Source organism: Streptomyces jeddahensis (genome assembly GCF_001642995.1).
GTDB classification, from domain to species: domain Bacteria; phylum Actinomycetota; class Actinomycetes; order Streptomycetales; family Streptomycetaceae; genus Streptomyces; species Streptomyces jeddahensis.
In genome coordinates, this window is sequence record NZ_LOHS01000097.1 from 1 (window position 1) to 56,786 (window position 56,786).

Annotated in this window: 50 protein-coding genes and 2 pseudogenes (1 of these 52 running past the window's edge); 30 read left to right on the forward strand and 22 right to left on the reverse strand. The window is 71.3% G+C overall.

What is annotated here, in order from left to right:
- Window positions 1-115 precede the first annotated feature (115 nt).
- On the reverse strand, window positions 116-808 hold the full coding sequence (locus STSP_RS22795) for a gamma-glutamyl-gamma-aminobutyrate hydrolase family protein (RefSeq protein ID WP_067281246.1): 693 nt from the start codon (window positions 806-808) through the stop codon (window positions 116-118).
- 160 nt (window positions 809-968) lie between these two features.
- Entirely contained in the window at window positions 969-1,694 is a 726-nt protein-coding gene (locus STSP_RS22800; protein ID WP_067281248.1) for a FadR/GntR family transcriptional regulator, read from the reverse strand.
- Between the two features lie 99 nt (window positions 1,695-1,793).
- Between STSP_RS22800 and STSP_RS22805 the strand changes: the two genes are divergently transcribed.
- From STSP_RS22805 to STSP_RS22815, 3 genes are read left to right on the forward strand one after another with little or no spacing between them, the layout of a single operon-like run.
- A complete protein-coding gene (locus STSP_RS22805) occupies window positions 1,794-3,170 on the forward strand; it encodes a glutamine synthetase family protein (RefSeq protein WP_067281251.1) in 1,377 nt (458 codons plus the stop codon).
- An 8-nt stretch (window positions 3,171-3,178) separates the two neighbouring features.
- A complete protein-coding gene (locus STSP_RS22810) occupies window positions 3,179-4,561 on the forward strand; it encodes an aldehyde dehydrogenase family protein (protein WP_067281252.1) in 1,383 nt (460 codons plus the stop codon).
- 7 nt (window positions 4,562-4,568) lie between these two features.
- Window positions 4,569-5,354 carry a 3-oxoacyl-ACP reductase gene (locus STSP_RS22815; RefSeq protein ID WP_067281254.1) on the forward strand — a complete coding sequence of 262 codons (786 nt, stop codon included), beginning with the start codon at window positions 4,569-4,571 and terminating at the stop codon, window positions 5,352-5,354.
- A gap of 24 nt (window positions 5,355-5,378) precedes the next feature.
- On the opposite strand, the gene STSP_RS22820 is transcribed toward STSP_RS22815, so the two are convergent.
- Window positions 5,379-6,581: an amino acid deaminase/aldolase gene (locus STSP_RS22820; RefSeq protein WP_067281257.1), complete on the reverse strand. Its 1,203-nt coding sequence runs from the start codon at window positions 6,579-6,581 to the stop codon at window positions 5,379-5,381.
- A gap of 1,545 nt (window positions 6,582-8,126) precedes the next feature.
- Between STSP_RS22820 and STSP_RS22825 the strand changes: the two genes are divergently transcribed.
- The 3 genes from STSP_RS22825 to STSP_RS22835 all read left to right on the forward strand — a co-directional run bounded on the left by STSP_RS22825 (window position 8,127) and on the right by STSP_RS22835 (window position 10,996).
- On the forward strand, window positions 8,127-8,978 hold the full coding sequence (locus STSP_RS22825) for a hypothetical protein (RefSeq protein ID WP_232789752.1): 852 nt from the start codon (window positions 8,127-8,129) through the stop codon (window positions 8,976-8,978).
- A complete protein-coding gene (mycP, locus tag STSP_RS22830) occupies window positions 8,975-10,201 on the forward strand; it encodes a type VII secretion-associated serine protease mycosin (RefSeq protein ID WP_198547412.1) in 1,227 nt (408 codons plus the stop codon). Before STSP_RS22825 ends, mycP begins: the two co-directional genes overlap by 4 nt.
- A gap of 63 nt (window positions 10,202-10,264) precedes the next feature.
- A complete protein-coding gene (locus STSP_RS22835; protein ID WP_067281259.1) occupies window positions 10,265-10,996 on the forward strand; it encodes an SseB family protein in 732 nt (243 codons plus the stop codon).
- 33 nt (window positions 10,997-11,029) lie between these two features.
- On the opposite strand, the gene STSP_RS22840 is transcribed toward STSP_RS22835, so the two are convergent.
- The gene (locus STSP_RS22840; protein WP_067281260.1) at window positions 11,030-11,449 is read right to left on the reverse strand and encodes a DUF1844 domain-containing protein; all 420 of its coding nucleotides are present in this window, start codon (window positions 11,447-11,449) and stop codon (window positions 11,030-11,032) included.
- A gap of 395 nt (window positions 11,450-11,844) precedes the next feature.
- Between STSP_RS22840 and infC the strand changes: the two genes are divergently transcribed.
- The 11 genes and pseudogenes from infC (at window position 11,845) to STSP_RS22890 (ending at window position 23,709) form a co-directional block, all read left to right on the forward strand.
- A complete protein-coding gene (infC, locus tag STSP_RS22845; protein ID WP_078067422.1) occupies window positions 11,845-12,489 on the forward strand; it encodes a translation initiation factor IF-3 in 645 nt (214 codons plus the stop codon).
- A 138-nt stretch (window positions 12,490-12,627) separates the two neighbouring features.
- Window positions 12,628-12,822 (forward strand): 50S ribosomal protein L35, encoded by a 195-nt coding sequence (gene rpmI / locus STSP_RS22850; protein WP_007829094.1) that lies wholly within the window; start codon window positions 12,628-12,630, stop codon window positions 12,820-12,822.
- Window positions 12,823-12,928: 106 nt separating this feature from the next.
- Entirely contained in the window at window positions 12,929-13,315 is a 387-nt protein-coding gene (gene rplT / locus STSP_RS22855) for a 50S ribosomal protein L20 (protein ID WP_067281263.1), read from the forward strand.
- Between the two features lie 201 nt (window positions 13,316-13,516).
- The gene (locus STSP_RS22860) at window positions 13,517-14,380 is read left to right on the forward strand and encodes a TrmH family RNA methyltransferase (RefSeq protein WP_067281264.1); all 864 of its coding nucleotides are present in this window, start codon (window positions 13,517-13,519) and stop codon (window positions 14,378-14,380) included.
- A gap of 162 nt (window positions 14,381-14,542) precedes the next feature.
- Complete coding sequence (locus STSP_RS22865; RefSeq protein ID WP_078067414.1) at window positions 14,543-15,709, forward strand: sensor histidine kinase; 1,167 nt, start codon at window positions 14,543-14,545, stop codon at window positions 15,707-15,709.
- Between the two features lie 147 nt (window positions 15,710-15,856).
- Entirely contained in the window at window positions 15,857-16,984 is a 1,128-nt protein-coding gene (gene pheS, locus STSP_RS22870; protein ID WP_067281266.1) for a phenylalanine--tRNA ligase subunit alpha, read from the forward strand.
- On the forward strand, window positions 16,984-19,512 hold the full coding sequence (gene pheT / locus STSP_RS22875) for a phenylalanine--tRNA ligase subunit beta (RefSeq protein ID WP_067281272.1): 2,529 nt from the start codon (window positions 16,984-16,986) through the stop codon (window positions 19,510-19,512). The genes pheS and pheT overlap by 1 nt, the downstream gene beginning before the upstream one ends.
- Before the next feature lie 285 nt (window positions 19,513-19,797).
- Window positions 19,798-20,592 (forward strand): annotated as a pseudogene (locus STSP_RS22880) (PP2C family protein-serine/threonine phosphatase); the annotation flags it as partial.
- A gap of 228 nt (window positions 20,593-20,820) precedes the next feature.
- Window positions 20,821-21,285: pseudogene (locus tag STSP_RS37365) on the forward strand (SpoIIE family protein phosphatase); the annotation flags it as partial.
- A gap of 394 nt (window positions 21,286-21,679) precedes the next feature.
- Window positions 21,680-23,020 carry a transcriptional regulator gene (locus STSP_RS22885; protein WP_067281274.1) on the forward strand — a complete coding sequence of 447 codons (1,341 nt, stop codon included), beginning with the start codon at window positions 21,680-21,682 and terminating at the stop codon, window positions 23,018-23,020.
- A gap of 122 nt (window positions 23,021-23,142) precedes the next feature.
- On the forward strand, window positions 23,143-23,709 hold the full coding sequence (locus STSP_RS22890; RefSeq protein WP_067281276.1) for an NUDIX hydrolase: 567 nt from the start codon (window positions 23,143-23,145) through the stop codon (window positions 23,707-23,709).
- 20 nt (window positions 23,710-23,729) lie between these two features.
- Here STSP_RS22890 and STSP_RS22895 read toward each other — a convergent pair whose 3' ends face one another.
- Window positions 23,730-23,987, reverse strand: a complete 258-nt coding sequence (locus STSP_RS22895; protein ID WP_067281278.1) for a hypothetical protein — start codon at window positions 23,985-23,987, stop codon at window positions 23,730-23,732.
- A gap of 204 nt (window positions 23,988-24,191) precedes the next feature.
- On the reverse strand, window positions 24,192-25,052 hold the full coding sequence (locus tag STSP_RS22900; protein WP_067281282.1) for a 3-hydroxybutyryl-CoA dehydrogenase: 861 nt from the start codon (window positions 25,050-25,052) through the stop codon (window positions 24,192-24,194).
- 176 nt (window positions 25,053-25,228) lie between these two features.
- On the opposite strand from STSP_RS22900, the gene STSP_RS22905 reads away from it, so the two are divergent.
- Window positions 25,229-26,494: a glycoside hydrolase family 10 protein gene (locus tag STSP_RS22905; RefSeq protein WP_067281288.1), complete on the forward strand. Its 1,266-nt coding sequence runs from the start codon at window positions 25,229-25,231 to the stop codon at window positions 26,492-26,494.
- Between the two features lie 45 nt (window positions 26,495-26,539).
- On the opposite strand, the gene STSP_RS22910 is transcribed toward STSP_RS22905, so the two are convergent.
- Both STSP_RS22910 and STSP_RS22915 read right to left on the reverse strand, forming a co-directional pair.
- A complete protein-coding gene (locus STSP_RS22910) occupies window positions 26,540-26,737 on the reverse strand; it encodes a DUF1918 domain-containing protein (protein ID WP_067281291.1) in 198 nt (65 codons plus the stop codon).
- A gap of 118 nt (window positions 26,738-26,855) precedes the next feature.
- Complete coding sequence (locus STSP_RS22915; protein WP_067281293.1) at window positions 26,856-27,956, reverse strand: DMT family transporter; 1,101 nt, start codon at window positions 27,954-27,956, stop codon at window positions 26,856-26,858.
- On the opposite strand from STSP_RS22915, the gene STSP_RS22920 reads away from it, so the two are divergent.
- A complete protein-coding gene (locus STSP_RS22920) occupies window positions 27,955-29,388 on the forward strand; it encodes an aminotransferase-like domain-containing protein (protein WP_067281294.1) in 1,434 nt (477 codons plus the stop codon). The genes STSP_RS22915 and STSP_RS22920 overlap by 2 nt on opposite strands.
- A 122-nt stretch (window positions 29,389-29,510) precedes the next feature.
- Here STSP_RS22920 and STSP_RS22925 read toward each other — a convergent pair whose 3' ends face one another.
- The gene (locus tag STSP_RS22925; protein ID WP_067281296.1) at window positions 29,511-30,923 is read right to left on the reverse strand and encodes an alpha/beta hydrolase family protein; all 1,413 of its coding nucleotides are present in this window, start codon (window positions 30,921-30,923) and stop codon (window positions 29,511-29,513) included.
- Between the two features lie 189 nt (window positions 30,924-31,112).
- Here STSP_RS22925 and STSP_RS22930 point away from each other — a divergent pair, with 189 nt between their 5' ends.
- Window positions 31,113-31,703, forward strand: coding sequence for a histidine phosphatase family protein (locus tag STSP_RS22930; RefSeq protein ID WP_067281298.1), 591 nt, complete (start codon window positions 31,113-31,115; stop codon window positions 31,701-31,703).
- A gap of 45 nt (window positions 31,704-31,748) precedes the next feature.
- On the opposite strand, the gene dmpG is transcribed toward STSP_RS22930, so the two are convergent.
- The 3 genes from dmpG to STSP_RS22945 are packed head-to-tail and all read right to left on the reverse strand — an operon-like array spanning window position 31,749 to window position 34,587.
- Window positions 31,749-32,801, reverse strand: a complete 1,053-nt coding sequence (dmpG, locus tag STSP_RS22935; RefSeq protein ID WP_067281300.1) for a 4-hydroxy-2-oxovalerate aldolase — start codon at window positions 32,799-32,801, stop codon at window positions 31,749-31,751.
- Window positions 32,798-33,778: an acetaldehyde dehydrogenase (acetylating) gene (locus STSP_RS22940; RefSeq protein ID WP_078067416.1), complete on the reverse strand. Its 981-nt coding sequence runs from the start codon at window positions 33,776-33,778 to the stop codon at window positions 32,798-32,800. Before STSP_RS22940 ends, dmpG begins: the two co-directional genes overlap by 4 nt.
- Window positions 33,775-34,587, reverse strand: a complete 813-nt coding sequence (locus STSP_RS22945; protein WP_067281302.1) for a 2-keto-4-pentenoate hydratase — start codon at window positions 34,585-34,587, stop codon at window positions 33,775-33,777. The genes STSP_RS22940 and STSP_RS22945 overlap by 4 nt, the downstream gene beginning before the upstream one ends.
- A 212-nt stretch (window positions 34,588-34,799) precedes the next feature.
- On the opposite strand from STSP_RS22945, the gene STSP_RS22950 reads away from it, so the two are divergent.
- Window positions 34,800-35,522: an IclR family transcriptional regulator gene (locus tag STSP_RS22950; protein ID WP_067281303.1), complete on the forward strand. Its 723-nt coding sequence runs from the start codon at window positions 34,800-34,802 to the stop codon at window positions 35,520-35,522.
- Window positions 35,523-35,675: 153 nt separating this feature from the next.
- Here the strand turns inward: STSP_RS22950 and STSP_RS22955 are convergent, their stop codons facing one another.
- Entirely contained in the window at window positions 35,676-36,119 is a 444-nt protein-coding gene (locus STSP_RS22955; protein WP_067281305.1) for a DUF6314 family protein, read from the reverse strand.
- 266 nt (window positions 36,120-36,385) lie between these two features.
- Here STSP_RS22955 and STSP_RS22960 point away from each other — a divergent pair, with 266 nt between their 5' ends.
- Together STSP_RS22960 and STSP_RS22965 are read left to right on the forward strand one after the other, a co-directional pair.
- Entirely contained in the window at window positions 36,386-38,935 is a 2,550-nt protein-coding gene (locus STSP_RS22960; RefSeq protein ID WP_067281306.1) for an alpha-L-arabinofuranosidase C-terminal domain-containing protein, read from the forward strand.
- A gap of 130 nt (window positions 38,936-39,065) precedes the next feature.
- A complete protein-coding gene (locus tag STSP_RS22965; protein ID WP_067281308.1) occupies window positions 39,066-41,285 on the forward strand; it encodes an NADP-dependent isocitrate dehydrogenase in 2,220 nt (739 codons plus the stop codon).
- 131 nt (window positions 41,286-41,416) lie between these two features.
- Here the strand turns inward: STSP_RS22965 and STSP_RS22970 are convergent, their stop codons facing one another.
- On the reverse strand, window positions 41,417-42,130 hold the full coding sequence (locus tag STSP_RS22970) for an SDR family NAD(P)-dependent oxidoreductase (RefSeq protein WP_067281314.1): 714 nt from the start codon (window positions 42,128-42,130) through the stop codon (window positions 41,417-41,419).
- A 101-nt stretch (window positions 42,131-42,231) separates the two neighbouring features.
- On the opposite strand from STSP_RS22970, the gene STSP_RS22975 reads away from it, so the two are divergent.
- Entirely contained in the window at window positions 42,232-43,080 is an 849-nt protein-coding gene (locus STSP_RS22975; RefSeq protein WP_067281316.1) for a helix-turn-helix transcriptional regulator, read from the forward strand.
- 109 nt (window positions 43,081-43,189) lie between these two features.
- Here STSP_RS22975 and STSP_RS22980 read toward each other — a convergent pair whose 3' ends face one another.
- From STSP_RS22980 to STSP_RS23000, 5 genes are all read right to left on the reverse strand, one after another.
- On the reverse strand, window positions 43,190-44,161 hold the full coding sequence (locus tag STSP_RS22980; RefSeq protein WP_067281317.1) for a succinylglutamate desuccinylase/aspartoacylase family protein: 972 nt from the start codon (window positions 44,159-44,161) through the stop codon (window positions 43,190-43,192).
- An 18-nt stretch (window positions 44,162-44,179) separates the two neighbouring features.
- Window positions 44,180-45,319, reverse strand: coding sequence for an N-methyl-L-tryptophan oxidase (gene solA, locus STSP_RS22985; protein ID WP_067281319.1), 1,140 nt, complete (start codon window positions 45,317-45,319; stop codon window positions 44,180-44,182).
- A gap of 266 nt (window positions 45,320-45,585) precedes the next feature.
- On the reverse strand, window positions 45,586-46,245 hold the full coding sequence (locus STSP_RS22990; RefSeq protein ID WP_067281322.1) for a HisA/HisF-related TIM barrel protein: 660 nt from the start codon (window positions 46,243-46,245) through the stop codon (window positions 45,586-45,588).
- A 45-nt stretch (window positions 46,246-46,290) separates the two neighbouring features.
- Window positions 46,291-47,280, reverse strand: coding sequence for a 4-hydroxythreonine-4-phosphate dehydrogenase PdxA (gene pdxA / locus STSP_RS22995; RefSeq protein WP_067281324.1), 990 nt, complete (start codon window positions 47,278-47,280; stop codon window positions 46,291-46,293).
- Complete coding sequence (locus tag STSP_RS23000; RefSeq protein ID WP_067281327.1) at window positions 47,277-48,470, reverse strand: four-carbon acid sugar kinase family protein; 1,194 nt, start codon at window positions 48,468-48,470, stop codon at window positions 47,277-47,279. The genes pdxA and STSP_RS23000 overlap by 4 nt, the downstream gene beginning before the upstream one ends.
- A 111-nt stretch (window positions 48,471-48,581) precedes the next feature.
- Here STSP_RS23000 and STSP_RS23005 point away from each other — a divergent pair, with 111 nt between their 5' ends.
- Complete coding sequence (locus STSP_RS23005) at window positions 48,582-49,484, forward strand: LysR substrate-binding domain-containing protein (RefSeq protein ID WP_067281329.1); 903 nt, start codon at window positions 48,582-48,584, stop codon at window positions 49,482-49,484.
- A gap of 113 nt (window positions 49,485-49,597) precedes the next feature.
- Here STSP_RS23005 and STSP_RS23010 read toward each other — a convergent pair whose 3' ends face one another.
- Window positions 49,598-50,047 carry an Lrp/AsnC family transcriptional regulator gene (locus STSP_RS23010; RefSeq protein WP_078067417.1) on the reverse strand — a complete coding sequence of 150 codons (450 nt, stop codon included), beginning with the start codon at window positions 50,045-50,047 and terminating at the stop codon, window positions 49,598-49,600.
- Between the two features lie 244 nt (window positions 50,048-50,291).
- On the opposite strand from STSP_RS23010, the gene argC reads away from it, so the two are divergent.
- The 5 genes from argC to STSP_RS23035 are packed head-to-tail and all read left to right on the forward strand — an operon-like array spanning window position 50,292 to window position 55,125.
- Window positions 50,292-51,320 (forward strand): N-acetyl-gamma-glutamyl-phosphate reductase, encoded by a 1,029-nt coding sequence (gene argC / locus STSP_RS23015; RefSeq protein WP_067281331.1) that lies wholly within the window; start codon window positions 50,292-50,294, stop codon window positions 51,318-51,320.
- On the forward strand, window positions 51,317-52,471 hold the full coding sequence (gene argJ, locus STSP_RS23020; RefSeq protein ID WP_067281332.1) for a bifunctional glutamate N-acetyltransferase/amino-acid acetyltransferase ArgJ: 1,155 nt from the start codon (window positions 51,317-51,319) through the stop codon (window positions 52,469-52,471). The genes argC and argJ overlap by 4 nt, the downstream gene beginning before the upstream one ends.
- Window positions 52,468-53,382, forward strand: a complete 915-nt coding sequence (gene argB / locus STSP_RS23025; RefSeq protein WP_067281337.1) for an acetylglutamate kinase — start codon at window positions 52,468-52,470, stop codon at window positions 53,380-53,382. The genes argJ and argB overlap by 4 nt, the downstream gene beginning before the upstream one ends.
- The gene (locus tag STSP_RS23030; protein WP_078067418.1) at window positions 53,379-54,578 is read left to right on the forward strand and encodes an acetylornithine transaminase; all 1,200 of its coding nucleotides are present in this window, start codon (window positions 53,379-53,381) and stop codon (window positions 54,576-54,578) included. The genes argB and STSP_RS23030 overlap by 4 nt, the downstream gene beginning before the upstream one ends.
- 7 nt (window positions 54,579-54,585) lie before the next feature.
- Window positions 54,586-55,125, forward strand: coding sequence for an arginine repressor (locus STSP_RS23035; RefSeq protein WP_067281338.1), 540 nt, complete (start codon window positions 54,586-54,588; stop codon window positions 55,123-55,125).
- Between the two features lie 97 nt (window positions 55,126-55,222).
- Here the strand turns inward: STSP_RS23035 and STSP_RS23040 are convergent, their stop codons facing one another.
- Both STSP_RS23040 and STSP_RS23045 read right to left on the reverse strand, forming a co-directional pair.
- Window positions 55,223-56,188: a bile acid:sodium symporter family protein gene (locus STSP_RS23040; protein ID WP_067281341.1), complete on the reverse strand. Its 966-nt coding sequence runs from the start codon at window positions 56,186-56,188 to the stop codon at window positions 55,223-55,225.
- A 93-nt stretch (window positions 56,189-56,281) separates the two neighbouring features.
- A protein-coding gene (locus STSP_RS23045; protein ID WP_067281343.1) for a L,D-transpeptidase family protein crosses the window boundary here: on the reverse strand, window positions 56,282-56,786 show its 3' portion. 206 nt of this gene lie beyond the right edge of the window; the window shows 505 of its 711 coding nt (coding positions 207-711); the start codon falls outside the window, past its right edge — the gene reads right to left on this strand; its stop codon occupies window positions 56,282-56,284.

The window sequence follows — 56,786 nt, forward strand, 5'->3', positions numbered from 1 at the left end:
GCGCCCCAAAGGGGCGCGGGGCTGTATCGATATGCGGCTCCGCCGCGCGGGCGCGACCAGCCACGACGGCGCCGCAGCGAACCGACGGCACATCGCGGCACCCCCAGCGGAGCGCTCAGGCGCCAGCCGAAGCCGCGCCCACCAGCGCCCGCATCACCCGCACGTCCTCGCCCATCTCCGGATGCCACTGCACGCCCAGCACCCAGTGCGGGCCGGGCAGCTCCACGGCCTCGACGGTGCCGTCCGGGGCATGGGCGCAGACCCGCAGGCCCTCGCCGAGCCGGCCCACCGCTTGATGGTGGTACGTCGGCACGGACGTCTCCTCCGGCACGGCGTCCGCGTACCGCGTGCCCGGCACCGGCGTCACCGGGTGCCGCCCGAACACGCCCACGTCCTTGGTGTGGCCCTCGAGGTGCTGGACCAGGGTGCCGCCCAAGGCCACGTTCAGCAGCTGCATGCCGCGGCAGATGCCGAGCAGCGGCGTACCGGACGACAGTGCCGCGTCGATAAGGGCGAGTTCCCACGCGTCCCGCTCCCGGGCGGGCGGCCCGGTGCGCGGGTCCCGTTCGGCGCCGTACCGTACCGGCTCGACGTCCGGACCGCCCGCGATGACGAGCCCGTCCAGCCGCGCGAGCGCGGACTCGGCGTGCGCAGGGTCGTCCGGCGGCAACATCGCCGCGAGGCCGCCCGCGGCCTGCACGAGCCGCGGATAGCCGACCGGCAGCAGCGCCGCGTCCAGCTCCCAGGCGCCCCAGCGGGCCCCGGACTCGAGATACGTACTGACACCGATCAGCGGCCTGCTGCTCACCCTGCACCCCTTCGACGTACGCGGCGCCTGCGTGCGACCTGGCACCCGGCGCGTTCAATGGAGCAAAGTCAAACCTTTACCCGGATGTGCGGCGGAATCAAGCCCGCTGAACGGCGCGGGCGTCGGCGCCTCGCGCGCTCACGCCGGAAGGCCCCGCAGCTCACGTCAGGAACCCCCGCAGCAGGGCCGCCGTGCCCGCGCAGTGCTCACGCATGATTTCGCGCGCCGCGTCGGCGTCCCCGTCGAGGACGGCCTCCACCAGGGCGGTGTGCTGGCGCTGGGAGTGCTCGAGGTTCCGTACCAGCAGCGGGATGCAGTCCAGCAGGTCGTTGACCTGCGCGCGTACGGCCGCGTACTGAGCGGCCAGTGACGGCGAGCCGCACAGCTCGGCCAGCGTCAGGTGGAGCAGCGTGTCGCGCCGACGGTAGTCGGCCAGCGGTGCGTCGCGGGTCCCGGCGAGGGCGTCCCGCAGCGGCCGGGCCTGCTCGCCGGTCAGTCCCCGCGCCGCGCACAGTCCGGCGGCCCCGACCTCCAGTACCTCGCGGAACCGCAGCACGTCCTCGACGTCGGTCTTCTCGATGCGCCGCCGCAGCTCGTCCTCGCCGGGTATGCCGGTCCGCTCCACGACGAAGGTGCCGCCGTACCGACCGCGCCGGGACTCCACCAGGCCCTCGTCCTGCAGGACCTTCAGCACCTCGCGCAGCGTCACCCGGCTGATGCCGAGACGCTCGGCCAGCGCGCGCTCCGACGGCAGCCGACCGCCGCCGGGCACCAGCCCGAGCCGGACCACCTGGAGGATCTGCTCCAGCGCCTCCTCGAAGCCGTTGCCGGCCCGCACCGGCCGGAGCACCGGTGTCATCCGGTCGTCGGCGTCGGCCTCTGACATACGGGCGCACCCCCTTCCAGAAACGTCCGCGAGCCCTTCCCAACCAATGGTTCTCAGGAATACCTTAAGTGCCTCGGCTGACCGAAGGAGGCCCTTCCCGTGGCAGACGGCACGGCAGACCGCACACCCCCGCTCAGCGTCGACGAACTACACGCACGCGTCGCGAGCGGCGAGATCGACACCGTCGTCCTGGCCTTCCCCGACATGCAGGGCCGCCTCCAGGGCAAGCGGTTCGCCGCCCGCTTCTTCCTCGACGAGGTCCTCGACCACGGCACCGAGGGCTGCAACTACCTGCTGGCCGTCGACACGGAGATGAACACCGTCGACGGCTACGACATGTCCTCCTGGGACCGCGGCTACGGCGACTTCGCCATGCACCCGGACCTGACCACGCTGCGCCGCGTGCCCTGGAACGAGGGCACGGCCATGCTGATCGCCGACCTGGCCTGGAACGACGGCTCGCCCGTGGTCGCCGCGCCCCGCCAGATCCTCCGCCGCCAGCTCGACCGCCTCGCCGAGCACGGCTTCACCGCCCAGGTCGGCACCGAACTCGAGTTCATCGTCTTCAAGGACACGTACGAGCAGGCCTGGGACGCGGGATACCGCGGCCTCACCCCGGCCAACCAGTACAACATCGACTACTCCGTGCTCGGCACGGGCCGTATCGAGCCCCTGCTCCGCCGTATCCGCAACGAGATGGCGGGCGCGGGCCTGACCGTCGAGTCGGCCAAGGGCGAGTGCAACCCCGGCCAGCACGAGATCGCCTTCCGCTACGACGAGGCCCTGGTCACCTGCGACCAGCACGCCATCTACAAGACCGGCGCCAAGGAGATCGCCGCCCAGGAGGGCGTCTCGATCACCTTCATGGCCAAGTACAACGAGCGCGAGGGCAACTCCTGCCACATCCACCTCTCGCTCGCCGACGCGGACGGCAACAACGCCATGGCCGGTGCCGGTCCTGGCGGCATGTCCGAGGTCATGCGCCACTTCCTCGCCGGCCAGCTGGCCGCCCTCCGCGACTTCTCCCTGCTGTACGCGCCCAACATCAACTCCTACAAGCGCTTCCAGCCGGGTTCCTTCGCCCCCACCGCGGTCGCCTGGGGGTATGACAACCGCACCTGCGCGCTGCGTGTGGTCGGCCACGGCCGCTCGATGCGCTTCGAGAACCGGCTGCCGGGCGGCGACGTCAACCCGCACCTCGCGGTCGCGGGCCTGGTCGCGGCGGGCCTCCACGGCATCGAGCAGAAGCTCGAACTGCCGGAACCGTGCCCGGGCAACGCGTACACCGCGGACTACGAACACGTCCCCACCACCCTCCGCGAGGCCGCCGAGCTCTGGGAGACCAGCCCCATCGCCAAGGCCGCCTTCGGGGACGAGGTGGTCGCGCACTACCGCAACATGGCGCGCGTCGAGCTGGACGCCTTCGACGCCGCGGTGACCGACTGGGAGCTCCGCCGCTCCTTCGAACGCATGTGAGGCCCTTCTTGTCGTACGAGTCCCACGAGTCCTCCGAGCTTCAGGTACTCAATCCGGCCACCGAGGAGGTCGTCGCGACCGTCCCGGCGGCGACCGCCCAGGACGTGGACGCGGCGGTCGTACGCGCCAGCGAGGCCCAGTCGCGGTGGGCCGCCCTCGCGCCCGCCGACCGGGCGCGTGCGCTGCGCCGCTTCGCCGCCGTCGTCGACGAACACCTCGAAGAACTGGCCCGGTTGGAGGTCACCGAGGCGGGCCACACCATCGGCAACGCCCGCTGGGAGGCGGGCAACGTCCGCGATCTGCTGGACTACTCGGCCGGGGGAGTGGAGCGGCTGAGCGGCCGCCAGATCCCGGTCCCGGGCGGCCTAGACGTCACGCTCCTCGAACCGCTCGGCGTGGTCGGCGTCATCGCGCCCTGGAACTTCCCGATGCCGATCGCCGCCTGGGGCACCGCCCCTGCACTCGCGGCGGGCAACGCGGTGATCCTCAAGCCCGCCGAGACCACGCCCCTGACCGCGCTACGGCTTGCCGAACTCGCCCCGGAGGCCGGCCTTCCCGAACACCTCTTCCAGGTGCTGCCGGGGGAGGGGCCGGTGGCCGGGAACGCCCTCGTCGAGCACCCGGGAGTCGCGAAGATCGTCTTCACCGGATCGACGCGCGTCGGCAAGCAGATCATGGCGAAGTGCGCCGACCGTGTGAAGCGCGTGACCCTCGAACTCGGCGGCAAGAGCCCCAACATCGTCTTCGCCGACGCGGACATCGAGGCGGCCGCTCTGAGCGCGCCCATGTCGTTCCTCGACAACTCCGGCCAGGACTGCTGCGCCCGCACCCGCATCCTCGTCCAGCGCACGGCGTACGACCGCTTCCTGGAACTCCTCGCCCCGGCCGTCGAGTCCGTCGTCGTCGGCGACCCCGCCGACGAGAAGAGCCAGATGGGCCCGCTGATCTCGAAGGCTCAGCTGGAGCGCGTCCGTTCGTACGTCCCGGCGGACGCGGAGGGGATCCACGGAAAGGTCCCCGACGGCCCCGGCTTCTGGTTCGCGCCCACCGTCCTCACCGATATCGATCCGCACGCGCGCGTGGCCGTCGAGGAGGTCTTCGGCCCTGTCGCGGTCGTCCTGCCCTTCGAGGACGAGGCTGACGCGGTACGGCTGGCCAACGCCACCGAGTACGGCCTGTCCGGCTCGATCTGGACGCGCGACGTGGGCAGGGCGCTGCGCGTGTCCCAGGCGGTGCGGGCAGGCAACCTGTCCGTCAACTCCCACTCCAGCGTCCGCTACTGGACCCCGTTCGGCGGCTACCAGCAGTCGGGCCTCGGCCGCGAGCTCGGCCCCGACGCCCTGACCGCTTTCACCGAGACCAAGAACGTCTTCATCAGCACGGAGGCCTGAGCCCGATATGACGACCGAAGAAACCATCTGCCGCCGCCTGGTGGGCCGCACCGCCGTCATCACCGGAGCCGGCAGCGGCATCGGCCTCGCCACCGCCCGCCGGCTCGCCTCCGAGGGTGCGAACGTCGTCTGCGGCGACGTCGACGAGGTACGCGGCAAGGCCGCCGCCGAGGAGGTCGGCGGAACCTTCGTGAAGGTCGACGTCACCGACCCCGAACAGGTCGAGGCCCTGTTCAAGACCGCGTACGACACCTATGGCAGCGTCGACGTCGCGTTCAACAACGCGGGCATCTCGCCGCCCGACGACGACTCCATCCTGGAGACCGGCCTGGAGGCATGGAAGCGCGTCCAGGAGGTCAACCTCACCTCCGTCTACCTGTGCTGCAAGGCCGCCATCCCCTACATGCGGCGCCAGGGCAAGGGCTCCATCATCAATACCGCGTCGTTCGTGGCCCGGATGGGCGCGGCGACCTCGCAGATCTCGTACACCGCGTCCAAGGGCGGGGTGCTTGCGATGTCGCGCGAGCTCGGGGTGCAGTTCGCCCGCGAGGGCATCCGCGTCAACGCGCTCTGCCCGGGACCGGTCAACACCCCACTGCTGCAGGAGCTGTTCGCCAAGGACCCCGAGCGGGCCGCGCGCCGCCTGGTCCACATCCCCGTGGGCCGGTTCGCCGAGGCCGAGGAGATCGCGGCCGCGGTGGCCTTCCTGGCGAGCGACGACTCGTCGTTCGTCAACGCCACGGACTTCCTTGTGGACGGGGGGATTTCGGGGGCGTACGTCACACCGCTTTAGTCGCGACGGCTGGGTGCCTCTGCCTCAGAGGTACGTGCGACCCTCGCCCCGGTACGTCGGGACGGTCGCCGTCACGGTCTCCTCCTGGACCAGGTGCAGTTCGTCGAACCGTTCGCACAGCTCACCGGCCTTGGCGTGCCGGAACCACACCTTGTCGCCGATCAGCAGATCGTCCGCCGGGGCACCCAGCAGCGGGGTCTGCACCTCGCCGGGCCCTTCCTGGGGGTCGTACCGCAGCCCCTCCGGCAGATACGGCACCGGCAGCCGGTCGGCGCCCGCGGCACCCGACGCCGGGTACCCGCCGCCCAGCACGGTCACCACGCCCACTCCCGGCCTGCGGACGACGGGCTGCGCGAACAGGGCGGCCGGACGCCCGCGGAACGACGTGTAGTTGTCGAAGAGCCGGGGCACGTAGAGCCCCGAGCCGGCGGCGATCTCCGTGACCGCGTCCTCGGCGGCGGTGTGCTGCACGCTGCCCGTGCCGCCGCCGTTCACGAACTCCAGATCCGGCGCCACGGCACGCACGGCGCGTATCGCCTCCGCACGGCGCTCGGCGAGCTCGCGCCGGGCCGCTGCCTGCATCAGCCGGACCGCGCGCGACCGCAGAGGCCGTCCGGCGACGGAGTCGCCGACGCCCGCGATGTGGCCTTCGTACCCCATCACGCCGACCAGCCGGAACCCCGGCCGACGGGCCACCACACGGGCCAGCTCGGCCAGTTGGGCGGGGGAGTGCAGGGGCGAGCGCCGCGCTCCGACCCGTATCCGTCCGCCGAGCAGCCGCAGCGACGTGTCCAGTTCCAGACACACCCGCACCTCCTCGCGGCCGCCGTCCCGGGCGTCGTCGATGAGGTGGAGCTGCGCCGGGTCGTCGATCATCACGGTCACCGCGGCCGCGAGCTTGGGGTCGCTCGTCAGCTCGGCGAACGCCTTCCGGTCAGCCGACGGATAGGCGAGCAGGACGTCGTCGAACCCGGAACGCGCAAGCCAGAGCGACTCGGCGAGCGTGAACGACATGATCCCGGCGAACCCCTCGCGAGCCAGCACACGTTCGAGCAGGGCCCGGCAGCGAACGGACTTGCTGGCGACCCGGATCGGCTTGCCGCCCGCCCGGCGCACGAGTTCCGCGGCGTTGGCGTCGAACGCGTCCAGATCCACGATCGCGAGAGGGGCCTCGAGGTGGGCTGTGGCCCGGTCGTACCGGGCTCGGTCGGTGGCACGGGCAGTCATGGCCGAAGCCTGCCAGACTGGATTACCGCAGGGTAGGGGGATGTTCCGGGCAGATCACCCCGGCCGGTGGACTGGTTCCCGTTCGAGCCGGGTCAGCCCGTAGAGTGACGCGGAACGCAGAAAAGCACGCGACGCGCCTGTGCCTGAGGGGCGACAGGCCGGCTCCCGGCCGGTCTGCCCGGGCACCGCGGCAGGGCACCAGGAAACGGGGGGTGCATGAGCGCCGAACCACGACGCGCGCCTACCCCGCCACGCCCGGCGATACCTCCCCGTACGTTCGCGGACGACGCGACGCCTCCGGCGGACAACGCGTCCGCCATGGGCACCGCGTCCACCATGGGCACCGCGCCCGAGGCGAGGGTCCCGTCTGCGTCGCGTGTGGCGGGCGACGATTCGCCTTCGACGAGGACGTCTGCCGGAGGAGGGGACGGGACGGCGGCCGACCGCCTGCCGCGGACTCTGAACGAGGGCAGCCCCTGGCCCTCGACGCCTTTGACCGAGCGCCCGGACATCAGCGACGGCGACGGCGACGACGGCGAACGCCTGCCGAGGAACGGCGGCACTGACACGGCCTCGCGCGCGGCCGTCGACCGTACGCAGGCACAGCCGACCCGAGTCGGGGCCCGCTCGGGCACGGGACCGTTGCCCACCTCAGCCGTGTGGGATGGCTCTGCGCCTGCGGAACCGCCGCCCCCGCCGGCCACGGCGCGGTTCCCTGACACACCACCGGCACCGACGGGATCGGTGCGCCTTCCGGATGCGCCACCCGCCTCGGCGCCGCCCGCGTCGGCGGGTTCGGTGGGTCTGCCGGATGCGTCGCCCGCGTCGGCGGGTTCGGTGGGTCTGCCGGATGCGTCGCCCGCGCCGACCGGTTCGGTGCGTCGTCCGGACGCGGCGCCGGCGCCGACCGGTTCGGTGCGTCCCCTGGATGCCACGACCGCTGCTCCCGTCGTTCCGCCGCGCCCCGCGGTCGCCCCGAGGACGGCCGAGTGGAGCGCCCAGGCAGGGACCGACGGCACGGCGCCGGGCGATGGTGTGGCGCCCGGCGATGGCGTACGCCCGGTCGTACCGCCGCAGCCCGCCGCACCCCCGAGCGTCGGTGCCCGGGACGGATCAGTCCCGCCAGGAGCAGTCCCGCCACCCCCGCCGTGCCCGCCGCCTCCGCCTGCGCGCCCGGCGGTTCCTGCGCCCCCGGTGGTTCCTCCGGCCCGGTCGGCGGCTTCGCCTGTGCCGCCTGGTCGCGCGGCGGCCGACGCGGCCGGACCTGTCGTGTCGAGCGCCGCGTCCGAGGAGGACGCGCCGAGGGGTGGTTCGCCCGGTTCGTCGCCGTCCAGTTCGTCTTCGTCGCCGTCCGCTGCGCCCGAGGAGCGGCCCGCCGAGACCACCGCGCGCCTGCGCCCGATCAAGGACGACGGCCGACCCGGAACCGGCCCGGCCCGGACGCCCGCATCCTCGGCCATGACGCCGGCCGCGGGTGTGCCCATCGCCGCGTTCCCGACGATTCCAGGTCCTTCCGGTGCCTCAGGTACCCACGCCGCTGGCCCGATGCCTCCCGCGCAGGGAGCCGGACGGCCGTTCGCGGGCTTCGCGCAGCAGGACGCGTACGACGACGACACCACGCGGCTACGGCCCATCAGGGCGCGGAGCCGGTCCAGGGCCGTGGCCGCCGTGGTCTGCGCCGTGCTCGGTCTCGGGCTGATGGGCGGTGCCGTGACCGGGAGCTGGCTGACCGGCGACAGCTCGGCGGCCGCCGGCAGCGCGGACTCCTTCGCGGACGCCGGCGACCTGTGGCACAGCGTCCCCGTCGACCGGCTCTTCCCGCCCGTCGTCAAGGGCGACGGTGCGGGCCCTGGCGGAGCCGACCGCGTCTGGACGCGGATAGCCGTCGCCCCGGACAGCGGCTGCAAGGCCGCCTTCGACCCGCTGCTGCGCAAGGCCCTCGCCCCCGTCGGCTGTCTGCGCCTGCTGCGCGCCACCTACACGGACGCCACCCGCAGCAGTGTCACGACCGTCGGACTGCTGTTCACCAAGGCCGACGCCGACGGCATGCGCGCGCTGCGGGCGCGTTTCGAGGACGAAGGGCTCGACCGGCGCAGCGACCTGATGCCCCGGCCGTACGCGGCGAAGGGCACCGTCGCCGCCGGCTTCGGCGACGACCAGCGGGCGTCCTGGACCATATCCGTGCTCACCGACGCCCCCGTCGTCGTCTACGCGGTCTCGGGGTTTGCCGACGGCCGCACCGTCGAGGAACCGCAGCCCGCCGCCGAGGCCATGAAGACCGGCGCCACCACCGCCCCCGCCCAGGCGGGCCTCGGCCACGAGGCGAACGGGATCGCCGACCGTATCGAGCGGAGCCTGCGCAAAACCGTCACAGCGGCCACGGAGAACTCCTCATGAAGCGCATCGGCCCCTGGAGCGTGACGAGGAGACCCGGCCGCCTCGCCTCCGGCCTCCTGGCCGCCCCCCTCGCCTTCGCCCTCGCCCTGCTGCCCGCCACCGCGGCGCACGCCGACACCATCCGCGCGCAGCAGTGGGGCCTGGAGGCGCTCCACACCCAGCAGGCATGGCGCACGACGAAGGGCAAGGGCATAACCGTCGCCGTCCTGGACACCGGTGTGGACGCGACGCACCCCGACCTCGTGGGCAACGTCCTGAAGGGCAAGGACCTGGTCGGCTTCGGCGCCAAGCGAGGCGAGCAGTCCTGGGCCGAGCACGGCACCGCCATGGCCGGGATCATCGCAGGCCACGGACACGGCGCGGGCAACGCCGACGGTGTGCTCGGCGTCGCTCCGGAGGCCAAGATCCTCCCGGTCCGGGTGATCCTGGAGGACGGCGACCCGGCCCGCAAAAAGGCCCGCGCCACCCGCGGCAATGCCCTCGCCGAGGGCATCCGCTGGGCCGCCGACCACGGCGCCGACGTCATCAACCTCTCGCTGGGCGACGACTCCAAGTCGGCTCACCCCGATCCGTCGGAGGACGCCGCCGTCCAGTACGCGCTGAAGAAGGGCGCCGTCGTCGTCGCCTCAGCCGGCAACGGCGGCGAGGAGGGCGACCACATCTCGTACCCCGCCGCCTACCCCGGCGTGATCGCCGTGACCGCCGTCGACCGCTACGGCACGCGCGCGTCGTTCTCCACTCGCCGCTGGTACGCGACGGTCAGCGCACCCGGCATGGACGTCGTCATCGCCAACCCGGACCGCGACTACTACAACGGCTGGGGCACGAGCGCCGCATCGGCCTTCGTCTCCGGCGCCGTCGCGCTCATCCGCGCCGCCCACCCCGGACTCGACCCCGCCCAGATCAAACAGCTCCTAGAGGACACCGCCCGCAACTCTCCGGCCGGCGGCCGCGACGACTCCCGCGGCTTCGGCCTCATCGACCCCGCCGCCGCCATCCGCAAGGGCGCCGACGTCCCGCAGGACGACCTGCGTGCGGTGGCCTACGGCAGGAAGTACTTCGGCCCTGGCCCGACCGAGTCCGAGGACGACGGCTCGGCGGCCTGGGCCGGCCCGCTGGCAGGCGGCCTGGGCGCCGTGCTGCTGGCGGCAGCGGTGGTGCTGTGGCGGGGACGAGGAGGAGGCCGCCTGAGCTTCCGCCCGGGCCGGCGCCTGGGCGGCTGACCGCGGCACGCCGCGACATGCCGCCTGCGGGTGCCCTCCGACGGCTCGATAGGGTCGGTGGTTGTGGCGAACAAGAACATCCCGGACCCCGGTTTCTCCGACGACGACGGCTCGGCCGACCCCGCGCTGAGCGCCGCGCTCGCCGCCTGGGCCGAGGACCGGAAGGCCGAGCAGCCGGTATTGGAGGCCCTCAAGGGGGCCCGCCTGCTGGTCCCCGTCGTCGCCATGCTCGGCGAGGTCGAGGAGGACGAGAACGGGCTGCGCCGCGAGAAGACCAGCGACATGGCCGTGCCCACGCTCAAGGCGGGCTCGCGCACGGCGCTGCCCGCCTTCACCTCCACCGAGTCGCTGGCCCGGTGGGACCCGGCCGCCCGCCCCGTCGCCGTCCCCCTGCACCAGGCGCTCCAGGCCGCGGCCCACGAAAAGGCCGACACGATCGTGCTGGACCTCGCAGGCCCCGTACCGTACGAGCTCACCGGCGCAGCCCTGCTCGCCCTCGCCGAGGGCCGCACCAGCACCGATCCCCTCGCCGATCCCGCCGTCACCGAAGCGGTGCGCGCCGTCGTCGCCGCCGAGCCCGCGGTCCTCCGCGCCCACCTGGGCCCCGGCACCGCCGACGGCACCCTGGCCCTCGTCCTCGATCCCTCCGCCGCACCGGCAGAGGCGGCCCGGCGCGTCGCCGAGCGCCTGGCCGCCGACGACACGCTGAGGGCCCGCCTGGTCCGCGGCCTCGATCTGGCAGTGCTGCCGACCGGGACGACACCACCGGGCGAGCCCTTCTTCGTGCGTTCCTGACGCCTGTTTCTGCGCGCCGTGACCGGCGACGGCTCAGCCGAACACCGGGCCCGTGTACTTCTCGCCAGGGCCCTGGCCCGGCTCGTCCGGCACCAGCGAGGCCTCGCGGAACGCCAGCTGCAGCGACTTCAGCCCGTCGCGCAGCGGAGCCGCGTGGAAGGAGCTGATCTCGGTCGCGCTCGCGTCGAGCAGACCGGCCAGCGCGTGCACCAGCTTGCGGGCCTCGTCCAGGTCCTTGTGCTTCTCGCCGTCCTCGGTCAGGCCGAGCTTCACGGCGGCGGCGCTCATCAGGTTGACCGCGACCGTCACGATCACCTCGACCGCGGGAACCTCCGCGATGTCGCGGGTCATGGCGTCGAAGTCGGGGGTCTCCTCGGCGGTCACCGGAGGGGCGGCAGCCGGCGCGGAGTCGGCGGGCGCCGAGGCGTCGGTCGTGGGGGTCGCGTCGTTCATGCCCCACACGATAGGCCCAGCCGCGCGGGCCCCCGCCCGGGGGAGCCTGCCCGGAGCCCGGGGGCGTCCGGTGCGCGGTGATTAGCCCCGTACCCGGAGAGCTGCTAGCCTTGCGTAATGACCGGTCGGACACCGACGTGCCCGGCCCACAAGTGGAGGCTCCGAACTCCCACCTGACCGCCCTAGCGGGCGGCGGGTCACCGGTCAGGCGACGCGCCCTCGAGGCGTTCGCCCGATGCGCCCCGCTGTCACGCGACGGTGCTCCGGTAGTGCAAGGAGCCCCGCATGTGATCGTCCGGGGCATTTTTCGTGCGCCGGCGCGGTTAGGTCCAACGAACACAGACGTTACCGCGGCTGTCCGCCAGACTGCCGCGCGGTGCTACCGAGGAGGATCCATCAGCGCCGAGCCCCGCATCAACGACCGGATTCGCGTTCCCGAGGTGCGACTTGTCGGTCCCAGCGGCGAGCAGGTCGGGATTGTCCCGCTTGCCAAGGCCCTGGAGCTTGCGCAGGAGTACGACCTGGACCTGGTCGAGGTCGCGGCGAACGCCCGTCCGCCCGTGTGCAAGCTCATGGACTACGGGAAGTTCAAGTACGAGTCGGCCATGAAGGCCCGTGAGGCGCGCAAGAACCAGGCGCACACGGTCATCAAGGAGATGAAGCTCCGGCCGAAGATCGACCCGCACGACTACGACACCAAGAAGGGTCATGTCGTCCGGTTCCTCAAGCAGGGCGACAAGGTCAAGATCACGATCATGTTCCGTGGTCGCGAGCAGTCCCGGCCGGAGCTGGGTTACCGGCTGCTGCAGCGCCTCGCGGAGGACGTCCAGGACCTCGGTTTCGTGGAGTCGAACCCGAAGCAGGACGGCCGCAACATGATCATGGTCCTCGGGCCGCACAAGAAGAAGACCGAGGCGATGGCCGAGGCCCGTGAGGCCCAGGCGGCTCGCAAGGCGGAGGCGAAGGCCAACCCCGGCCGTTCGCAGAACGCCGCCGAGGAAATCGCCGAGGCCCCGGCCGAGGCTTCCGCCGAGGCCTGATCCCAGGACGCCAGTCCCGGGGGTCCAAGCGTCCCGGGACCGCCAGTCCAGGGATGTCAACCGATACACCTGACGCTCCCGCATGCCCGGTTGAAAGACCGGGCATCGGAGCGCCACTGACGAGGAGAGAACGGCGCTATGCCGAAGAACAAGTCGCACAGCGGTGCCAGCAAGCGCTTCAAGGTCACCGGCTCCGGCAAGGTGCTCCGCGAGCGCGCCGGCAAGCGCCACCTGCTCGAGCACAAGTCGTCCCGTCTGACGCGTCGCCTCACCGGCAACGCCGAGATGGCCCCGGGCGACGCCAAGAAGATCAAGAAGCTTCTCGGCAAGTGACGTCGTGGCCCCCGATGACCGGGGGCCGTGCGACGCCAGGACCGGGACCCATTCGATACCGGGCCGTGTGACGACACACCACGGCCCCGCTACAAGGAGTTAAGAAGTGGCACGCGTCAAGCGGGCAGTCAACGCCCACAAGAAGCGCCGGGCGATCCTCGAGCAGGCCAGCGGCTACCGCGGTCAGCGGTCGCGCCTCTACCGCAAGGCGAAGGAGCAGGTCACCCACTCCCTCGTCTACAACTACAACGACCGCAAGAAGCGCAAGGGCGACTTCCGTCAGCTGTGGATCCAGCGCATCAACGCCGCTGCCCGCGCCAACGGCATCACCTACAACCGCTTCATCCAGGGCCTGAAGGCCGCGGGCGTCGAGGTGGACCGCAAGATCCTCGCCGAGCTGGCCGTGAACGACGCCAACGCGTTCGCCTCGCTGGTCGAGGTCGCGCAGAAGGCGCTGCCGAGCGACGTCAACGCGCCGAAGACGGCGGCCTGACGGCTCGCCGCCCCCAGCGCTACCGGACCCGCAGGCCTTGGGCCTGCGGGTCCTGTGCGTCCGGGCCACCCCGACCGTGAAGGGCACCCTCCGTCGTGGGTTGTGCACCCGTTCCTCCCCCAGTGCCTTAAGGGCCTGGGGGGACCCCCAGCAGAACGATTGCCCACAACGGACGGCCTCGCGTTACCCGAAAGTGAGTCAATGCCCCCTCCCGAGCTGATCTCCCCCCGCTCGCCGCGTGTCTCCGCTGCCAGGCGGCTGGCCAGGCGCAACTTCCGCGGTAAGGATCGTCGGTTTCTTGCCGAGGGGCCGCAGGCCGTGCGGGAGGCCGTCCGGTACCGGACGGACGAGGGGCCCGCGCTCGTCGAGCTCTTCGCGACCGTCGAAGCCGCCGAGCGGTACGCCGACATCGTCGGTGACGCCCGGGCCGCCGGGGCCCGGGTGCATCTGGCGGCGGACGAGGTGATCGGGGAGATCTCGACGACGGTCACCCCGCAGGGCCTCGTAGGCGTCTGCCGGTTCCTCGACACGGGCTTCGACGACATCCTCGCGGCCCGGCCCCGCCTCGTCGCCGTCCTCGCGCACGTCCGCGACCCCGGCAACGCCGGCACCGTGCTGCGCTGCGCCGACGCCGCCGGAGCCGACGCCGTCGTCCTCACCGACGCCTCCGTCGACCTGTACAACCCCAAGGCGGTGCGCGCCTCCGTCGGTTCGCTGTTCCATCTGCCGGTGGCGGTCGGCGTCCCCGTCGAGCGGGCCGTCCAGGGGCTCAAGGACGCGGGTGTACGCATCCTCGCCGCCGACGGAGCCGGGGAGGACGACCTCGACACGGAGCTGGACCACGGCACGATGGGTGGGCCCGCCGCCTGGGTCTTCGGCAACGAGGCCTGGGGCCTGCCGGAGGAGACCCGCGCCCTCGCCGACGCCGTCGTCCGCGTGCCGATCCACGGAAAAGCCGAGAGCCTGAACCTCGCGACCGCCGCCGCCGTATGTCTCTACGCGTCCGCCCGCGCCCAGCGGGCCGCCGGCGGGTGCCGCGCCACGGCACCCGGGCAGGCCCACTGAGGAACGGTGCGCCGGCGACTCGACCGCACGGCGCGCCCTCACAGGGTGTCGCCCTGTAACCGACGCCTAGTAGGGTGACGCACTCGGGGGCCCACCCCCAAGCTCTCGACTACGTCGAGCAGGGGGTACCCCCACCGCCGGTGCGAGAGGTGGGGTACGGGGATGGTTGTCGGCACAGGCAGCACCGCGGAGGCAGGCAGGGCCTTCGCCCTTCCTTCCTGCGGCCCGGACGACTCCGATGGCCAGGACAGCCGGGACGATCTCGAGAACCTGGAGAACCTGGGACTCACCCCGGACGACCTCCCCGACGGCCTCGTCATCGCCGACGAGAACGGCCGCGTCATCTGCTTCAACCGGGCCGCCGCCCGTATCACCGCCGTCAGCTCCTCCGACGCCATCGGGCGACCACTCGAACGCGTCCTTCCCCTCGAGGACCTCGAAGGGCGCCGCTGGTGGCAGCTCACCGATCCGTACGGCGGCCTCGCCACCCGGGTCGGCCAGCCGGAGCGCAATCTGCTGCTGCCGGGCGGCCGCGAGGTCCTGGTCTGCGCGCGGTACGTGCGCGCCGCGCCCACCGGACCCGTGCGCCGCGTCGTCGTCTCGCTCCGCGACACCGAGGCCCGCCGCCGTACCGAACGCAGCCACGCCGAGCTGATCGCGACCGTCGCCCATGAGCTGCGCTCGCCGCTTACCTCCGTCAAGGGCTTCACGGCGACGCTGCTCGCCAAGTGGGAGCGGTTCACCGACGACCAGAAGCGGCTGATGCTGGAGACCGTCAACGCCGACGCCAACCGCGTCACGCGGCTGATCGCCGAGCTCCTCGACATCTCCCGTATCGACTCGGGGCGGATGGAGGTCCGCCGGCAGCCCGTCGACATCGGGGCGGCCGTGGCCCGCCACATCCAGGCGCACGTGGCAGCGGGCCAGTCCGCCGACCGGTTCCTCGTACGGATCGAGCACCCGTTGCCCGATCTGTGGGCCGACCCCGATAAAATCGACCAGGTGCTGAGCAACCTGCTGGAAAATGCGGTGCGGCACGGCGAGGGAACCGTCACCATCGAAGTGGCGTCCGCGCCCCTCAAGAACCAGTCGGCAGGAACGGCAGTCACCGTGAGCGACGAAGGTCCCGGCATCCCCGAGGAGTCGATGGGCCGCGTCTTCACCCGCTTCTGGCGGGGCAGCAAGCGCGGCGGGACCGGCCTGGGCCTGTACATCGTCAAGGGCATCGTCGAGGTCCACGGCGGGACGATCACGGTCGGCCGCGCACCCGGCGGCGGCGCCCAGTTCCGATTTACGTTGCCCGTGGGCGCCCCGGCCTATCTGCTCTGAGCCGGATCCAGCAGCCCGCGGGCTCATTCGCACACCTCACCCCCGTTAGACTCGGCCATTGGCACGTTTGTGTCCGCGTTCCTGGGCGACAGCGCCCCCCGAGTCGGGACGGGGCCTTCAGCCAGCCAATCGGAAGCACGGGAAGAGATGTCGGCACCCAATAAGTCGTACGACCCAGTTGAGGTCGAGGCACTGAAACCGGAAGAGATCGAGCGCATGCGGGACGAGGCGCTCGCCGCCTTCGCGGCCGCAGCCGACCTCGAACAGCTCCAGGAGGCCAAGGTCGCCCACACCGGCGGCACCTCCCCGCTGGCCCTCGCCAACCGCGAGATCGGCGCGCTTCCCCCGCACGCCAAGGCGGACGCCGGCAAGCGGGTCGGCCAGGCCCGGGGCGCCGTCAGCAAGGCGCTCGCCGCCCGCCAGGCCGAGCTCGAGGCGGAGCGTGACGCGCGCGTGCTGGTCGAGGAGGCCGTGGACGTCACGCTGCCCTACGACCGCGTACCGGCCGGCGCACGCCACCCGCTGACCACGATGATGGAGCGCGTCGCGGACGTCTTCGTGTGCATGGGATACGAGGTCGCCGAGGGCCCCGAGGTCGAGGCCGAGTGGTTCAACTTCGACGCGCTCAACTTCACGCCCGACCACCCGGCGCGGCAGATGCAGGACACGTTCTTCGTCCAGTCGCCCAAGGGGGCGGATGGTGACGAGTCGGGTGTCATCCTGCGTACGCACACCTCGCCCGTGCAGGCCCGGGCGCTGCTCGACCGTGAGCCGCCCGTCTACATCGTCTGCCCCGGGCGTGTGTACCGGACCGACGAGCTGGACGCCACGCACACCCCGGTCTTCCACCAGATCGAGCTGCTGGCCGTGGACGAGGGCCTGACCATGGCCGACCTCAAGGGCACCCTGGACCACATGGTCCAGTCGCTCTTCGGAGCGGACATGAAGACCCGGCTGCGCCCGAACTACTTCCCGTTCACCGAGCCGTCCGCCGAGATGGACATGCTCTGCTACGTGTGCCGCGGGGAGTCGGTCGGCAACCCCGACAAGGCGTGCCGGACCTGCTCCAGCGAGGGATGGATCGAGCTCGGCGGCTGCGGCATGGTCAACCCGCGGGTGCTGGTCGCCTGCGGCGTCGACCCGGAGAAGTACAGCGGATTCGCCTTCGGGTTCGGCATCGAGCGGATGCTGATGTTCCGCCACAACGTCGAAGACATGCGAGACATGGTCGAGGGTGACGTCCGGTTCACCCGGCCGTTCGGGATGGAGATCTGATGCGGGTCCCGCTTTCTTGGCTGCGGGAGTACGTCGACCTGCCGGCGACGGAGACCGGGCGCGACGTCCAGGCCAAGCTCATTTCGGCCGGTCTTGAGGTCGAGACCGTCGAGCAGCTCGGCGCCGACCTCAAGGGCCCGCTGGTCGTGGGTCAGGTCCTCACCATCGAGGAGCTGACCGAGTTCAAGAAGCCCATCCGCTACTGCACCGTCGACGTCGGCCACGCCAACGGCACGGGGGAGCCCCAGGAGATCATCTGCGGCGCCCGCAACTTCAAGGAGGGCGACAAGGTCGTCGTCGCCCTCCCGGGCGCGGTCCTGCCCGGCGACTTCCAGATCGCCGAGCGCAAGACGTACGGCCGTATGTCCCGCGGCATGATCTGCTCCAGCGACGAGCTGAACATGGGTGACGACGGCAGCAAGGGCATCATCGTGCTGCCGCCCGAGACCGAGATCGGCAAGGACGCCGTCGAGCTCCTCGAGCTGGTCGACGAGGTCCTCGACATCGCCGTCACGCCGGACCGCGGCTACTGCCTCTCGCTCCGCGGCATCGCCCGTGAGGCCGCCACGGCGTACGGGCTGCCGCTGCGCGACCCGGCGCTGCTCGACGTGCCCGCGCCGAATGCCCACGGCTACCCGGTGAAGATCTCCGATCCGCACGGCTGCGACCGCTTCACCGCCCGCACCGTGTCCGGCCTCGACCCCGAGGCGCGCTCCCCGATCTGGCTGCAGCGCCGGCTGCAGAAGGCCGGGATGCGCCCGATCTCGCTCGCCGTCGACATCACCAACTACGTGATGCTCGAGCTCGGCCAGCCGCTGCACGCCTACGACCGCCACCGCGTCCAGGGCGCCATCGGCGTGCGCCGCGCCGAGCAGGGCGAGAAGTTCACGACCCTCGACGGTGTGAAGCGCGTGCTCGACGCCGAGGACCTGGTGATCACCGACGACCGCGGCCCCATCGGCCTCGCGGGCGTGATGGGCGGGGCCAACACCGAGATCGCCGACTCGGTCACCGACCCGGAGACCGGCGAGATCCAGGGCACCACCGAGGTGGTCATCGAGGCCGCGCACTTCGACGCGATCTCCATCGCGCGCACGGCCCGCCGCCACAAGCTCTCGTCGGAGGCGTCCCGCCGCTTCGAGCGCGGCGTCGACCCCGCCGCCGCGGCGGCCGCGGCCCAGCGCACCGTCGACCTGCTGGTGCTGCTCGCGGGCGGCACCGCCGACGCCGGAGTCACCGAGGTCGCCGCGCCCTCCGCGCCGCGCACCATCACGATCCCGGCGAACCACCCGGACAAGGTCGCGGGCGTCGACTACGGCCGCGAGACCGTCGTACGCCGCCTCCAGGAGGTCGGCTGCGACGTCTACGGTCAGGACGAGCTGGTCGTCACCGTCCCGTCCTGGCGGCCCGACCTGACCGACCCGAACGACCTGGCCGAGGAGGTCGTCCGGCTCGAGGGCTACGAGAACCTGCCCTCGACCCTGCCGAAGCCCCCCGCGGGCCTCGGCCTCACCGCGCGGCAGCGGCTGCACAGCCGCGTCGGCCGCGCCCTGGCCGGCGCCGGATACGTCGAGGCGCTGAACTACCCGTTCATCGGTGACGCGGTCCTCGACCAGCTGATGCTGCCCGCCGACGACGCCCGCCGCCGCACGGTGAAGCTGGTCAACCCGCTCTCCGACGAGGAGCCGGCACTCCGTACGACGCTGCTGCCGGGCCTGCTCGGCGCTCTGCGCCGCAACGACGGACGCGGCAGCCACGACCTGGCGCTCTTCGAGACGGGCCTGGTCTTCCGGCCGACCGGTGACGAGCCGGTACCGGTCCGGCTGCCCGTGGACCGCCGTCCTACGGACGAGGAGATCGCCGGACTCAACGCCGCGCTGCCCAAGCAGCCGCGCCGGGTCGCCGTCGTCCTGGCCGGGGCGCGGGAGCAGGCCGGCTGGTGGGGCAAGGGCTACCCGGCCGGCTGGGCCGACGCGGTCGAGGCCGCCCGTGTGGTGGCCCGCGAGGCCGGCGTGCGGCTCGACATCCGTGCCGACCAGCACGAGCCCTGGCACCCGGGCCGTTGCGCCGCGCTGTACGCCACGGTGGACGGCGAGGAGACCCTCGTCGGCCACGCCGGCGAACTGCACCCGCGCGTCGTCAAGTCCCTGGGCCTGCCCGAGCGCACCAGCGCGATGGAGATGGACCTGGACCTGCTGCAGCGGGCGAGCGACGGCCTCCCGCAGGGGCCGCGCATCTCCTCCTTCCCGGTGGCCACCCAGGACGTCGCGCTGGTCGTCGACCGGTCCGTCCCGGCCGCCGAGGTCGAGAAGACACTGCGCGAGGGCGCGGGTGAACTCCTCGAGTCCATCCGGCTGTTCGACGTGTACGAGAGCGAGCAGCTCGGCGCGGACAAGAAGTCGCTGGCATACGCGCTGCGCTTCCGTGCCGCCGACCGCACGCTGACCGTCGAGGAGGCCTCGGCGGCCCGTGACGCGGCCGTCGCGCTGGCGGCCGAGCGCACCGGGGCGGTGCTGCGCGGGGCGTAGGCACTGCGCACGTGCGCAGTGCCACGTGCATAGTCCCTGGTGAGGGGCGCATCCAGGCCACTGGATGCGCCCCTCACTCGTTCGGGTGGGAAGTCGGAGCGAGGGTCTCGACCCCGGCGGCCGGTCGAAAGAATCTGACCGGCCGCGGAGACGGCCTGCTCGCTGCTGCGCTCTCCCAGGCGATCCCCGATCCCCGGGCCGAGCGGGCGGACGTGCCGCCTCCGGGGCACGGCAGGTCATCGTGAGGCAGACCGCGGGAACACGGTCCTAGGCCTAGGGGGCGCCATGATCCGTATCAAGGCTGGAGCTCCCTCGACGGCAAGGGCCCTGGCGGTCTCCTGGGCCGAGGGCCGGGTGCGTCTGACGCGCGGCTGCCCGGACTGGATCCGACGGATACTCGCGCTCGGGCTGCCGATGCTGTGGGGCGCCCTCGCGATCCTGTACAAACTCACCTGTCCGCTCGCCCAGCAGAGCGGCCTGGCAGCGCGGATCGTCTCCAGCGCCGTCTTCTTCACCATCGGCATCGCGCTGATAGCGCACGTGCGGCGCGCGCTGCTGCGCGAGTTGCGCCAGGTCCGCAAGGTGGCGGGCGCCGCGCAGAACGTGCTGCTGCGCCCTCTGCCGCCCCGCATCGACGGCCTCGGCCTCGCGGCCGGCCGGCTCTGCGCGGACCGCGGCGCCATGGTCGGCGGCGATCTGTACGAGGTCATGGCGACCGAGCACGGAGTACGGGTCGTCATGGGCGACGTGCGCGGACACGGGCTCGGCGCGATCGGAACCGTCGCCGCGCTCCTCGGCAGCTTCCGTGAGGCCGCGCACGACGAGCCGGAACTCGCCTCCGTACTGCGCCGCCTGGAACGCGCGATGGCCCGGCACCTGCGCGAGCGGGCGCGAGCCGAACATCCCTCGTACGGACCCGGCGCCGCCCCGGGCTTCGGCGCCCCCGACGCGACGGAACCGGACGGCCCGGCCGCAGAGGAGTTCGTCACCGTGCTCCTCCTGGAGATCCGCCGGGACGGCGAGATCCTCGCCCTCAACTGCGGACATCCGTGGCCGTATGTGCTGCGGGGCGGAGGGGAGAAGGCCCGGCGCGAGCAGGCATGTGCGGAGACGGCTCCCCCTGACCCCGCCCGGAACGGTCTCCGGGACGAATCCGGGGTCGCCGGGCGTTCGGAGGCGGCGCGTGACTCCGAGGGAACGGCGGCGGGAGGGTCCCTGGAGCCTGACTGTGGCGCGGGCGGCTGCGGGGATCCCGTCGGAGGCTCGGGCACCTGCATGGAGCTCGTCGTCGGTGGGGAGCCGATGCCGCCGCTCGGGCCGTTTCCGCTGCCGGAGGAGCTGCCAGTACAGCGGTGCGGGCGGCTGCTGCCGGGCGAGGTGCTGTTCCTGCACACCGACGGCGTGGAGGACGCACGCGACGCCGCCGGCCGGTTCTTCCCCCTGCGTACCGTGCTCACCGAGGCCGTGCAGGCGGGGCAGGTCACGCCGGAGGCCGTGATCCGCTCTGTGTACACGCGGCTGCTGCAGTACACCCGCGGGGGACCGGCCGACGACGCGGCGTTTCTGGTGGTCCGCAACGAGCGCGGCAGGACACCGCGGCATCCGGCCGCGGGACAGCCGTCCTCGGGCCAGCCTGCTTCGGGCGACCCATCGGCCCCAGTCGTCCTCGGTGAGCGGGCATCCCGCGCCCCCGCGTCCAAGGAAGGCCCTCCAGACACGCCCCGTCCCGGCCGGTCTGCCGGAAGTCGTGCCCACGCAGGCCCCGCCAGCTGAGCCGGACGCCCCGTGCGGCGCGCGCCGTCCGTCCTGCCGTGGAGTGTCGGGCAGTCGGCACGGACGGACGGCGCGAAGGCGGGCCGCCGCACTGTACGAGGGGGAGCCGGCGGCCCGGCCGGCCTCTTGCGAGGCAGTCCAGTCAAGCGACTGGAAAGTGGCCGGAACAGAGCGCACACCACCCCGGATGCGGGCACTCCGTTCACACCCCGTGTGAAGTCCGGAGGCCGAGTCAGCAGTCCATCCGGGTCCCGAACGGCGGCGGCGCGCTAACCTGCCGTGCAAGACGGACGCCCTGCTGTCGGGCTGGGGTCCGGGTCCCGTGGCGCGCCGCCGGTGACGGGCTCCCCGGGCAGACGCAGCGCTGTCGGCACCGAGCCACCGGAGGGCATCGATGCAGCCCAACACCCTGCTCGACGCGATACTCGACGAGGCGGGCATCTCCCATGCGGGGCTCGCCGCCCACGTCAACCAGGCGGGCAAGGCGCGCGGTATCGCCCTCCGATACGAACACACCGCCGTCGCCCGCTGGTTGAAGGGCCAGCGGCCGCGCGGCCAGGTGCCCGACCTGATCTGCGAGGTCCTCGCCGCCCGGCTGCGGCGCCCCGTCACGCTCGACGACATCGGACTCGGCGTACCGGGCAGACCGGCCGCCGTGAACGGCACCACGCTCTCCGGGTTCGTCGAGCGGGCCACCGCCCTGTGGCGCTCCGACGAACAGCAGCGGCCGCACATACTCGGCGCGCCCGCCGTCACCGGCACGCCCGCCGTCATGCCCGTATGGGAATGGGAGAACCCGCCCGAGGACGTCGACGTCTCCCGCGGCGGCATGCACCCGGTCAGCACGGCCGACATCGAGATGCTGCGTGCGGCCCGGGCGCACTACGAGCAGATGTACCGCAAGGCGGGCGGCGTCGCGACGCGCGCCCGTATCGTCGGCTTCCTCAACGCCGAGGCCGCGCCCCTGCTGCGCGGCAGATACACGGACGCCACAGGGCGCCAACTGCACCGCGCGACCGGCGGGTTGGTGGCCATCGCGGGCATCTGTGCCTACGACTCCGACGCGCACGGTCTCGCCCAGCGCTACTTCCACCAGGCCCTGCGGCTGGCCAAGGCCAGCGGGGACCGGGGGCTCGGTGCGTATGTGATCGCCCTGCTCGTCAACCAGTCGCTGTTCATGCGGGAGTACCGCCAGGCCGTCGCCTTCGCGGAGGCCGCGCTGCGTGCGGCGGGCCGGCACATCACCCCGGCGCTCGCCTCCGACCTCTACGCGATGCAGGCCAAGGCGTACGCCCACCTCGGCGACGGCGGCAGCGCACTGGCCTGCATCCGGCGTGCCGAATCGGCGGCCGAACGCATCCACCGCGGCCACGAGCCGGACGAGACCGGCTACGTCCAGCCGGGCCTGGTCAACGTACAGGTGGCGGAGGCGCTGCTCAGCCTCGGCGACATCGCGGCGGCGCGGGAGCACGCGGCGGCCGCGGTGGAGACGCCCGCCCACGACCGGGGCCGGGTCCACCGGCTGGCCATGCTGAGCCACATCGAGCTGCGGCAGGGCAACGCCGACCGGGCGGCCGCCACAGCGGTGGAAATGGCGGAGCGGGCCAGGGGAATGGAGTCCCAGCGGCTGCGCGACAGACTCCGCGCGGTACGCGAGCAACTGATGAGCAGCGGCTGCTCGGGCACCGCCGAAGCAGCCGAACTCATCGACGGCGCACTGCGCGTACCGCTCTAGGAAGCCCTGGCCCTGGAGATACCCAGAGCCCGGGAGGCGCTGCGAAGAGCCCCTCACGGGCCCTGCTGTGGGCACGCTCCTGCTGCGATATTGCCATCTACTCGGCGGAAGGTGGCAGAACCGTGCAGTGGACGAAACAGAGCGAACAGACCGTCTATGAAAACCGCTGGTTCAGCGTCAATCTCGCGGATGTGGAGCTGCCGGACGGCCGGCACCTCGACCACTTCCTGATCCGGCTGCGGCCCGTGGCCGTGGCCACCGTCGTCAACGAGGCCAACGAGGTGCTTTTACTGTGGCGGCACCGCTTCATCACCGACAGCTGGGGGTGGGAACTCGCCGCGGGCGTCGTCGAGGACGGCGAGGACATCGCCCACGCGGCCGCCCGCGAACTCGAGGAGGAGACGGGGTGGCGGCCGGGACCGCTGCGGCACCTGATGAGCGTCGAGCCCTCCAACGGCCTCACCGACGCCGTGCACCACATCTACTGGGCCGACGAGGGCGCGTACACCGGACATCCCGTGGACGCCTTCGAGTCGGACCGGCGTGAATGGGTCCCGCTCAAACTCGTCCCCGACATGGTCGCCCGCGGCGAGGTCCCGGCCGCCAACATGGCGGCGGCGCTGATGCTGCTGCACCACCTCAGGCTCGGCCAGGACGGTTCACCCCATGTGCCCGAGGGCGGTTCCTAGTGGCCGGGCCTGCCGTACCGCTAATGGCCGAGGGCCTGCCAGACCGCCACGGCCACTGCTGCGACCGCGGCGAGGGCGGCGACGGCGGGCAGGGGCCAGCGGGCGTGTTCCAGGGCGGCGACCCGGGCGGCCAGGTCGTCCATTTCCTTGGCGCTCTGTTCGTCACGCTGCGTGAGTAACGCCAGTCCGCCGTCGATGCGGGCGAGGCCCACATCGAGGCTGCGGCGTAACTCCGCGAGTTCCTCCGGGACCACAGGACGCTCGGGGTCGGTGGTCACGAGTGCGCTCCTTTCCGTAGTCGGCACATCCCTTGCAAGCGCACGGAAAGTCAACACGCCTGGTGGATGCGGCGGGAGAGTGTGCGAGGGGCATATGCGAGCCCGGTGTGCACACGGTGTGTGAACGGTTCGGGCCCGGCACTCTGAAGAGTGCCGGGCCCGATTTCGCTACGGAAAGTGACGAGCGCGTCAGAGTACGCAGCGTCAGCCGTACGTGTAGAAGCCCGACCCCGTCTTGCGGCCCAGGCGGCCCGCGTCGACCATCCGCTGCAGCAGCGGGGGAGCGGCGTACAGCGGCTCCTTGTACTCCTCGTACATCGACTGGGCCACCGACGCCACGGTGTCCAGGCCGATCAGGTCCGACAGCTTCAGCGGGCCCATGGGGTGGGCGCAGCCCAGCTCCATGCCGTTGTCGATGTCCTCACGGCTGGCGATGCCCGACTCGAACATCCGGATCGCGGAGAGCAGATACGGGATGAGCAGGGCGTTCACCACGAAGCCCGAGCGGTCCTGGGCGCGGATCGCGTGCTTTCCGAGGACCTTCTCGACCAGGACCTGCGCCCGGCTGAGCGTGCCCTCAGAGGTGGTGAGCGCGGGGATCAGCTCGACCAGCTTCTGCACGGGCGCCGGGTTGAAGAAGTGGATTCCGATGACCTGGTCGGGCCGGGAGGTCGCGACGGCCAGCTTGACCAGCGGGATCGACGAGGTGTTGGACGCGAGGATGGCGTCCTGGCGGGTCACCACCTGGTCGAGCACCTGGAAGATCTCCGTCTTCACCTGCTCGTTCTCGACGACCGCCTCGATCACCAGATCACGGTCGGCGAACTCGCCGAGGTCGGTGGTGAAGCTCAGCCGCGCCTGAGTGGCGTCCCGTTCCTCCTCGGTGATCTTGCCGCGCTCGGCCGCCTTGGAGAGCGAGGTGAACAGCCGGGTGCGGCCGATCTCGAGGGCCTCGCCCGTGGTCTCCGCGACCTTGACGTCCAGCCCGGCGCGGGCGCACACCTCGGCGATGCCCGCCCCCATCTGGCCGCAGCCCACCACACCGACGCGTGCAATATCCCCCATTGGGTCCGTCACCTTGTGCCTTTCGCTCATCTTCGGGCGGCAGCGCCTCCATACTGTGGGGCCTGCCTCGGCCATGCACGTTACTCCGGATCCGCCGCTGCCCGGCGTGCCGGGGTCGGGCCGCGGGCCGGGGTGGACCACCGGGACGGCCGACACACTGCACAGAGGGCGGGTAGATGCGACGTATGACACGCAGGGGATTCGCGGCCGGCGCCGCGGCGGCTCTCACGGGTCTGGTGACCGCGGGGGACGTGGCGGGGACCACGGCGGACGCGGCGGCGGCACCCGGCGCCGGCCCGGGTTCCTCGGCAGCGGCCACCGAGATGCGGGGCATGTGGCTGGCGACCGTCGCCAACCGCGACTGGCCCTCGCGTCCCGGCCTGAGCGCAGCCCAGCAGCGCACCGAGCTGCTGAGGCACCTCGACAGGGCCGTGAGCCGCCGGCTCAACACCGTGATCATCCAGGTGCGGCCCACCGCGGACGCGCTCTGGCCGTCGCCGTACGAGCCCTGGTCCGCGTCCCTGACCGGGGTCCAGGGCAGGCACCCGGGCTGGGACCCGCTCGGCACCGCCGTGACGGAGGCGCACCGCCGCGGCCTCCAGCTGCACGCCTGGTTCAACCCCTACCGGGTGGCGAACCACGGGGACCTCTCCCGCCTCTCCTCGAGGCACCCCGCACGCCGGAACCCCGGCTGGGTCGTCGAGTACGGCGGGAAGCTCTTCTACAACCCGGGGCTGCCCGAGGTCCGGGACTTCGTGCAGACCGCCATGCTCGACGCCGTACGCCGCTACCCCGTCGACGCCGTGCACTGGGACGACTACTTCTACCCGTATCCGGTGGCCGGTCAGGTCTTCGACGACGACGCGGCGTACCGGCGCTACGGCTCCGGCTTCCGCAACCGTGCGGCATGGCGGCGCGACAACACCGACCGGCTCGTCCGCGAGATGGCGGCCCGTATCAAGCAGGTTCGGCCGGGCGTCCAGTTCGGGATCAGCCCGTTCGGGGTGTGGCGCAACCGCAGCACCGACCGGCTCGGGTCGGACACCCGGGCGGGTATCCAGACGTACGACGATCTGCACGCCGACACCCGGAAATGGGTGCGCAACGGCTGGATCGACTACATCTGCCCGCAGCTGTACTGGCACATCGGCTTCGCGGCCGCCGACTACGCCAAGCTCCTGCCGTGGTGGGCCGCGGTGGTCCGTGGAACGGACGTGCGGCTCTACGCGGGGGAGGCCCTGTACAAGGCGGGCGACCCGGCCCAGCCCGCGGCATGGCAAAACCCAGCCGAGCTCTCCCGGCACCTGACGCTCGGCAACGCGTACCCCGAGCTGCGGGGCCATGTGTTCTTCTCGGCGAAGGAAGTGGCCGAGGACAGGATCGGCGCCATGGCGCGCGTCGTCCGCGACCACTACCCCCTGCGCGCCCGGGCGCCGCGCTGAGCCACTGCCCGTGCCACCGCCCCGGGTCCTGCGCAGTGCCGAGAGCTACTTCTTGGGCTCTTCCTTGTGCTGTACGACGGAGTCGGGGCCCGGCGACATCACGGCCTCGTGCCCGTCCTCGAACTTGACGCGGAAGGGCGGGTTGCCGTCCGCGCCCAGTACTTCGACAATCTCCGCGACTTTGTCGTGCTGGCCGACGATCCTGCCGTGTACCACCAGCCGGTCGCCCTGAGTTGCGCGCATCGGAGTGACCTCCTCGTCCCGTCGGGGAGCCCCCTTCGGTCGGCCCGTCGAAAGCCGGGCGGCCCGTGGGGAGTCCCGTCCGGGGCCAGCGTTCCGTGGCGTGTCCGTGGTCGTCAGTCTACGTCCCGGGGCGATGCTTGGACCTCTCGAGCTGCGCCCGTTGTGTGACGGCCTCTCGTGCGGGCGCCCGCTGTGTGACGGCGATGCACACGAGCACGGCGAGGGCCGTGAGCGGGGCGGCCGCCGTCAGCGACTCGCCGAGCAGGAACACCGACCAGAAGAGCGTGAGCAGCGGCTGCGCGAGCTGGAGCTGGCTGGCCTTGGGAACGCCGATCGCCGCCATGCCCCGGTACCAGACCACCAGGCCCAGGAACTGCGATCCGGCCGCCACCCACAGCAGCCCTGTCACGCTGTGCGCCGTGAGGTGGACGGGCTCGTACGCGAGCGCGGCCAGGGCGCCGGGCACGGTGAGCGGCAGGCAGAGGATCAGCGCCCAGCCGACGACCTGCCAGCCGGGCATGACGCGGGCCAGCCGGCCGCCCTCGGTGTAGCCCGCGGCACAGACGAGCAGGGCCCCGAAGAGATACAGATCGGCGGAGGTGAGCGCGCCGCCGCTCTGCTGCACGGTGAAGGCGATCACCGCGGCGGCGCCCGCGAGCGCCGCCGCCCAGAAGCTACGGGACGGCCGGGCGCCGGTCCGCAGCACGGAGAACAGCGCCGTGGTCAGCGGCAGGAGTCCGACGACCACGGCCGCGTGTGAGGTCGTCGAGGTCTCCAGGGCGAGCGTGGTGAGCAGCGGGAAACCGAGGACGACGCCGGCGGCGACTACGGCGAGCCCCGGCCAGTGCCGCCGCTCGGGCAGCGGGATGCGCAGGGCCAGCAGACAGCCGCCTGCGATCAGGGCCGCCAGCACGCTGCGCACGGTCACCAGCGACCAGGGCCCGAAGCCCTCCAGGCCCCAGGCGGTGGCGGGGAAGGTCAGCGAGAAGGCGGTGACGCCGAGCGCCGCCTGGAGGGTACCGGCGCGGCGGGCCGAACGGGGCGCACGCCGGGGGCCGTTCTCATGCGGTCCCGAGCCGTTACGCCGTCCGGGGTCGTTACGCCTTCCGGGGTCGGCCTGAGCGGCGCCGACGCGGCCGGGTCCGGCGCCCGGGTGTCCCAGGGCGTCGCCGTCCACCGCTATCGAGGTCGCCGCAGTAGCGCTATCCTGTGCTCTCATGCAAGAGCGTAGCAGCGTGGATGACCTGGCGAAACGGCTGCGAGAGGAGTTTGACCGCTACTCTCCTGGAGGAAAGCTGCCGTCGAGCCGGGCACTCGTCGAGCGGTTCCGGGTGAGCCCGGTGACCGTGTCGCGTGCTCTGGCGCAGCTGGCCGCCGAGGGGCTGGTCGTCACCCGTCCGGGAACCGGCGCCTTCCGCGCGCAGCCCCGCACCACGCCCGCCTCCGTCGGCGACACGTCCTGGCAGGAGGTGTCGCTCAGCGCCGACGCGACCGCCGAAGCGGTACCGCGCACCGTCGACGCATCGGGCGTCCTCGTCAGCCTCGCCGCGCAGCCGTCCGGTGTCATCGAGTTCAACGGCGGCTATCTGCACGCGTCGCTGCAGCCCGAGCGGGCGATGGCGGCGGCATTGGCGCGTGCCGGGCGGCGGCCCGGGGCCTGGAGCCGCCCGCCGGTCGACGGCATGGCCGAGCTGCGGGAATGGTTCGCGCGCGGCATCGGAGGCGCCGTCGGCGCGGCCGACGTATTGATCACCTCGGGCGGGCAGTCCGCGCTGACCACTGCACTCCGGGCACTCGCCCCGCCCGGCGCACGGGTCCTCGTCGAGTCGCCCACCTACCCCGGCATGCTGGCCATCGCCCGCGCGGCCGGACTGCGCCCGGTGCCGGTCCCGGTGGACTCCGGCGGGGTGAAGCCGCGGCTGCTCGCCGAGGCCTTCCGGGCGACGGGCGCGCGCGTGTTCGTCTGCCAGCCACTGTTCCAGAATCCGACCGGCGCGGTGCTGGCACCCGAGCGGCGGGGCGAGGTGCTGCGGATCGCCAGGGAAGCGGGTGCGTTCGTCGTCGAGGACGACTTCGCACGCCGCCTGGTCCACGAGGACGCGGGACCGCTGCCCCGCCCGCTGGCCGCCGACGACCCGGACGGGGTCGTCGTGCACGTCTGTTCGCTGACCAAGGCCACCTCGCCGAGCTTCCGCGTCAGCGCCCTCGCCGCCCGCGGCCCGGTCCTGGAGCGGCTGCGCGCCATCCAGGTCGTCGACACGTTCTTCGTACCGGGCCCCATGCAGGAGGCGGCGCTCGAGCTCGTCGGCTCGCCCGCGTGGCCGCGCCATCTGCGATCCGTGGCCGCCGAGCTGAAGAACCGCCGCGACACGATGACCGCCGCGCTGCGCCTGCACCTGCCCGAACTCGCCGTACCCCACATCCCGTCCGGCGGCTACCACCTGTGGCTCCGCCTGCCCGACGGCACGGACGAGGCCGCCCTCGTGGCGGCGGCCCTCCGCGCGGGCGTCGCCGTCACCCCCGGCCGCCCGTACTTCTGCGCCGAACCGCCCGCCGCCCATCTGCGGTTGAGCTTCGCGGGCGTCGCGGGGACGGCGGAGATCACCGAGGGGGTACGGAGGCTGCGGGCCGCGTGCGACGAGGTCCTCTGAGCAGGCAGGCGAAGTCCGCTGGGTTGCCAGCGCCCCGAAGGGGCGCGGGGAACTGCGCGACCAGCCACGATGGCGCCGCAGTTGATGACAGCACAGCGTGGCACTTCCAGCGGAGCGCTTAGTCAGCCCCCTGACAGAGTCTCCTGCAGCCAGTCGAAGACGACCTCGCCGTGCTGCTGCGGGGCCATCGGCGAGCAGTGCAGCTGGGCGCCGGTCGCCGCGGTGAGCTTCACGTAGTCCTTGGGAGCCGTCAGCTTGTCGAACAGCTGGCGCGGCTGGCCCGGATAGAACTGCTCGTCGTCGTAGTCGAGGACCAGCGTGGGCGCCTTGATACGGCCCACGACGCTCGTGATGTTCAGCGACTCGATGAGTCTGGCGGGCGTGTAGAAGTCGGTGAACATCTTGCCCTCGCGGGCGTCGAGCATCGCCGGCACCGAGAACGGCTCGATGCGCTTCTTCAGCGTCGCGGCCGCGGACGGAGGCAGCTCGGGGACGACCTCCTTGTTCCAGATGTCGTTGGTCTCCGCCTTGTCCGGGGTGAGGATCTTGCGGATCTCCGGGGGAAAGCCCAGCCAGGGCGCGAGCACGCCGGGCATCGCCACCAGGGCGGCGATCCTGCTCTCGAAGGCCGCAGCCCGCGGCGCCAGGCACCCGGCCATGCTCAGCCCGGTCAGGGCGATCTTGCCCGTGTCCACGTCCGAGCGGGCGGCCAGCCAGTCGACGAGCGGCGTGACCACGGTCTCCCAGCGCGGCGTGAAGACCACCCGGTCCACGAAGAGAAGCTGCCCCTGGCCGGGCCCGTCGTACACGAGTGCGTTCCAGCCGCGCTCCAGAGCGGCTGCGACGCCGTAGGTCCACATGTCGACGTTCTGGCCGTCGCTGCCGTTCGTGAGGATCACGGTGGGGCGCCGCTCGCCGGAGCCGTCCGGCCGGAAGAACCACACGGGGAGCGGGGCCCTGCCGTACGGGACGTTCGCGGTCACGGGTGCCGGGTCGCACAGCTCGCAGAACCTGTCCCAGGCGCCGCGCCCGGCCCTGTACAGCTGCTCCTCGCTGCCGGGGTCGTCGGAGCCGAGTACGAAGAACAGCGCCTGGGCGTAGTACTGCGCGGCGCGCAGCGCACGGAAGCGCCTGGTCTGCGCCCCGGGCTTGGCGCCCTGGGGCGCCTCCATCAGCCGATCGCCGAGCTTCCTGAACGTGTCGGTGTACGTCTGCTCGGAGAGACCGGCCTTGTTGATCGCGTTCACCGCGGTGAGCACCTCGCCCACCTCACTCGCACCGTGACCGGCCCCGCCGAGAGCGATGAGCGCGTTGAAGTTGAAGGCCGGGTCTTTGAAGAGCGTCATCACGCCGGGGGTGGGACCGCCCTCCGGGGCGGAGGCCGACGCCGTGGGGCTGGGAGTGGGGGCGGTCGCGGGCGACGCGCCCGAGGGCGTGCATCCGGCGGTCAGCACCGCACCCGCCCCACCGACGAGCCCGGCGAGAGCGGTACGGCGGTCGGGACCGGATGCATGATCACTCGAAACGTGCGTCATGCCAGCCGAAGGTACGAGCCGCGCCGTGGGCACCCTCTCCGCGACACCGGCCCTTCCCTCGAACGGCGCGTCAAGCGGTGCACGCCGTCTCCAGGTGATCGCGCACGGGTATGCGGGGGGATGAGCGCGCTGTGGTTGCGCGGAAAGTAAAGCCTTGACCTGGGGATTCCGGCCCACCACGATCACCGCATGCAGGTTCGGGTCACGCTCATCGCTGCCGCACGTAGTTCCTCGCTGCTAGCGGAGCGCTTCGATGACGACCGGCCGCTCGACCGGGAAGGCTGGTACGAGGTGCAGCTCGCCGCCCCCGCCCTGATGCCGCTCGCGGCGGCTGAGCTGCGCTACTGCTCGCCCACCCCGCGCAGCCGGACCACGGGCGACGTCCTCGGTCTCACGCCACTGGCCCAGCCTGCACTGCGCGACTGCGACATGGGCCGCTGGCGAGGCCTCACGCTCGCGGAGGTGACGGCTCGGGAACCGGCCGCCGTCGACGCATGGCTCGCCTACCCGCGCTCCACACCGCACGGCGGTGAGTCCCTGCTCGCGTTCATCTCCCGGGTGGGCCGCTGGCTGGACACCCGGCCCGCGGACGACGGCAGCAGAGTCGTCGCGGTGGCCGAGCCCGCGGTCGTCCGTGCGGCCCTCGTCTACGCGCTGAAGGCGCCCCCGTCGACGTACTGGAACATCGACGTCCGGCCTCTGTCGACGGCCACGCTCACCGGCCATGCCGGGCGGTGGAACCTGCGACTGGACCGCGAGAGGGGTCCGGCACCGGCGTGACCGCGGGCCGGTGGACGCCGCCGCGTCCACCGGCCGACGAGCAGATCAGACCGCGGGATCAGACTGCGCGGTCGTGCGCGCCGCCAGGTCCAGCGCGACGTCCGTGATCATGTCCTCCTGGCCGCCGACCATGCCGCGCATGCCGACCTCGACCAGGATCGCGCGGGTGTCCAGGCCGTAGCGGGCGGCCGCGGCCTCGGCGTGGCGCAGGAAGCTGGAGTAGACGCCCGCGTAACCGAGGCTCAGGGTCTCGCGGTCCACGCGGACTTCGCGGTCCTGCAGGGGGCGGACGATGTCGTCGGCCGCGTCCATGAGCGGGAACAGGTCGCAGCCGTGCTTCCACCCCATGAGGTCGGCGACGGCGATGAACGCCTCCAGCGGGCAGTTGCCCGCGCCCGCGCCCTGGCCGGCGAGCGACGCGTCGACGCGCGTGCAGCCGTTCTCCACGGCGACGACGCTGTTGGCGACGCCCAGGGCCAGGTTGTGGTGCGCGTGGACGCCAAGCTCGGTGGCCGGGTCCAGTACGTCGCGGTAGGCGCGGAAGCGGTCGTGTACGCCGTCCATGGTCAGGCGGCCGCCGGAGTCGGTGACGTACACGCAGTTGGCGCCGTACGACTCCATCAGCTTGGCCTGGCGGGCGAGTTCGGTGGGCTCGGCCATGTGGGACATCATCAGGAAGCCGGCGACGTCCATGCCCAGCTCGCGGGCTGCGGCGATGTGCTGGGCGGAGATGTCGGCCTCGGTGCAGTGCGTGGCGATGCGCACCGAGCGGATGCCGAGCGCGTGGGCCTGCTTGAGGTCGTGCAGGGTGCCGATACCGGGGAGCAGCAGGGTGGTGGGGATCGCGTTGCGGGCGACGTCCGCGACGGCCTCGATCCACTCCCAGTCGGTCTGGGCGCCGACCCCGTAGTTGATGCTCGAGCCGGACAGGCCGTCGCCGTGGGCGATCTCGATGGCGGCGACGCCCGCCGCGTCCAGGGCGGCGGCGATCGTACGGGCCTGCTCGACGGTGTAGCGGTGCCGGACGGCGTGCATGCCGTCGCGCAGGGTGACGTCCTGGATGTACAGGGCGGGCGTGCTGTCGGGCTGTGCGGTCATCGGGCTGCCACCTTGCTGGAGCGGTGTGCGGCCATGCGTTCCGCGGTGCGCAGCGCGGCCGAGGTCATGATGTCGAGGTTTCCGGCGTACGACGGCAGGTAGTGGGCGGCGCCCTCGACCTCGAGGAACACCGACACCTTCACCGCGTCGGTCACGCGGGAGCCTTTCGGCAGGAGGCCGCGCAGCGGGTCGTCGGCGGCGACGCGGTCGAACTGCACCTTCTGCTTCAGGCGGTATCCGGGTACGTAGCCCTGGACGCGGCCGACCATCTCCTCGATGGAGGCCGTGACCGCCTCCTGGTCGCACTCCGAGACCAGGCAGTGCACGGTGTCGCGCATGATCAGCGGCGGCTCGGCCGGGTTGAGGATGATGATCGCCTTACCGCGGGCGGCGCCGCCGACCTTCTCGATGGCCGAGGAGGTGGTCTCGGTGAACTCGTCGATGTTGGCCCGGGTGCCGGGGCCCGCCGAGCGGGACGAGATGGACGCGACGATCTCGCCGTAGTGCACCGGCGTCACGGCCGAGATGGCGGAGACGATCGGGATGGTGGCCTGCCCGCCGCAGGTGACCATGTTGACGTTGCCCGCGTCCAGGTTGTCGTCGAGGTTGACGGGCGGGACGACGTACGGGCCGATGGCCGCCGGGGTCAGGTCGATGACGGTGCGGCCGAGGTCGCGCAGCACCTTGTCGTTGTAGCGGTGGGCACCGGCGGACGTGGCGTCGAAGACGATCTCGACGTCCGCGAACTCGTCCAGCTTGACCAGGCCGTCGACGCCCTCGTGGGTGGTGGCCACCTTGAAGCGGCGGGCGCGGGCCAGACCGTCGGACTCGGGGTCGATACCGACCATCACGCCCATCTCGAGGCTCTCGGACAGGCGGAGCACCTTGATCATGAGGTCGGTGCCGATGTTGCCCGAGCCGATGATGGCCACCTTGGTGCGGGCGCCGGCTTCGGGTGCGGGAGTGCTGGTGCTCACCGGTTGTCTCCTTCGGGGGCGAACGCGACGCGGACCGTGCCCAGGCCGGAGATGGATGCCTCGAACGTGTCGCCCGGGGCCGCGACGGCCATCGGGCCGAGCGCACCGGTCAGGACGACGTCGCCGGCGCGCAGCGGGTCGCCCATGGCGGCGAGGGTGGAGGCGAGCCACACGGCGGCGTTGAGCGGGCCGCCCAGGCAGTCGGCGCCGGTGCCCTCGGAGACCGTCTTGTCGCCGCTGGTCATCGACATACGGACGCCGCGCAGGTCCACCTGCGTCAGCGGCACGGGCGTGCCGCCGAGCACGAACAGACCGGACGAGGCGTTGTCGGCGACGGTGTCGACGATGGTGATGTCCCAGCCCGCGATACGGCTGTCGACGAGCTCCAGGGCGGGCAGCGCGAAGTCGACCGCGCGCAGCACATCGGCCACAGTGCAGTCGCGGTGCGGCAGGTCGGCACCGAGGACCAGAGCAACCTCGGCCTCCACCTTGGGCTGCAGGAGCCGCCCCGCCTCGACCGTGCCGCCGTCGGCGACGGCCATGTCCGCGAACAGCGCGCCGAAGTCGGGCTGGCCGACGCCGAGCTGGGCCTGCACGGCCGGCGACGTCAGGCCGATCTTGCGGCCGACGATACGGCGGCCCGCGGCCACGCCGCGCTCGACGTTCAGCCGCTGCACGGCGTAGGCCGCGTCGATGTCCGCGTCGCCGAGGAGGGCGCGTACGGGAGGGCACGCGACGCCGGTGCGGGTGGCCTCCACCAGGGCGTCGGCAGCCTTGGTCACGGCGGGGGAAAGGGCGTCGGAGCTCATGCGACGCACCGCCGAGGGGCGCTGGACGTGGTGCGGGGCGCTGACATGCGACACCTCCGGGACGGGAACGGGGCGGGACCGAACGGATGCGGATACGAGTGCGGGTGACGGCAGCCGGAGCGGCGCCCGTGCCCGCGACACCTCTGGTATAGACGGGGCGTCGTTCGTGCGCCAAAGTTTGTTCCGTGACACGGAACAGCTCGGGCGGCAACATGCTGGACAAGGCCGTCACCCTCCTCGAAACCTTCCGTCCGGACGGCGGGACGTACCGCCTGACGGAACTCGCCGAGCGCACCGGCCTCACCAAGACCACCGTCTTCCGGATCGCGGCCGACCTCGTACGACTCGGTCTTCTGGAGCGCACAGGCGACACGTACCGGCTGGGCGGCAAGCTCTTCGAACTCGGCTCGCTGGTCCCGCGCCGCCAGGACCTCCGCGAGGCGGCGCTGCCGTTTCTGCAGGACCTCTTCGAGGCCACCCGCGAGACCGTGCACCTCGGGGTCCGCGAGGGCCACGAGGTCGTCTACGTCGAGCGGATCCACGGGCACGACGTGCTGCCGCTGCCCTCCCGGATCGGCGGCAGGCTCCCGCTCACCTGCACCGGTGTGGGCAAGGCCCTGCTGGCCTTCTCCGGCGCCGAGCTCGCCGAGGAGGTGCTCGCGCAGCCCCTGCCCAGCCTGACCCCGTACTCGATCACCGACCCGGCCCGCCTGCGTACGGCGATCGAGCAGGCGCAGGTATCGGGCCTGGCGTACGAGGAGCAGGAGGCCGCGCTCGGGGTGAGCTGCATCGCGGCCCCCGTCTTCGACGGGGCCGTCGCTGTCGCCGCGCTGTCCGTCGCGGTGCCGCGGGCGCGGTATCGGCCGGCGCAGCTGGCGCCGGCGGTACGGACCGCTGCACTTGGCTTGTCGCGGGTGTTGCGGTCTGGGGGCTGACCCGGCGTCGGGGCTGGCCGGGGGTTGAACAGCGTGCCCTACGCAGAGGGGTTCCGCTGTGCCCACCCTCCCCCATTGCCTTAAGGGCATGGGAGGTACCCCCATCGCCCTGCGGAACGATTGCCCACAGCGGCGGTGGCGGTGGCCTCGCCCCTACCGCCTGGTGTACTCCGTGACCAGTACCAGATCCTTCGTCGGGCCCTTCACCCGCCACACCGTGCGCCACCTGTCGGCGCTCTGCGCCGTGAACTCGCCCCGGTAGAGGTCCGCCGCGCACGGGTGGTCGGCGACATGGTGGCCCGAGGTCAGGTCCAGGTCGTGGAACGGGCGCCCGTCGGAGAACTGGACCAGCGCGGCTCCGGCCGACGGGCCGGGCAGGAAACGGAGCGTGCGTTCGGCGGGCCGCGGTGTGCCCTGCCACACGAACGTGCCGGACTCCTCGTGCAGGAGGCCATCGCCGCTGTTCAGCGGCCCGAACACGGTCGTACCGCTGAAGTGTCCCTCCGCGCCGCTCGCGAGGTCCCGTACGGTGCGGTCCACGTCCCAGCTTCCGGCCAGGTAGGCCAGCACGTCGGGCACCGGCCAGAAGTCGTCCATGCTCTGCCACCTCCCTGTCCGGCCCCGGTCCGGCCTAGGTCCGGCCTCGGTCCGAGCCTACCCGCGCCGGATTCACGCAGGTCAGAACCCTATGGCTGCTCTCCTGGCGAAGCGTCAATCAACGTCGGCCCGCCGGGACTTGGAGTCGACTTTCGTCTCAACTGCCCCTGCGCGACCCATTGACGCACCTCGGCCCCCTCCCTATCTTGCCGTTCGGGTTATTGACCATCGTCCGATATTCCGAACAAACGAGCCGCGGAGTATCCATGCCACGTAGCCGCACCCACACCCCCAACGGGACTCGCACCCGCTGGAGACTCGGCCTCACGGCCACCGCTCTCCTGACCGCCACCGCCGTCGTCCCGGCCCCCGTGAATGCCGCCGCCGACGACGCCACCGACTACTCGATCACCGTCGACCCGAAGAGCACCGGCGCGAAGATCGACGACACGATGTACGGGGTCTTCTTCGAGGACATCAACCGCGCCGCCGACGGCGGGCTCTACGCCGAGCTCGTGCAGAATCGGTCCTTCGAGTACAGCACCGCGGACAACGGCTCCTACACGCCGCTGACCTCCTGGGCGACCCAGGGTTCGGGCACGGCGAAGGTCGTGAACGACGGCGGCCGCCTGAACGAGCGGAACCGCAACTACCTCCGCGTGGACCTCGACGGCACGGATGCCGGCACGGGCGTCGTCAACTCCGGCTACAACACAGGCATCAGGGTCGAGAAGGGCAAGAAGTACGACTTCTCCGTGTGGGCCCGCACCGACAGCGCCGACGGAACGCCCCTCACCGTGTCCCTCGCAAGTAGCGACGGCACCACGCTCGCCCCTTCCCTGGAACTCACCGCCCGGGGCGACAAGTGGGCCAAGTACACGGGAACGCTCACGGCCGTCACCGACAGCACCGCGGGCCGCCTCGCCGTCACCGCCCACGGCAGCGGCACCGCCCGCCTCGACATGATCTCCCTCTTCCCGCGCGACACCTACAAGGGCCGCCCGAACGGCCTCCGCAAGGACCTCGCCGAGAAGATCGCCGCCCTGCACCCCGGCTTCCTCCGCTTCCCCGGCGGCTGCCTGGTCAACACGGGCAGCATGGAGGGGTACGACGAGGCGTCCGGCTGGCAGCGCAAGCGCTCGTACCAGTGGAAGGACACCATCGGCCCGGTCGAGCAGCGCGCGACCAACGCCAACTTCTGGGGCTACAACCAGAGTTACGGGCTCGGCTACTACGAGTACTTCCAGTTCGCCGAGGACATCGGCGCGATGCCGCTGCCGGTCGTCCCGGCCCTGGTGACCGGCTGCGGCCAGAACAAGGCCACCGACGACGACGCGCTGCTCAAGCGGCACATCCAGGACACCCTCGATCTGATCGAGTTCGCCAACGGCCCCGTGACCAGCGAGTGGGGCAAGAAGCGCGCCGAGATGGGACACCCCAGGCCCTTCCACCTCACTCACATCGGCGTCGGCAACGAGGAGAACCTGCCGAACGAGTTCTTCGCCCGCTTCAAGCAGTTCCGCGCCGCCATCGAGGCGAAGTACCCGGACATCACGGTGGTCTCGAACTCCGGCCCCGACGACTCGGGTAGCACCTTCGACACCGCCTGGAAGCTCAACCGCGAGGCGAACGTCGACATGGTCGACGAGCACTACTACAACAGCCCGCAGTGGTTCCTGCAGAACAACGACCGCTACGACTCCTACGACAGGAACGGCCCGAAGGTCTTCCTCGGTGAGTACGCCTCCTGGGGCAACGCCTTCAAGAACGCGCTCGCCGAAGCCGCGTACATGACCGGCCTCGAGCGCAACGCCGACGTCGTCAAGCTCGCCTCGTACGCCCCGCTGCTCGCCAATGAGGACTACGTGCAGTGGAGCCCCGACATGATCTGGTTCAACAACCACGCGTCGTGGGGCTCGGCCAACTACGAGGTCCAGAAGCTGTTCATGAACAACGTCGGCGACCGCGTCGTGCCGAGCACGGCCACCACCACGCCGAGCGTCACCGCCCCGATCTCGGGCGCCGTCGGCCTCTCGACGTGGGCGACCACCGCCGCGTACGACGACGTCAAGGTCACCGGCGAGGACGGCACCACGCTGCTCAGCGACGATTTCTCCGGCGACGCCTCGAAGTGGACCCACACCGGTGGCGGCAGCTGGAGCATCCAGGACGGGCAGTACGTGCAGACCGACGTGGCCGCCGAGAACACCATGGTCTCGGCGGGCGACACGTCCTGGCACGACTACGACCTGCAGGTGAAGGCCACCAAGAAGTCCGGCAAGGAGGGCTTCCTCGTCGCCTTCGGCGTGAAGGACACCGGTAACTACTACTGGTGGAACCTGGGCGGCTGGAACAACACCCAGTCCGCGGTCGAGCAGGCCGTGGACGGCGGCAAGTCCACGCTGATCTCCAAGGCCGGGTCGATCGAGACGGGCCGTACCTACGACATCCACGTCAAGGTGCGCGGCCGCCAGGTGACCCTGTACCTCGACGGCCAGGAGTGGGGCAGCTTCACGGACGACAAGCCCGCCGAGCCGTTCCGCCAGGTCGTCACGCGCGACGCCAAGACCGGCGACCTGATCGTCAAGGTCGTCAACGCGCAGGCTGCGGATGCCCGGACGTCCATCGACCTCGGCGGGGCGAAGGTGGCCTCCAAGGCGGCCGTCACCACGCTGAAGGCCGCGCCCGATGCCGTGAACAGCGAGACGGCCACGCCGGTCGCCCCCGTCACGTCCACCTTCGACGGGGTCGCGGACACGTTCACGTACACCTTCCCGGGCAACTCCGTCACGTTCCTGAGGATCAAGAGCGGCTGATTCCCTGAAATGCCCGGAAAGCCGGTTCCGTCCCGCCGCGGGACGGGACCGGCAGGGCCCTTTCGGCAGGGACCCCAACACGAGATATCTTGATGTCGAGCAATGTTGCAGACGTGGAGCGGAGCACCCGGTGACTGACTCGACCATCATCTATACGCACACTGACGAGGCCCCGGCCCTGGCGACGTATTCGTTCCTGCCCGTGGTCCAGGCGTACGCCTCGCAGGCGGGTGTCACTGTGGAGACCCGTGACATCTCGCTGGCCGGGCGCATCATCGCCGTCTTCCCGGAGTACCTCCAAGAGGACCAGCGCATCCCGGACGCGCTCTCGGAGCTCGGCGAGCTCGCCAAGACGCCCGAGGCCAACATCATCAAGCTGCCGAACATCTCGGCGTCCATCCCGCAGCTGAAGGCCACGATCGCCGAGCTGCAGGGCCAGGGTTACGCGCTGCCGGACTACCCGGACGACCCGAAGACCGACGAGGAGCGCGAGATCCGCGCCCGCTACGACAAGGTCAAGGGTTCCGCCGTGAACCCGGTCTTGCGTGAGGGCAACTCCGACCGCCGCGCCCCCGCCTCGGTCAAGAACTACGCCAAGACGCACCCGCACCGCATGGGCGCCTGGACCCCCGAGTCCAAGACGAACGTCGCGACGATGGGCGTGGACGACTTCCGCTCCACCGAGAAGTCCGTCGTGATCTCCGAGGCCGGCTCGCTCCGTATCGAGCTGAAGGGCGACGACGGCTCCACCACCGTCCTGCGCGAGTCCGTACCGGTCCTCGAGGGCGAGGTCGTCGACGCGTCCGTGATGCGTGTGGCCGCGCTGCGCGAGTTCCTCGCCGCGCAGGTCGCCCGCGCCAAGGAGGAGGGCGTCCTCTTCTCCGTGCACCTCAAGGCCACGATGATGAAGGTCTCCGACCCGATCGTCTTCGGTCACGTCGTGCGCGCCTTCTTCCCGAAGACGTTCGCCAAGTACGGCGAGGTCTTCGCCGCGGCCGGCCTCACCCCGAACGACGGCCTCGGCGGCATCTTCAAGGGCCTCGAGGCCCTGCCCGAGGGCGCCGAGATCAAGGCCTCCTTCGACGCCGAGCTCGCCGAGGGCCCGGCCCTGGCGATGGTCGACTCCGACAAGGGCATCACCAACCTGCACGTCCCGTCCGACGTGATCGTCGACGCCTCCATGCCGGCCATGATCCGCACCTCCGGCCACATGTGGGGCCCGGACGGCCAGGAGGCCGACACCCTCGCGGTCCTGCCGGACTCCTCCTACTCCGGCGTCTACCAGGCCGTGATCGACGACTGCCGCGCCAACGGCGCCTACGACCCGTCGACCATGGGCTCCGTCCCGAACGTCGGCCTCATGGCACAGAAGGCCGAGGAGTACGGCAGCCACGACAAGACCTTCGAGATCCCGACCACGGGCACGGTCCGCCTCGTCGACCAGGCCGGCAACGTCGTGATCGAGCAGACCGTCTCGGCCGGTGACATCTTCCGCGCCTGCCAGACCAAGGACGCCCCGATCAAGGACTGGGTCAAGCTGGCCGTCACCCGCGCCCGCGCCACCGGCGACCCGGCCGTCTTCTGGCTGGACGAGACCCGCGCCCACGACGCCAACCTGATCGCCAAGGTCAAGCAGTACCTGCCGGAGCACGACACCGAGGGCCTGGACATCCGCATCCTGTCCCCGGTCGAGGCGACCAAGCTGTCGGTGGAGCGCATCCGCCGCGGCGAGAACACGATCTCCGTCACCGGCAACGTCCTGCGTGACTACCTGACCGACCTGTTCCCGATCCTGGAGCTGGGCACCAGCGCCAAGATGCTGTCGGTCGTCCCGCTGATGGCGGGTGGCGGGCTGTTCGAGACGGGCGCCGGCGGCTCCGCGCCGAAGCACGTCCAGCAGCTGGTCAAGGAGAACTACCTGCGCTGGGACTCGCTGGGTGAGTTCTTCGCCCTCGTCCCGTCCCTCGAGCAGTACGCGAAGACCACGGGCAACGCGCGCGCCCAGGTCCTCGCCGACACCCTGGACCGTGCCACGGCGACCTTCCTCAACGAGGACAAGTCGCCGACCCGTCGCGTCGGCGGCATCGACAACCGCGGCAGCCACTTCTACCTGTCCCTGTACTGGGCCCAGGAGCTGGCCAAGCAGACCGACGACGCGGACCTGGCCAAGGCCTTCGCCCCGCTCGCCGAGACGCTCACCGCGCAGGAGCAGACGATCGTCGACGAGCTGATCGCCGTCCAGGGCAAGCCGGCCGACATCGGCGGCTACTACCAGCCCGACCCGGCCAAGGCCGCCGAGGTCATGCGCCCGTCGGCCACCTGGAACGAGGCGCTCGCGTCCCTCAGCTGACGACGGTCGCCCGTCCGTAACCCCGTCCGCCCCGGCTGGCACTCGCCCAGCCGGGGCGGACCCGTATCCGGGCTGGCATCTGTGACCGAGTAGCCGCTGTGGCCCTCATGCAAGAAGCCGGCTCCGGACGCTTACCAGGGCAGGGGCCCTTCTGCGTCGAAGTACCCCCCGGTGGGGCCGTCCGGGCCCACCTGTGCCATGCGGACGATGATCTCGGCACCCTCCTCGACCGTCTGGTCGCCGGTGTTCCCGTTCAGGTCGGTCTTGGTGAAGCCGGGCTCCACTGCGTTTATCCGCATGTTCGGGAACGCCTTCGCGTACTGCACGGTGATCATGTTGACCGCGGTCTTCGACGCCGGGTACGCGACGCCGGGGTAGGCGGCGGCCGGGTGGCCCGGGTCGGCCATGTGCGCGATCGAGGCCAGGCCGCTGCTGAGGTTGACCACGACCGGGGCAGCGGACCGCTGCAGCAGCGGCAGAAACGCGTGCGTGATGCGCACGGTGCCGAAGACGTTGGTCTCGAAGACCTCCCGCATCATGTCGGCGGTGACGTCGGCGGCCCCGGCCACCTCGTTGTTCGAGCCCCGTGCCTCGATGCCGGCGTTGTTGACCAGCACGTCCAGTCCGCCGTCGGCCTCGATCGTCTTCACCGCGGCCGCGACGGACGCGTCGTCGGTGACGTCGAGTTGCACGGCCCGCGCCCGCGCGCCCAGCTGCCCGGCCGCGCGGAGGCCGCGCGCGGCGTCCCGGCTGCCGACGTAGACGGTGTGGCCCGCGGCGATGAGGCGGCGGGCGGTCTCGAAGCCGAGACCCTTGTTCGCTCCGGTGATCAGTGTTGTCGTCATGCCTCCACCGTCCGTCCCGCCCGAGCGCGGAGCCAGGAGTCCCGTCTTCCTGGGACCGGCGGTACCAGGAACGTCCGCCGCCGACGGGGCACACTGGTCGCATGGCGACGGCGGAGTTCGGCAAGGCGGTGCGCCGCTGGCGCGACCGGGTCCTGCCCGAGGCGGCGGGGTTGCCGACGGGCGGGCAGCGGCGCGCAGCCGGCCTGCGCCGCGAGGAACTGGCCATGCTCGCCGGGATCTCCGTCGACTATGTCACCCGGCTCGAGCAGGGCCGCGCCACCAACCCCTCGAGCCAGGTCGTCGAGGCCCTCGCCCGTGCGCTGCGGCTGTCGGAGGAGGAGCGTGCACACCTGTTCCGGCTGGCCGGGCTCGCGCCGCCGGGGCCGGAGACGGTGCCGGCGTATATCACCCCGAGCGTCCAGCGGCTGCTCGACCGGCTGACGGAGACGCCTGTGGCGGTCTTCGACGCGTACTGGACCCTCCTCGTGGCCAATGCGCCGTACGCGGCCCTGATGGGCGACCCCTCCGCCCGGCGTGGCAACGAGCGCAATGGCGTGTGGCGCCACTTCCTCGGCCCGGGCACCGGGGCCCGGCGCACGCCGCAGACGCAGCGCGATCACGAGGCCGCGCTCGTCGCCGACCTGCGCGCGGCCGCCGAACGCTACCCGGCCGACCGGCGGCTGCAGCGGCTGATCGCGGACCTGCGCGCGGGCAGCGAGCGGTTCGCCGAGCTGTGGGACGCGGGCGCCACCGGCCGTCACGAGGCCTCCCGTAAGACGATCGACCACCCGCAGGTCGGGCCCGTGACGCTGGACTGCGACGTCCTCACCGTGGCGGGCAGCGACCTGCGGATCATGGTCTACACGGCCGAACCCGGCACCGAGGACGCCGAACGCCTCGCCCTGCTGACCGTGCTCGGCACCCAGGACCTCGTCAGCCCCGCCACCTGAAGCGCTCCGTTCGGATACGGCGTTGACCTGCGTCGATGTGGCCGGCGACGACAGACCGCAAAGATGGAGTTGGGTGGGGGGTGGAATCAGTGGGCGGGCATGCGGCCCGTCAGTCGTGGGGGGTGGCGATGGCGGCGAGGTGTGTGCCGGGGCGCACGGTCAGCCCGTTCATGTTGTAGATGATCGTTCCGGTGGAGACGGCGGAGACCTTGTGTTCGGCGCCGTCGATCGGGTCGATGATGCGGCCGATGGTCTGCCCCTCGGTCACCTCGTCGCCTGTGACCGCGTCGGGGTACCAGAGGCCTCCGGCCGGAGACTCGACCTCGCCCGTCCAGATCCAGTCGCGCGGCTGCACGGTCACCGGTGCGAGGTGCTGCGGCGACTCGATGACGCCGAGGTGGTGCAGGAGCCGGTACAGGCCGTCGAGCAGCCTGCGCACGGTGGCGGGGTCGCGGTCGCCGAGTTGTCCGGTCTCGACGAGGATCGCGGGGATGCCCTGCCGGTTCGCGGCGGCGTGGCTGTTGCCACCGTCCGGGCTGGCGCCGAAGATGACCCGTTCGTATCCGACCGCGTGGGCCATCGCCTTGTTCTTCGCGTCCAGCTCGTCGTCGGAGGTCAGGCGGTATCCGACGAAATCGAGCAGGTGCTGGTCGATGCCGCCGCTGTGCAGGTCCACGTAGGCGTCGGCGCCGTCGATCAAGTTCTCGAACAGCCAGGCCGCCATCCGGTCGGTGGGGCCGCCGTCCTTGTTGCCGGGGAAGACGCGGTTGATGTTGACGCCGTCCAGCGGGGAGATGTTGAGCCTGCCCCCGTAGACGGCCGGCGGATTGGCCACGGGGCAGATCACCACCTGGCCGGCGACCTCCTCCGGTTCCAGCAGTCCGGCCAGGCGCGTGGTGGCGTCGACGCCGATGAACTCGCCGCCGTGGACACCACCGGTGATCACGACCCTGGGGCCGGGACGGGAGCCGTTGACGAGGATCAGGGGAACGTCCACCGCCGTGGTGCCGAGGTCGGCGGGCAGGCTCCCGCGGGTCTTCTGGCCGGGCTCGGCACGCAACGGGCCGATGGACAGGGTCATGGCTTACCTCTTTCGAACTCAGGCCGCCGTGCGGCCGTTTGTGGTGATGAAGTCGATCGGCTGGGAGGTGCGGCCCTCCAGGGCGAGGTCCGCGGCGATGTCGCCCATGGCGGGCGAGAGCTTGAAGCCCTGGCCGGAGAAGCCGGCCAGCAGGACGATGTCGTCGCAGCCCGGCAGGGGGCCGACCAGCGGCCGGGTGCTGTCGGTGTAGCCCTCCATGAAGACGGACAGCCGTACCGGGTCGGGGTTCAGGCCGGGCAGGTGGCGCCGCACTGCCATGGTGAAGGTCTCCAGTTCCTCCGGTGCGACGGTCCGGTTCAGCCGGTTCGGGTCGTCCACGGGCTTGTGGTGGGCCTGGGGCAGGCCGAGCTTGACGGCCAGGCCATCCGGGGACGGGATGCCGTAGAAGGGGATGTCGCCGCGGCGGATGAAGGCGGGACGCTCGGCGTCTGCCGGGTGGTCCTGGTGGGGCAGGAACCAGGCGCTGATCGCGCGGTAGACGCTCACTTCCCACGGCAGGTCGGGCAGCAGGTCGCCCACCCACGGGCCGGGGGTGACGACCGCGGCGTCGAAGCGTTCCGTGTCGGTGTCGGTGCGAATCTCCACGCCTCCCCCGGCGATGGGAGTGACTTCCCGCACCGGCGTGTAGCGGCGGATCCGGGCGCCCAGTTCCTCGGCGCGCCGGGCCGCGGTCTGGACCGTCAGCTCGGGGCGGACGAACCCCGCGTGGGAGTCCAGGACCACCAGATCGCCGTCGTCGACGCGGAATTGCGGGAAACGCTTGGCCATCGCCTCGGCGTCGATCACCTCGTGGTCGAGGCCGTGCTCGGCGATGCCGTCCATGACGGTACGCATCTCGGGGTCGTCGGCCGGCCCCATGACCAGGGCTCCGGTCAGGCGGCGCAGTTCCCGCCCGGTCTCCGCCTGCAACTGCTTCCAGAGGGCGTCGGCGTGCCGGACGAGCGGCACATAGCGGCCGTCGTGGGTCTGCACGCTGCGGAAGACCCGGGTCTCACCGCCTGCGGCGCTGCGGTCGTGACCGGGCGCGAACCGGTCGTAGCCGACGACTTCGGCGCCCCGTGCCGCCAGCCGCCAGGCGGCCTGGCTGCCCATCGTGCCCGTACCGACGACGGCTACACGTTTCCTCGCAGCTGACACAGGACTTCCTTTCGTAACGCGGGGCGATTACTGGCCCCCGACGTGGAGCTGTGCGATTCAAGAAGCAACGCAACCGTTGCATCTCGGCATCCCCTTCATGCCGCATTGTGGAATGGCATGCTGGAATCTGGCACAGAGGTTGGCAGTGTCCGGGAGGGGAGTCAAGAGGCTGCCGGACAGGTGGCGAACTGCCTTTTTTCGAGGGGTGGCACGTGGGCCCGGTGGACCTGGCCACCGTCACCCCGTGTTCCCGGGGGTGGCTCTCGCTACAGACCCACCACGGGGGCCAGTTGGGATCGGAGGGTGCCGGCGTGGGGCTGCAGGGAGCCATCGAAAGCGGCGGATCCGATGGTGAAGGCGTCGGCTCCGGCTGATGCGAGCGCCTGTATCTGGTCGGTGCTGGTGATGGAGCCGGCGACGACCAGGCGGCCGGTGGTGGCGGCGCGGGCGGCGCGGACCAGGTCGAGAGGGTCGGCATCGGTGGCGCGGTACGCGAGGAGGTCGACGCCGGCGCAGCCGGCGGCCTCCGCTCGTCGGCAGTCATCGGCGATGCGGTCCGGGGTGCCGGCGAGGCGGGTTGGGTGCCCCAGGGGTTCTCCGGGGAAGGGCAGGTAGCCGATAGATGTGCCGTGCAGGACGTTGAGGGTCTCCTCGATCCAGGTGCCGCCCATCAGCCAGTCGACGCCGAGTTCGGTGGCCGTCCGTACCGAGGCAAGAGCCTGGTCCCGGTGGGTGCTGACGACTTCGAGGTAGGTGGTGGCGCCCAAGTCCTTGATGCGGGTGTGGAGCTTGGCGAGGGTGTCGGGGTCAACACCGATGTCTTTGAATCCGATGTGGGTGATGCCGAGTTCCTCGATGGTGTCGAGGACCTCGAGGCAGTCCGTGACGGTGCGGTCGTCGCGGGTGAGCATGAAGATGAAGTCCATGGTGTCCTGCGGTCTTCTGTTCCGGGGCTGATGTGAGCCGGTGGGTCAGGGGCGGTCCGGCGCCCCTGAGGACAGGCGATCGGCGTGCGTCAGGGCGGCGAGCAGGCTGGTGTGGTCGGCCGTGCCGAGACCGGCGATGTCGAAGGCGGTGCCGTGGTCGACGCTGGTGCGGACGAAGGGCAGGCCGATGGTGATGTTGACGCCGTGTTCGATCCCCAGGTACTTGACGGGGATGAGGCCCTGGTCGTGGTACTGGGCGACCACGGCGTCGAAGGCTCCGGCGCGGGCTCGCATGAAGACGGTGTCGGCGGGCCAGGGGCCGCTGGCCTGGATGCCTTCGCCCTGCGCGGTCTCGATGGCGGGGGTGATGATGTCCAGGTCCTCGCGGCCGAAAAGGCCGTTCTCCCCTGCGTGGGGGTTGAGGCCGGCGACGGCGATGCGGGGGGCAGGCAGGCCGCTGCGCTGGAGTGTGCGGTGGGTGAGGCGGATGATGTCGAGCACGCGAGCTGTGGTTATCGCGTCGATTGCGGTGCGGAGTGACTGGTGCACGGTGACCAGGACGATCCGCAGTTCGTCGGTGGCCATCATCATCGCGTAGTCCGTGGTGCCGGACAGGTCGGCGAGGATCTCGGTGTGCCCGGGGTAGGGGACGCCGGACAAGCGCAGTGCTTCCTTGTTGATCGGCGCGGTCACCAGAGCCCGTATCTCGTGGGCCATCGCGAGCTGGATACCGCGGCGGACGTACTGGAAGGACGCCGCTCCGGCTCGGGCGTCGAGCATGCCCCAGGGCAGGTCGGCCGGAAGGCCGTTCTCTTCGAGGACATCCACCGTGCCGGGTGCGAACTTCGCCTGGTCGACTGATGAGATGGAGCGGAGTGCGAGGTGGGTGTCGGCGATCTTGTTGGCGCGGGCGAGGACGTCCATGTCGCCGATGACGACGACCGGCACGGTGCGCCGGGAATCGGCGCACGCTTTGAGGGTGATCTCGGGGCCGATTCCGCAGGGGTCGCCCATGGTGATGGCGATCGGGGTCATGCGTGCTCTCCTGGATCGAGGCGATGTCGCATGAGGTGGCACAGGCGCAGGAGCATGGCGTCGTCGCCGAAGCCGCCTGCCTTGATCAGCACGGAAAGGGGGAGTCGGCCGATCAGAGATCCGCGGACGACGCCGGGTTCGGGTTCGTCGAGCAGGTCGATGCCGGTGGCGCCAAGGGGCTGGAGCACGGTGGTGGCCGTTTCTCCCCCGGTGATGACCAGGGCGTCGACCGTGTGGTCCTCGGCCAGCGCCTGGACGACTGCCGCCTGAGCGCGGGCGAGGACTTGTGCGGTCTGTGGCGTGTGGCGTTCATCGGGTGTCTGCAGGGTGAGGGTGGGGGCCGTCAGGCCTCGCAGCGTCTCCACGGCCGGGGCCGGATCGACGCCGACGGTGACACCCTGGACGTCCACCCTGGTGCGTAGCTTGACCAACTGCCGTCGGGTCGCCGGGTTGGTGCTGCCGACCACGATCAGTGGACGTCGGGCCGGGGCGGGCAGTGATGCGGCGCTGCCCGTAGCGCGTGCACACCTTCGGGCCAGGGCGGCCGCCAGACCTGGGGAGCCGACCCACAGCACTTCGTCAAGCCGCGGCACCGCTGCCACCAGACGGTCGAGGTCGCCGTCTTCGGCGGCGGAGTAGACGATCAGGTCACCGTTACCGATCAGTTCGGGCAGCTCGGCTGCCCGGTCCGGCTGGCCGAGAACGGCCTCCGGGAACAGCGTGGCGAGGTCCGAGCACCGCACGGGGTGTACCGGGTCGCGGGCGTAGTCGCTCTCGTGGACCGGTACGCCCCGCACGTACTGGACCCCCTCCACCGTCACTCTGCCCTCCGCGGGGAAGGCCGGAGCGATGACGACGGCCCGCCTCCCCGATCCCGCCCATGCAGCCCGGACCTCTGCCGCGACATGACCGCGCAGGGTGGAATCCACCGTTTTGAAGAGCAACTCGGAGCCGGCGAACAGGCGGGCCGCCCGCCACGTACGCGAAGCGGCGGCCTCCTCGTCCAGCACCCGGCTCCCAAGGTCCACCGCGCTCACGCCCACGGCGTGCCGCGGCACGCTTGCTGTGCTCGTGAGCAGGATCCGGGCGTCGTGACCTGCCTGACGGAACGGCGCGGCACCGTCCCCCGCGCTGGTGAGGTCATCCGCCAGGATGGCGATCCCCTGCCGCACGTCGTTGCGGAATGTCATGGCCCAACCTCTCCGTCAGCCACCCTTCTCTGTGACCGGATCAATAGTCGTTCAGGTGAAAGTGCAGGACAAACGATTCATTCTCACAAGATCTGTGAGTAATATTCACGCGTGCGATGGTCGGCCCTTCCTCCTCTGAATACGCTGCTGCCCTTCGAAGCGGCCGTCCGGCACGCGAGCATGACCGCGGCGGCGCAGGAGCTGCATGTCACGCATGGCGCGGTGAGCCGACAGGTCCAGAACCTGGAACGGTCCCTTGGAATATCACTGTTCGAGCGACAGACACGCGCCCTGCGCCCGACCCCGCAGGCTCGCCAGCTGGCGGCCGTCGTCCGGGACGCGCTCGATCAGATCGATGCGGCAGCCCGGCAGATCTCACACCGCACACCCGCAGCACCGCTCACGCTGTCGTGTGAGCCCACACTCCTGATGCGATGGCTCATTCCCCGGCTACCGGATCTAGCCGTGGACGTGCCGGACGTCGCAGTCCACCTGTCCGCGGGCGGCGGCCCTGTCTTCTTCGAGCGGGACAACATCGACCTGGCGATCCGCCGGGACGACTTCCCGTTCCCCGAAGAGGTGAGCCGGACCCGCCTGTTCGCAGAGCGGATCGGACCCGTCTGTCGGCCCGATCTCGCGACCCGCCTGACCGGCGCCGCCGGCGTATCGCAGGTAGCCCTTCTGCACACCGCTACACGGCCTCAGGCTTGGGACGACTGGCGACGTATCACCGGCATGAAAGCAGAGCCCGCCTCCCAGCAGACCCTGGAGCACTTCTACCTGACCCTCCAGGCCGCCGCGGCCGGCGTCGGGGTCGCCATCGCCCCGTATGCCGTCGTCCGCGACGACCTGGAGCGAGGGCAACTCGTCGCACCCTTCGGTTTCGTCCCCGACGGCACCAGCTACCACCTCCTCAGCCGTCAATCACCCGAGCACGACGGACGCGTCCGCCAGCTGACGGCATGGCTGCGGGCCAGGACGAGCCAGCTCGAAAACGATTCCGAACCGGTGTGACCGCTGGGCTTATCGGACCTTCGTTGCTTGGCGTCCCGTCTGGTGGCTGCCGCAGTAAGAGGTGCTGGCTCAGCTGGCGGCGGCCCGGGCGGACGATGTGGACGCCGACACCGTCAACCGAGAGCTGTCCGTCGCGGGCGGTTGACCACCGTGGACAGGGTGAGCGCCGTGACCGTGTCCCGTACGCCGGGCATCTTGGCGATGTCCTCCCAGATGGCCCGTACGCGTTCGAGTGAGGCCGCCTCCAGGCGCACCATGATGTCGAAGTCGCCGCTGAGGATCTCACAGATGACGACCTCCGGAATGCGTTTGAGTGCGGCCAGGACATCGCCGCCGCGCATACGGTCCTGGCGGTAGACGAGTACGAGCGCGGAGACGGCATCGCTGGTGTCGCCGTCGGCGCGGACGATGGTGTAGCCGGCGATGTGTCCCTCGCGCTCAAGCCGTTCGATGCGCTGGCGCACCGCGTTGCGGGACAGCAGCACTTTGCTGGCCAGTTCCGAATGCGAGATGCGGCCGTTGCGGGTCAGCTCGGCGATGATCTTCTCGTCGATGGCGTCCACAGTGGACCGTCTCCTTTGCGAATCGGTCGAGGCTGCAAACCCCCACGGCAAGCGGGGGTGCCGCAGACCATGAGGCGGCGCGGCGGCGACACCCGCCCAGACCCCCTGCTTACCGCAGAGCCACACCCTAGAGAACCGTCGCAGCGTTCCTCAACGAAGAGGGCATACCCCCAGCACAGCCCGCCACTGATTGCATAAAAGTGCGTCGCAGCGTATAGTCATGCCATCCAAGAGGAGGGTTTCCATGGCGGTACGCGCAGCAGTGGCAGGAGCAAGCGGATACGCGGGCGGAGAACTGCTGCGTCTGCTTCTCGTGCACCCGGAAGTGGAGATCGGCGCCCTGACCGGCAACTCCAACGCCGGCCAGCGCCTCGGCGCGCTGCAGCCGCATCTGCTGCCGCTCGCCGACCGCGTACTCGAGTCCACCACCGCCGACGTGCTCGCGGGGCACGACGTCGTCTTCCTCGCCCTGCCGCACGGCCAGTCCGCCGCCGTCGCCGAGCAGCTCGGCCCCGACGTCCTCGTCGTGGACATGGGCGCCGACTTCCGGCTGAAGAGCGCCGCCGACTGGGAGAAGTTCTACGGCTCCGCGCACGCCGGGACCTGGCCCTACGGCCTCCCCGAACTGCCGGGCGCCCGCGCCGCGCTGGAGGGGTCCAAGCGCATCGCGGTGCCCGGTTGCTACCCCACGGCCGCCTCGCTCGCGCTCTTCCCGGCGTACGCGGCGGGGCTCGCCGAACCCGACGCGGTGATCGTCGCCGCCTCCGGCACGTCCGGCGCGGGCAAGGGGCCCAAGCCGCATCTGCTCGGCTCCGAGGTCATGGGCTCCATGTCGCCGTACGGCGTGGGCGGCGTGCACCGGCACACGCCCGAGATGATCCAGAACCTCAGCGCCGCCGCGGGCGAGCCGGTCACCGTGTCCTTCACGCCAACCCTCGCCCCCATGCCCCGCGGCATCCTCGCCACGTGCAGCGCGAAGGCCAAGCCGGGCGTCACGGCCGAGTCCGTGCGGGCCGCGTACGAGAAGGCGTACGCGGACGAGCCGTTCGTGCACCTGCTGCCCGAGGGGCAGTGGCCCGCGACCGCGTCCGTGTACGGCTCGAACGCCGTTCAGATGCAGGTCGCGTACGACGAAGCCGCAGGCCGCGTGATCGCCATCAGCGCCATCGACAATCTCGCCAAGGGCACCGCCGGCGGTGCCGTCCAGAGCATGAACATCGCCCTCGGGTTCGCCGAGGAGACTGGTCTTTCCACGATCGGAGTCGCACCGTGAGTGTCACCGCTGCCAAGGGCTTCACCGCCTCCGGCATCGCAGCAGGCATCAAGGAGAACGGCAACCCCGACCTGGCCCTCGTGGTCAACAACGGGCCCCGCCTCGCCGCCGCGGGCGTCTTCACCTCCAACCGCGTCAAGGCCGCCCCGGTCCTCTGGTCCGAGCAGGTGCTGAAGGGCGGGCAGGTGTCCGCCGTCATCCTCAACTCCGGCGGCGCCAACGCCTGTACGGGCCCGAAGGGCTTCCAGGACACGCACGCCACCGCCGAGAAGGTCGCCGAGGTCCTCGAAGGCCACAGCGCGGGTGAGGTCGCCGTCTGCTCGACGGGTCTCATCGGCGTACTGCTGCCCATGGACAAGTTGCTTCCGGGGGTCGAGGCGGCCGCTCAGCAGCTGTCCGAGCACGGCGGTGAGAAGGCCGCCATCGCCATCAAGACCACCGACTCCGTCCACAAGACCTCCGTCCACCAGGGCGACGGCTGGACCGTCGGCGGCATGGCCAAGGGCGCCGGCATGCTCGCCCCGGGCCTCGCCACCATGCTCGTCGTCCTCACCACCGACGCCGACCTGGACAGCGAGACCCTGGACAAGGCGCTGCGCGCCGCCACCAAGGTCACGTTCGACCGGGTCGACTCGGACGGCTGCATGTCCACCAACGACACCGTCCTGCTGCTCGCCTCGGGCGCGTCCGGCGTCACTCCCGAGTACGACGAGTTCGCCGAGGCCGTACGGAAGGTCTGCGACGACCTCGGGCGGCAGCTGATCGGCGACGCCGAGGGCGCCAGCAAGGACATCAAGGTCGAGGTGATCAACGCCGCGACCGAGGACGACGCCGTCGAGGTGGGCCGCTCCATCGCCCGCAACAACCTCCTCAAGTGCGCGATCCACGGCGAGGACCCCAACTGGGGCCGCGTCCTCTCCGCCATCGGCACGACGAAGGCCGCCTTCGAGCCGGACCAGCTGAACGTCGCCATCAACGGCGTCTGGGTCTGCAAGAACGGCGGTGTCGGCGAGGACCGCGAGCTCGTCGACATGCGCTACCGGGAGGTCCACATCGTCGCCGACCTCGCCGCCGGCGCCGAGACGGCCACCATCTGGACGAACGACCTGACCGCCGACTACGTCCACGAGAACAGCGCGTATTCGTCATGAGCAATCCGACGCGGAAGCACACCGCACTCCCGAAGGCGCAGATCCTCATCGAGGCGCTGCCCTGGCTGACCCGGCACCACGGCAAGACCGTCGTCATCAAGTTCGGCGGCAACGCGATGGTGAACGAGGAGCTGAAGGCGGCCTTCGCTCAGGACGTCGTCTTCCTGCGGCACGCCGGGCTCAAGCCCGTCGTCGTGCACGGCGGCGGCCCCCAGATCAGCGCCCAGCTCGACCGGCACGGCCTGGTCAGCGAGTTCAAGGCGGGGCTGCGGGTCACCACGCCCGAGGCCATGGACGTCGTACGCATGGTCCTCGCGGGCCAGGTGCAGCGCGAGCTGGTCGGGCTGCTCAACCAGCACGGGCCGTTCGCGGTCGGCATGACCGGCGAGGACGCGCACACCATCACCGCCACCAAGCACCGGCCCGAGATCGACGGCGAGCTCGTCGACATCGGGCGGGTCGGCGAGATCACGGAAATCGACACGGGCGCGATCGAGGCGCTGCTGGCCGACGGACGCATCCCGGTCATCTCTTCGATCGCCCGTTCCCAGGACGACGGACATGTCTACAACGTCAATGCTGATACGGCGGCTGCGGCTCTCGCTGCGGCGCTGGGTGCCGAGACCCTGATGGTCCTGACCGACGTCGAGGGCCTCTACGAGGACTGGCCCAACTCAGACGAGGTCATCAGCCGGCTCACCGCGAGCGAGCTGGAGAAACTGCTGCCGGACCTGTCCAGCGGCATGGTGCCGAAGATGGAGGGCTGCCTGCACGCCGTCCGCAACGGCGTCCACACCGCCCGCGTCATCGACGGCCGCGTCCAGCACTCCATCCTGCTGGAGATCTTCACCGACGAGGGCATCGGCACGATGGTCGTACCTGACGAAGCATCAACCGAGGGGGAGCAGTGACGCACAACCAGGAGCTGACCCGGCGCTGGGAGGGCGCGCTCATGGACAACTACGGCACCCCGCGGCTGCCCCTCGTCCGCGGTGAGGGCGCCAGGCTGTGGGACGCCGACGGCAAGGAGTACCTGGACTTCGTCGGCGGAATCGCCGTGAATGCGCTGGGCCACGCCCACCCGGCGGTCGTCGAGGCCGTCAGCAAGCAGATCGCCTCCCTCGGCCATGTCTCCAACCTTTTCATGGCCGAGCCGCCCATCGCGCTCGCCGAGCGGCTGCTCCAGCTCTTCGGACGCGAAGGCCGCGTGTTCTTCTGCAACTCCGGGGCCGAGGCCAACGAGGGCGCCTTCAAGATCGGGCGGCTCACCGGGCGTACGCACATGGTCGCCACGCAGGGCGGTTTCCACGGCCGCACCATGGGCGCGCTGGCGCTGACGGGCCAGCCGGGCAAGCAGGAGCCCTTCCTGCCGCTGCCCGGGGATGTCACCCACGTCCCCTACGGTGATGTGGAGGCACTGCGGGCCGCCGTCACCGAGGACACGGCTCTCGTGATCATCGAGCCGATCCAGGGCGAGAATGGCGTCGTCGTGCCGCCCGTCGGCTATCTGAAGGCCGCCCGCGAGATCACCCGGGCCACCGGAACCCTCCTCGTCCTCGACGAGGTGCAGACCGGCATCGGCCGGACCGGGCACTGGTTCGAGTACCAGGCGCACGAGGGTGTCGACCCCGACATCGTCACACTCGCGAAGGGTCTCGGCGGTGGGCTGCCCCTTGGCGCGACCGTCGCGTTCGGCGAGACCGCCGAGTTGCTGAAGCCCGGCCACCACGGCACGACGTTCGGCGGCAACCCGGTGGCGTGCGCCGCCGGACTCGCCGTACTCGAGACGATCGCCGCCGATGGCCTGCTCGAGAACGTGAAGCGGGCGGGGGAGAAGCTGCGCGAAGGAATCGAGTCGCTGGGCCACCCGTTGATCGGACATGTCCGGGGTGCGGGCCTGCTGCTGGGTATCGTGCTCTCCGAGCCGCTCGCGCCCAAGGTGCAGCAGGCGGCTCAGGACGCCGGCCTCCTGGTGAACGCGCCCGCCCCGAACGTCGTACGGCTCATGCCGCCGCTGAACCTCGGCGACGACGAAGTGGACGCGTTCCTGCGGGCGCTGCCCGGTGTCCTCGACGACGCGTACGGGGACGGACGATCCGGAGAATGAGACGACGATGAGTCAGGCGCAGGACAACGAGCCCCAGGCCGGGCCTGCCGTGCCGCAGACGCGCACCGCCCGCCACCGCCGGATCGTGGACATCCTCAACCGGCAACCGGTGCGCTCCCAGAGCCAGTTGGCGAAGCTCCTCGCCGACGACGGGCTGAGCGTCACCCAGGCGACGCTCTCCCGCGACCTGGACGAGCTCAACGCGGTCAAGATCCGCAACACCGACGGCGACCTCATCTACGCGGTGCCCAGCGAGGGTGGTTTCCGCACCCCGCGGGCGCCGCTGGGCGAGTCGGCGAAGGAGGAGCGGATGCGTCGGCTCTCCGCGGAGCTGCTGATCTCCGCGGAGGCCTCGGCCAACCTCGTCGTCCTGCGCACCCCGCCGGGGGCCGCCCAGTTCCTCGCCTCGGCCATCGACCAGGCCGAACTCCACGACATCCTGGGCACCATCGCGGGTGACGACACGCTGCTGCTGATCAGCCGCAATCCGACGGGCGGTCAGGCGCTGGCGGACCATCTGCTGCGGCTGGCGCAGAACCACCACTAGGCCGGTACGACGGGCCGTGTACCCGGACGTGACGAGGGCCGACGGTCCCTGAAGACCGTCGGCCCTCGTCACGGTTGAGGCCTGTGGAGCCTCGCCGTCACACCCGCTCGGCCCGCCGCGTCCTGCGCGCCATCCAGGCCGCGACCACCGCGCCCGAGACGTTGTGCCACACGGAGAACACTGCGGCCGGCAGTGCGGCCAGCGGGCTGAAGTGGGCGGTGGCCAGCGATGCGGCGAGGCCGGAGTTCTGCATGCCGACCTCGAAGGCCATCGCCCGCGAGGCGGGCGCGCCGAGCCGGGCGAGCTTCCCGGCGCCGTAACCCAGGGCCAGGCCCAGGCCGTTGTGCAGCACGACGGCCGCGAACACCACCAGCGCCGCCGACTTGATCGCCGCCGCGCTGCCCGCGACGACGACCGCCACGATCAGCGCGACCGTCGCGGCCGACAGCCACGGCAGCAGGCCGAGCACCCGGTCCACGTACCGGCCGAGCAGCAGCCGCACGACGAGGCCGCCGAGCACCGGCAGGAGCACCGTCTTCAGGATGTCGGTGACCATCGCGCCCGCCTCCACCGGCAGGTATTCGCCCGCGAGCAGCAGCGTCAGCGGAGGCGTGACCAGCGGGGCGACCAGCGTCGAGACGGTCGCCACGGACACCGACAGGGCCACGTCGCCGCGTGCCAGATAGGCCACCACGTTGGACGCGGTGCCGCTCGGGGCGCAGCCGACCAGGATCACGCCGGCCGCCAGCTGCGGGGAGAGGTCGAGTGCGTGGGCGATCAGCCACCCGAGGCCCGGCATGATCACGTAGTGCGCCACCAGGCCGAGCGCGACCGCCCACGGCCGCTTCGCGACACCCTGGAAGTCGGCGACCGACATCGTCAGACCCATGCAGAACATGACGACACCGAGGAGGTACGGCACGTTCGTCTTCCAGCCGGCGAGGGCGTCGGGCATGGCGAGGCCGATGGCGCCGGCGAGCAGGACGAGGACGGGGAAGACGGTGACGGCCCGCCGGGCGGCACGATCGGTGCCGGAGGCATCCGTGACGGCGTCCGCGGTCATGACATGTTCAGTATGCACCTAGTTATGCAACGTCGGTCGTGGAGCGCCCGCAACAGCGTCTCGCGATGTGATCAGAGCCCAGCGAGTGATCGCCTAGTAGCGAGTGATCGCGGTCGGCCCGCTCGCTGTCCCGATGGCGATGTGCGGCCTGCGCGCCGGCTCGGCCCAGTCCAGGATCCGGCGCATCGCGTCCGCGGGCACGGACACACAACCGGCCGTCGCGCCACGCCCGTTGACGTGCAGGAAGATCCCCGCGCCGCGGCCGCGCACCGGCCGGTTGTAGTTGAAGCCGATGACCAGGGCGTACGCGTACTCCGGGTCGTACTCGACCAGGTGCTCCGCCTGCGCGGCGCGGCAGTCGGCGGCGCGTGGCTCGGTCCAGCGGTTGTAGGACCGCGACCTGTTGTCCTGGCACCACCAGGAGTTCTGGCGCACACGGCGGTACGGCGTCGTGGTGCCGACGGGTGCGCTCCTGATGCCGAAGGCGTACGGCAGGTCGTACAGGCCGGTGGGCGTGGTGTACGTGCCCTGCCTGCGCGATCCGCCCTCGGCCAGCCCCTTCGCGCCGAACCGGGCCGGTGCCGAACCGGCCTGCACC

Excerpts from the sequence above, each read along its gene's own strand:
- STSP_RS22905 (WP_067281288.1), top strand. The coding sequence starts at position 25,229 with ATGCGACGTATGACACGCAGGGGATTCGCGGCCGGCGCCGCGGCGGCT.
- STSP_RS22900 (WP_067281282.1), bottom strand. The coding sequence starts at position 25,052 with ATGGGGGATATTGCACGCGTCGGTGTGGTGGGCTGCGGCCAGATGGGG.
- STSP_RS22815 (WP_067281254.1), top strand. The coding sequence starts at position 4,569 with ATGACGACCGAAGAAACCATCTGCCGCCGCCTGGTGGGCCGCACCGCC.
- STSP_RS22910 (WP_067281291.1), bottom strand. The coding sequence starts at position 26,737 with ATGCGCGCAACTCAGGGCGACCGGCTGGTGGTACACGGCAGGATCGTC.
- STSP_RS22820 (WP_067281257.1), bottom strand. The coding sequence starts at position 6,581 with ATGACTGCCCGTGCCACCGACCGAGCCCGGTACGACCGGGCCACAGCC.
- dmpG (WP_067281300.1), bottom strand. The coding sequence starts at position 32,801 with ATGACCGCACAGCCCGACAGCACGCCCGCCCTGTACATCCAGGACGTC.
- STSP_RS22920 (WP_067281294.1), top strand. The coding sequence starts at position 27,955 with ATGCAAGAGCGTAGCAGCGTGGATGACCTGGCGAAACGGCTGCGAGAG.
- STSP_RS22930 (WP_067281298.1), top strand. The coding sequence starts at position 31,113 with ATGCAGGTTCGGGTCACGCTCATCGCTGCCGCACGTAGTTCCTCGCTG.
- STSP_RS22800 (WP_067281248.1), bottom strand. The coding sequence starts at position 1,694 with ATGTCAGAGGCCGACGCCGACGACCGGATGACACCGGTGCTCCGGCCG.
- pheS (WP_067281266.1), top strand. The coding sequence starts at position 15,857 with ATGTCGGCACCCAATAAGTCGTACGACCCAGTTGAGGTCGAGGCACTG.
- STSP_RS22925 (WP_067281296.1), bottom strand. The coding sequence starts at position 30,923 with ATGACGCACGTTTCGAGTGATCATGCATCCGGTCCCGACCGCCGTACC.
- STSP_RS23040 (WP_067281341.1), bottom strand. The coding sequence starts at position 56,188 with ATGACCGCGGACGCCGTCACGGATGCCTCCGGCACCGATCGTGCCGCC.
- STSP_RS22955 (WP_067281305.1), bottom strand. The coding sequence starts at position 36,119 with ATGGACGACTTCTGGCCGGTGCCCGACGTGCTGGCCTACCTGGCCGGA.
- rpmI (WP_007829094.1), top strand. The coding sequence starts at position 12,628 with ATGCCGAAGAACAAGTCGCACAGCGGTGCCAGCAAGCGCTTCAAGGTC.
- STSP_RS23035 (WP_067281338.1), top strand. The coding sequence starts at position 54,586 with ATGAGTCAGGCGCAGGACAACGAGCCCCAGGCCGGGCCTGCCGTGCCG.
- pdxA (WP_067281324.1), bottom strand. The coding sequence starts at position 47,280 with ATGACCCCGATCGCCATCACCATGGGCGACCCCTGCGGAATCGGCCCC.
- STSP_RS22885 (WP_067281274.1), top strand. The coding sequence starts at position 21,680 with ATGCAGCCCAACACCCTGCTCGACGCGATACTCGACGAGGCGGGCATC.
- mycP (WP_198547412.1), top strand. The coding sequence starts at position 8,975 with ATGAAGCGCATCGGCCCCTGGAGCGTGACGAGGAGACCCGGCCGCCTC.
- STSP_RS23000 (WP_067281327.1), bottom strand. The coding sequence starts at position 48,470 with ATGACATTCCGCAACGACGTGCGGCAGGGGATCGCCATCCTGGCGGAT.
- pheT (WP_067281272.1), top strand. The coding sequence starts at position 16,984 with ATGCGGGTCCCGCTTTCTTGGCTGCGGGAGTACGTCGACCTGCCGGCG.
- STSP_RS22825 (WP_232789752.1), top strand. The coding sequence starts at position 8,127 with ATGCCTCCCGCGCAGGGAGCCGGACGGCCGTTCGCGGGCTTCGCGCAG.
- argB (WP_067281337.1), top strand. The coding sequence starts at position 52,468 with ATGAGCAATCCGACGCGGAAGCACACCGCACTCCCGAAGGCGCAGATC.
- STSP_RS22860 (WP_067281264.1), top strand. The coding sequence starts at position 13,517 with ATGCCCCCTCCCGAGCTGATCTCCCCCCGCTCGCCGCGTGTCTCCGCT.
- argC (WP_067281331.1), top strand. The coding sequence starts at position 50,292 with ATGGCGGTACGCGCAGCAGTGGCAGGAGCAAGCGGATACGCGGGCGGA.
- STSP_RS22945 (WP_067281302.1), bottom strand. The coding sequence starts at position 34,587 with ATGAGCTCCGACGCCCTTTCCCCCGCCGTGACCAAGGCTGCCGACGCC.
- STSP_RS22970 (WP_067281314.1), bottom strand. The coding sequence starts at position 42,130 with ATGACGACAACACTGATCACCGGAGCGAACAAGGGTCTCGGCTTCGAG.
- STSP_RS22990 (WP_067281322.1), bottom strand. The coding sequence starts at position 46,245 with ATGGACTTCATCTTCATGCTCACCCGCGACGACCGCACCGTCACGGAC.
- STSP_RS22960 (WP_067281306.1), top strand. The coding sequence starts at position 36,386 with ATGCCACGTAGCCGCACCCACACCCCCAACGGGACTCGCACCCGCTGG.
- STSP_RS22975 (WP_067281316.1), top strand. The coding sequence starts at position 42,232 with ATGGCGACGGCGGAGTTCGGCAAGGCGGTGCGCCGCTGGCGCGACCGG.
- STSP_RS22980 (WP_067281317.1), bottom strand. The coding sequence starts at position 44,161 with ATGACCCTGTCCATCGGCCCGTTGCGTGCCGAGCCCGGCCAGAAGACC.
- STSP_RS22915 (WP_067281293.1), bottom strand. The coding sequence starts at position 27,956 with ATGAGAGCACAGGATAGCGCTACTGCGGCGACCTCGATAGCGGTGGAC.
- STSP_RS22950 (WP_067281303.1), top strand. The coding sequence starts at position 34,800 with ATGCTGGACAAGGCCGTCACCCTCCTCGAAACCTTCCGTCCGGACGGC.
- STSP_RS22840 (WP_067281260.1), bottom strand. The coding sequence starts at position 11,449 with ATGAACGACGCGACCCCCACGACCGACGCCTCGGCGCCCGCCGACTCC.
- STSP_RS22865 (WP_078067414.1), top strand. The coding sequence starts at position 14,543 with ATGGTTGTCGGCACAGGCAGCACCGCGGAGGCAGGCAGGGCCTTCGCC.